This is a genomic window from Bradyrhizobium sp. FW305-F6 (assembly GCF_058782905.1).
Genome location: NZ_JBYSYD010000003.1, coordinates 276,247 through 330,924, shown reverse-complemented (window position 1 = coordinate 330,924; position 54,678 = coordinate 276,247). Strand labels below are relative to the sequence as shown.

The 54,678-nt window shown below is 65.2% G+C and carries 56 protein-coding genes and 3 tRNA genes (2 of these 59 cut by a window edge); 26 read left to right on the top strand and 33 right to left on the bottom strand.

Annotated elements, in window-relative coordinates:
- Positions 1-920 carry the 3' portion of an acetylornithine deacetylase gene (argE, locus tag AC3WLX_RS21980; RefSeq protein WP_492337564.1) on the top strand. 253 nt of this gene lie to the left of the window's left edge, so 920 of the gene's 1,173 nt are visible here — the last part of the coding sequence; its start codon lies off the left edge, out of view; it ends in the stop codon at positions 918-920.
- 156 nt (positions 921-1,076) lie between these two features.
- On the opposite strand, the gene AC3WLX_RS21975 is transcribed toward argE, so the two are convergent.
- Together AC3WLX_RS21975 and AC3WLX_RS21970 are read right to left on the bottom strand one after the other, a co-directional pair.
- Complete coding sequence (locus AC3WLX_RS21975; RefSeq protein ID WP_492337563.1) at positions 1,077-2,135, bottom strand: phosphotransferase family protein; 1,059 nt, start codon at positions 2,133-2,135, stop codon at positions 1,077-1,079.
- 131 nt (positions 2,136-2,266) lie between these two features.
- Positions 2,267-3,502, bottom strand: coding sequence for an acyl-CoA dehydrogenase family protein (locus AC3WLX_RS21970; RefSeq protein ID WP_291622115.1), 1,236 nt, complete (start codon positions 3,500-3,502; stop codon positions 2,267-2,269).
- Between the two features lie 314 nt (positions 3,503-3,816).
- Between AC3WLX_RS21970 and AC3WLX_RS21965 the strand changes: the two genes are divergently transcribed.
- The gene (locus tag AC3WLX_RS21965) at positions 3,817-4,488 is read left to right on the top strand and encodes a TetR/AcrR family transcriptional regulator (protein ID WP_291622113.1); all 672 of its coding nucleotides are present in this window, start codon (positions 3,817-3,819) and stop codon (positions 4,486-4,488) included.
- A 72-nt stretch (positions 4,489-4,560) separates the two neighbouring features.
- Here the strand turns inward: AC3WLX_RS21965 and AC3WLX_RS21960 are convergent, their stop codons facing one another.
- From AC3WLX_RS21960 to AC3WLX_RS21930, 7 genes are all read right to left on the bottom strand, one after another.
- Positions 4,561-4,776, bottom strand: a complete 216-nt coding sequence (locus AC3WLX_RS21960; protein WP_025037058.1) for a hypothetical protein — start codon at positions 4,774-4,776, stop codon at positions 4,561-4,563.
- Between the two features lie 171 nt (positions 4,777-4,947).
- The gene (locus AC3WLX_RS21955; RefSeq protein ID WP_291622109.1) at positions 4,948-6,177 is read right to left on the bottom strand and encodes a CaiB/BaiF CoA transferase family protein; all 1,230 of its coding nucleotides are present in this window, start codon (positions 6,175-6,177) and stop codon (positions 4,948-4,950) included.
- Positions 6,178-6,395: 218 nt separating this feature from the next.
- On the bottom strand, positions 6,396-7,601 hold the full coding sequence (locus tag AC3WLX_RS21950; RefSeq protein ID WP_492337562.1) for an MFS transporter: 1,206 nt from the start codon (positions 7,599-7,601) through the stop codon (positions 6,396-6,398).
- A gap of 125 nt (positions 7,602-7,726) precedes the next feature.
- Positions 7,727-7,897, bottom strand: a complete 171-nt coding sequence (locus AC3WLX_RS21945) for a hypothetical protein (protein ID WP_492337561.1) — start codon at positions 7,895-7,897, stop codon at positions 7,727-7,729.
- A 14-nt stretch (positions 7,898-7,911) separates the two neighbouring features.
- The gene (locus tag AC3WLX_RS21940; RefSeq protein ID WP_291622103.1) at positions 7,912-8,127 is read right to left on the bottom strand and encodes a hypothetical protein; all 216 of its coding nucleotides are present in this window, start codon (positions 8,125-8,127) and stop codon (positions 7,912-7,914) included.
- Positions 8,128-8,184: 57 nt separating this feature from the next.
- Entirely contained in the window at positions 8,185-9,522 is a 1,338-nt protein-coding gene (locus AC3WLX_RS21935; protein ID WP_492337560.1) for a PQQ-dependent sugar dehydrogenase, read from the bottom strand.
- Positions 9,519-9,971 (bottom strand): DUF2231 domain-containing protein, encoded by a 453-nt coding sequence (locus tag AC3WLX_RS21930; protein ID WP_291622099.1) that lies wholly within the window; start codon positions 9,969-9,971, stop codon positions 9,519-9,521. The genes AC3WLX_RS21935 and AC3WLX_RS21930 overlap by 4 nt, the downstream gene beginning before the upstream one ends.
- Positions 9,972-10,236: 265 nt before the next feature.
- Between AC3WLX_RS21930 and AC3WLX_RS21925 the strand changes: the two genes are divergently transcribed.
- The 4 genes from AC3WLX_RS21925 (at position 10,237) to AC3WLX_RS21910 (ending at position 16,542) form a co-directional block, all read left to right on the top strand.
- Positions 10,237-10,443, top strand: coding sequence for a hypothetical protein (locus AC3WLX_RS21925; RefSeq protein ID WP_492337559.1), 207 nt, complete (start codon positions 10,237-10,239; stop codon positions 10,441-10,443).
- Positions 10,444-10,768: 325 nt separating this feature from the next.
- Positions 10,769-13,675 (top strand): PAS domain-containing protein, encoded by a 2,907-nt coding sequence (locus AC3WLX_RS21920; protein WP_492337558.1) that lies wholly within the window; start codon positions 10,769-10,771, stop codon positions 13,673-13,675.
- Positions 13,676-13,794: 119 nt separating this feature from the next.
- Positions 13,795-15,204, top strand: a complete 1,410-nt coding sequence (locus tag AC3WLX_RS21915; RefSeq protein WP_492337557.1) for a CHAT domain-containing protein — start codon at positions 13,795-13,797, stop codon at positions 15,202-15,204.
- 255 nt (positions 15,205-15,459) lie between these two features.
- Complete coding sequence (locus AC3WLX_RS21910; RefSeq protein WP_492337556.1) at positions 15,460-16,542, top strand: hypothetical protein; 1,083 nt, start codon at positions 15,460-15,462, stop codon at positions 16,540-16,542.
- 107 nt (positions 16,543-16,649) lie between these two features.
- Here the strand turns inward: AC3WLX_RS21910 and AC3WLX_RS21905 are convergent.
- Positions 16,650-16,723, bottom strand: a tRNA-Gly gene (locus AC3WLX_RS21905).
- Positions 16,724-17,312: 589 nt separating this feature from the next.
- Positions 17,313-17,498, bottom strand: coding sequence for a hypothetical protein (locus AC3WLX_RS21900; RefSeq protein ID WP_492337555.1), 186 nt, complete (start codon positions 17,496-17,498; stop codon positions 17,313-17,315).
- A gap of 199 nt (positions 17,499-17,697) precedes the next feature.
- Here AC3WLX_RS21900 and AC3WLX_RS21895 point away from each other — a divergent pair, with 199 nt between their 5' ends.
- Positions 17,698-18,072: a YciI family protein gene (locus AC3WLX_RS21895; RefSeq protein WP_028137147.1), complete on the top strand. Its 375-nt coding sequence runs from the start codon at positions 17,698-17,700 to the stop codon at positions 18,070-18,072.
- Here the strand turns inward: AC3WLX_RS21895 and AC3WLX_RS21890 are convergent.
- A complete protein-coding gene (locus AC3WLX_RS21890) occupies positions 18,039-18,632 on the bottom strand; it encodes a TMEM175 family protein (protein ID WP_492337903.1) in 594 nt (197 codons plus the stop codon). The two genes, AC3WLX_RS21895 and AC3WLX_RS21890, sit on opposite strands and share 34 nt — an antisense overlap.
- Positions 18,633-18,755: 123 nt before the next feature.
- Between AC3WLX_RS21890 and AC3WLX_RS21885 the strand changes: the two genes are divergently transcribed.
- The 3 genes from AC3WLX_RS21885 (at position 18,756) to AC3WLX_RS21875 (ending at position 22,978) form a co-directional block, all read left to right on the top strand.
- Positions 18,756-20,813 carry an ATP-dependent helicase gene (locus tag AC3WLX_RS21885; RefSeq protein WP_492337554.1) on the top strand — a complete coding sequence of 686 codons (2,058 nt, stop codon included), beginning with the start codon at positions 18,756-18,758 and terminating at the stop codon, positions 20,811-20,813.
- Positions 20,814-20,870: 57 nt separating this feature from the next.
- On the top strand, positions 20,871-21,851 hold the full coding sequence (locus AC3WLX_RS21880; RefSeq protein WP_492337553.1) for an NADPH:quinone oxidoreductase family protein: 981 nt from the start codon (positions 20,871-20,873) through the stop codon (positions 21,849-21,851).
- Between the two features lie 95 nt (positions 21,852-21,946).
- Positions 21,947-22,978, top strand: coding sequence for an LLM class flavin-dependent oxidoreductase (locus AC3WLX_RS21875; RefSeq protein ID WP_492337552.1), 1,032 nt, complete (start codon positions 21,947-21,949; stop codon positions 22,976-22,978).
- A 57-nt stretch (positions 22,979-23,035) separates the two neighbouring features.
- On the opposite strand, the gene AC3WLX_RS21870 is transcribed toward AC3WLX_RS21875, so the two are convergent.
- Both AC3WLX_RS21870 and AC3WLX_RS21865 read right to left on the bottom strand, forming a co-directional pair.
- A complete protein-coding gene (locus tag AC3WLX_RS21870) occupies positions 23,036-23,278 on the bottom strand; it encodes a GIY-YIG nuclease family protein (protein WP_492337551.1) in 243 nt (80 codons plus the stop codon).
- 94 nt (positions 23,279-23,372) lie between these two features.
- Positions 23,373-23,458, bottom strand: a tRNA-Tyr gene (locus AC3WLX_RS21865).
- Positions 23,459-23,664: 206 nt separating this feature from the next.
- Here AC3WLX_RS21865 and rlmB point away from each other — a divergent pair.
- The gene (rlmB, locus tag AC3WLX_RS21860; protein ID WP_291625412.1) at positions 23,665-24,495 is read left to right on the top strand and encodes a 23S rRNA (guanosine(2251)-2'-O)-methyltransferase RlmB; all 831 of its coding nucleotides are present in this window, start codon (positions 23,665-23,667) and stop codon (positions 24,493-24,495) included.
- Positions 24,496-24,559: 64 nt separating this feature from the next.
- Here rlmB and AC3WLX_RS21855 read toward each other — a convergent pair whose 3' ends face one another.
- Positions 24,560-25,090 (bottom strand): hypothetical protein, encoded by a 531-nt coding sequence (locus AC3WLX_RS21855; RefSeq protein WP_492337550.1) that lies wholly within the window; start codon positions 25,088-25,090, stop codon positions 24,560-24,562.
- Positions 25,091-25,133: 43 nt separating this feature from the next.
- A complete protein-coding gene (locus tag AC3WLX_RS21850) occupies positions 25,134-25,616 on the bottom strand; it encodes a hypothetical protein (RefSeq protein ID WP_492337549.1) in 483 nt (160 codons plus the stop codon).
- A gap of 282 nt (positions 25,617-25,898) precedes the next feature.
- On the opposite strand from AC3WLX_RS21850, the gene AC3WLX_RS21845 reads away from it, so the two are divergent.
- Complete coding sequence (locus tag AC3WLX_RS21845) at positions 25,899-26,369, top strand: hypothetical protein (protein WP_291625417.1); 471 nt, start codon at positions 25,899-25,901, stop codon at positions 26,367-26,369.
- A 169-nt stretch (positions 26,370-26,538) separates the two neighbouring features.
- Positions 26,539-26,613: transfer RNA gene (locus tag AC3WLX_RS21840), tRNA-Thr, on the top strand.
- A gap of 3 nt (positions 26,614-26,616) precedes the next feature.
- Here the strand turns inward: AC3WLX_RS21840 and AC3WLX_RS21835 are convergent.
- Positions 26,617-27,321, bottom strand: a complete 705-nt coding sequence (locus tag AC3WLX_RS21835) for a class I SAM-dependent methyltransferase (protein ID WP_492337548.1) — start codon at positions 27,319-27,321, stop codon at positions 26,617-26,619.
- A gap of 163 nt (positions 27,322-27,484) precedes the next feature.
- Between AC3WLX_RS21835 and AC3WLX_RS21830 the strand changes: the two genes are divergently transcribed.
- Complete coding sequence (locus tag AC3WLX_RS21830) at positions 27,485-27,682, top strand: hypothetical protein (protein WP_492337547.1); 198 nt, start codon at positions 27,485-27,487, stop codon at positions 27,680-27,682.
- Here AC3WLX_RS21830 and AC3WLX_RS21825 read toward each other — a convergent pair.
- Positions 27,663-27,953 (bottom strand): hypothetical protein, encoded by a 291-nt coding sequence (locus AC3WLX_RS21825; protein WP_492337546.1) that lies wholly within the window; start codon positions 27,951-27,953, stop codon positions 27,663-27,665. The two genes, AC3WLX_RS21830 and AC3WLX_RS21825, sit on opposite strands and share 20 nt — an antisense overlap.
- Between AC3WLX_RS21825 and AC3WLX_RS21820 the strand changes: the two genes are divergently transcribed.
- Positions 27,952-28,323 carry a hypothetical protein gene (locus AC3WLX_RS21820; RefSeq protein WP_492337545.1) on the top strand — a complete coding sequence of 124 codons (372 nt, stop codon included), beginning with the start codon at positions 27,952-27,954 and terminating at the stop codon, positions 28,321-28,323. The two genes, AC3WLX_RS21825 and AC3WLX_RS21820, sit on opposite strands and share 2 nt — an antisense overlap.
- A 298-nt stretch (positions 28,324-28,621) precedes the next feature.
- Entirely contained in the window at positions 28,622-28,876 is a 255-nt protein-coding gene (locus AC3WLX_RS21815) for a hypothetical protein (RefSeq protein ID WP_492337544.1), read from the top strand.
- A 27-nt stretch (positions 28,877-28,903) separates the two neighbouring features.
- On the opposite strand, the gene AC3WLX_RS21810 is transcribed toward AC3WLX_RS21815, so the two are convergent.
- From AC3WLX_RS21810 to AC3WLX_RS21795, 4 genes are all read right to left on the bottom strand, one after another.
- Entirely contained in the window at positions 28,904-29,146 is a 243-nt protein-coding gene (locus AC3WLX_RS21810) for a hypothetical protein (protein ID WP_492337543.1), read from the bottom strand.
- A gap of 252 nt (positions 29,147-29,398) precedes the next feature.
- Positions 29,399-30,106 (bottom strand): outer membrane protein, encoded by a 708-nt coding sequence (locus tag AC3WLX_RS21805; protein WP_492337542.1) that lies wholly within the window; start codon positions 30,104-30,106, stop codon positions 29,399-29,401.
- A 262-nt stretch (positions 30,107-30,368) separates the two neighbouring features.
- On the bottom strand, positions 30,369-30,764 hold the full coding sequence (locus tag AC3WLX_RS21800; RefSeq protein WP_291625428.1) for a hypothetical protein: 396 nt from the start codon (positions 30,762-30,764) through the stop codon (positions 30,369-30,371).
- 230 nt (positions 30,765-30,994) lie between these two features.
- Positions 30,995-31,348 carry a His-rich protein BRANT gene (locus AC3WLX_RS21795; protein ID WP_492337541.1) on the bottom strand — a complete coding sequence of 118 codons (354 nt, stop codon included), beginning with the start codon at positions 31,346-31,348 and terminating at the stop codon, positions 30,995-30,997.
- A gap of 250 nt (positions 31,349-31,598) precedes the next feature.
- Here AC3WLX_RS21795 and AC3WLX_RS21790 point away from each other — a divergent pair, with 250 nt between their 5' ends.
- Together AC3WLX_RS21790 and AC3WLX_RS21785 are read left to right on the top strand one after the other, a co-directional pair.
- Entirely contained in the window at positions 31,599-32,141 is a 543-nt protein-coding gene (locus AC3WLX_RS21790; RefSeq protein ID WP_291625426.1) for a tetratricopeptide repeat protein, read from the top strand.
- Between the two features lie 108 nt (positions 32,142-32,249).
- On the top strand, positions 32,250-33,635 hold the full coding sequence (locus AC3WLX_RS21785) for a serine hydrolase domain-containing protein (protein WP_492337540.1): 1,386 nt from the start codon (positions 32,250-32,252) through the stop codon (positions 33,633-33,635).
- On the opposite strand, the gene AC3WLX_RS21780 is transcribed toward AC3WLX_RS21785, so the two are convergent.
- Positions 33,625-35,160 carry a S10 family peptidase gene (locus AC3WLX_RS21780; RefSeq protein WP_492337539.1) on the bottom strand — a complete coding sequence of 512 codons (1,536 nt, stop codon included), beginning with the start codon at positions 35,158-35,160 and terminating at the stop codon, positions 33,625-33,627. The two genes, AC3WLX_RS21785 and AC3WLX_RS21780, sit on opposite strands and share 11 nt — an antisense overlap.
- Positions 35,161-35,589: 429 nt before the next feature.
- On the bottom strand, positions 35,590-37,830 hold the full coding sequence (locus AC3WLX_RS21775; protein WP_492337538.1) for a caspase family protein: 2,241 nt from the start codon (positions 37,828-37,830) through the stop codon (positions 35,590-35,592).
- Between the two features lie 400 nt (positions 37,831-38,230).
- On the opposite strand from AC3WLX_RS21775, the gene AC3WLX_RS21770 reads away from it, so the two are divergent.
- From AC3WLX_RS21770 to AC3WLX_RS21755, 4 genes are all read left to right on the top strand, one after another.
- Entirely contained in the window at positions 38,231-40,231 is a 2,001-nt protein-coding gene (locus AC3WLX_RS21770; protein ID WP_492337537.1) for an autotransporter domain-containing protein, read from the top strand.
- A 165-nt stretch (positions 40,232-40,396) separates the two neighbouring features.
- Complete coding sequence (locus AC3WLX_RS21765; protein ID WP_291623333.1) at positions 40,397-41,176, top strand: NAD kinase; 780 nt, start codon at positions 40,397-40,399, stop codon at positions 41,174-41,176.
- 99 nt (positions 41,177-41,275) lie between these two features.
- Complete coding sequence (locus AC3WLX_RS21760; RefSeq protein ID WP_074123331.1) at positions 41,276-41,821, top strand: response regulator; 546 nt, start codon at positions 41,276-41,278, stop codon at positions 41,819-41,821.
- Positions 41,822-41,850: 29 nt separating this feature from the next.
- Positions 41,851-42,429 carry an Hpt domain-containing protein gene (locus tag AC3WLX_RS21755; RefSeq protein WP_291623337.1) on the top strand — a complete coding sequence of 193 codons (579 nt, stop codon included), beginning with the start codon at positions 41,851-41,853 and terminating at the stop codon, positions 42,427-42,429.
- A gap of 281 nt (positions 42,430-42,710) precedes the next feature.
- On the opposite strand, the gene AC3WLX_RS21750 is transcribed toward AC3WLX_RS21755, so the two are convergent.
- The 4 genes from AC3WLX_RS21750 to folE all read right to left on the bottom strand — a co-directional run bounded on the left by AC3WLX_RS21750 (position 42,711) and on the right by folE (position 46,609).
- Positions 42,711-43,880 carry a DUF2336 domain-containing protein gene (locus AC3WLX_RS21750; protein ID WP_492337536.1) on the bottom strand — a complete coding sequence of 390 codons (1,170 nt, stop codon included), beginning with the start codon at positions 43,878-43,880 and terminating at the stop codon, positions 42,711-42,713.
- 287 nt (positions 43,881-44,167) lie between these two features.
- Entirely contained in the window at positions 44,168-45,229 is a 1,062-nt protein-coding gene (locus AC3WLX_RS21745; protein ID WP_492337535.1) for a transglycosylase SLT domain-containing protein, read from the bottom strand.
- A 183-nt stretch (positions 45,230-45,412) separates the two neighbouring features.
- Positions 45,413-45,835, bottom strand: a complete 423-nt coding sequence (hisI, locus tag AC3WLX_RS21740; protein ID WP_291623346.1) for a phosphoribosyl-AMP cyclohydrolase — start codon at positions 45,833-45,835, stop codon at positions 45,413-45,415.
- 84 nt (positions 45,836-45,919) lie between these two features.
- Positions 45,920-46,609, bottom strand: a complete 690-nt coding sequence (folE, locus tag AC3WLX_RS21735) for a GTP cyclohydrolase I FolE (RefSeq protein WP_492337534.1) — start codon at positions 46,607-46,609, stop codon at positions 45,920-45,922.
- A 253-nt stretch (positions 46,610-46,862) separates the two neighbouring features.
- On the opposite strand from folE, the gene AC3WLX_RS21730 reads away from it, so the two are divergent.
- Positions 46,863-47,330, top strand: a complete 468-nt coding sequence (locus AC3WLX_RS21730) for an iron-sulfur cluster assembly scaffold protein (RefSeq protein WP_492337533.1) — start codon at positions 46,863-46,865, stop codon at positions 47,328-47,330.
- Between the two features lie 155 nt (positions 47,331-47,485).
- Here the strand turns inward: AC3WLX_RS21730 and AC3WLX_RS21725 are convergent, their stop codons facing one another.
- Positions 47,486-48,379, bottom strand: a complete 894-nt coding sequence (locus AC3WLX_RS21725) for a COG3904 family protein (RefSeq protein ID WP_492337532.1) — start codon at positions 48,377-48,379, stop codon at positions 47,486-47,488.
- 229 nt (positions 48,380-48,608) lie between these two features.
- On the opposite strand from AC3WLX_RS21725, the gene yidD reads away from it, so the two are divergent.
- Both yidD and AC3WLX_RS21715 read left to right on the top strand, forming a co-directional pair.
- Complete coding sequence (gene yidD, locus AC3WLX_RS21720) at positions 48,609-48,947, top strand: membrane protein insertion efficiency factor YidD (protein ID WP_492337531.1); 339 nt, start codon at positions 48,609-48,611, stop codon at positions 48,945-48,947.
- A 94-nt stretch (positions 48,948-49,041) separates the two neighbouring features.
- On the top strand, positions 49,042-49,248 hold the full coding sequence (locus AC3WLX_RS21715) for a hypothetical protein (RefSeq protein WP_492337530.1): 207 nt from the start codon (positions 49,042-49,044) through the stop codon (positions 49,246-49,248).
- Here the strand turns inward: AC3WLX_RS21715 and AC3WLX_RS21710 are convergent, their stop codons facing one another.
- Together AC3WLX_RS21710 and AC3WLX_RS21705 are read right to left on the bottom strand one after the other, a co-directional pair.
- A complete protein-coding gene (locus AC3WLX_RS21710) occupies positions 49,249-50,463 on the bottom strand; it encodes a hypothetical protein (protein WP_492337529.1) in 1,215 nt (404 codons plus the stop codon). It lies immediately after the preceding gene.
- Between the two features lie 2 nt (positions 50,464-50,465).
- Positions 50,466-51,833: an APC family permease gene (locus AC3WLX_RS21705; protein ID WP_492337528.1), complete on the bottom strand. Its 1,368-nt coding sequence runs from the start codon at positions 51,831-51,833 to the stop codon at positions 50,466-50,468.
- Positions 51,834-52,162: 329 nt separating this feature from the next.
- On the opposite strand from AC3WLX_RS21705, the gene AC3WLX_RS21700 reads away from it, so the two are divergent.
- Positions 52,163-53,476, top strand: coding sequence for an alpha/beta hydrolase (locus AC3WLX_RS21700; protein WP_492337527.1), 1,314 nt, complete (start codon positions 52,163-52,165; stop codon positions 53,474-53,476).
- Between the two features lie 11 nt (positions 53,477-53,487).
- On the opposite strand, the gene AC3WLX_RS21695 is transcribed toward AC3WLX_RS21700, so the two are convergent.
- Positions 53,488-53,853, bottom strand: coding sequence for a hypothetical protein (locus AC3WLX_RS21695; protein ID WP_492337526.1), 366 nt, complete (start codon positions 53,851-53,853; stop codon positions 53,488-53,490).
- 90 nt (positions 53,854-53,943) lie between these two features.
- Positions 53,944-54,678, bottom strand: the 3' portion of a protein-coding gene (locus tag AC3WLX_RS21690; RefSeq protein ID WP_492337525.1) for an MFS transporter. Its footprint extends 438 nt past the window's final position; the window shows 735 of its 1,173 coding nt (coding positions 439-1,173); its start codon lies beyond the right edge, outside the window; its stop codon occupies positions 53,944-53,946.

The following is a 54,678-nucleotide window of genomic DNA, read 5'->3' as shown; positions in this document are numbered from 1 at the left end:
ACTGGAGCCACGATCCGTTCAAGCTGGTGGAGCGCGACGGCAAGCTCTACGGGCGCGGCACCACCGACATGAAGGGATTTGTGGCGGTGTGCCTCGCCATGGTGCCGGAGATGGTGGAGGCAAGACTCAAAACGCCCATTCATCTGGCAATCTCCTATGACGAGGAGATTGGCTGCGTCGGCGTGCGGCCGATGCTGCACGAGGTCGCGAAGAAGAAAGTCAAGCCGCTCGGTGCCTTCATCGGAGAGCCGACCTCCATGCAGGTCATCATCGGCCACAAGGGCAAGCACGGCGTGCGCGCGACCTTCCGCGGGCTGGCGCGTCATTCCTCGATCGCGCCGGACGGCGTCAATGCGATCGAATATGCCGCCGAGCTGATCGTCGAAATCCGCCGCCGCGCGGTCGAGCTCGCAGGCCAAGCCGAGCATGGCAGTCTCTACGACGTCCCGCACTCGACGCTGCTGACCAGCATCGTGCATGGCGGCGCGGCGCTGAACATCGTCCCCGACACCTGCACGGTGGAATTCGAGTGCCGCGGCATCGGCATCACCGAGTCCAAGGAGGTGACCGATGCGATCGTCGCCTGGGCCAAGGCCGAGCTCGAGCCGGCGATGAAGGCGCAGAATGCCGATTGCGGCATCGCGTTCGAAGAGATCCTCGACTACCCCGCCCTCGACACGGCCGCCGATGCTGCAATCGTCACGCTGGCCAAGAGCCTGGCCGGGCGCAACGACCACGCCAAGGTCGCCTTCGGCACCGAGGCGAGCCTGTTCGCCGACATCGCCGACGTCCCCTCCGTGGTCATCGGTCCGGGCGGGATTGCGCAGGCGCATACGCCTGACGAATTCGTGGAGATGGCCGAGTTGGAGAAATGCGCGGGCTTCGTGGAGAAGCTGATCGCGCATTGCACGAAGGGATGATCAGCAACCGCTATCGTAGGGTGGGCAAAGCGAAGCGTGCCCACCAGTTTGCGCGATAACCGAAGAATGGTGGGCACAGCGCTGCGCGCTTTTGCCCACCCTACAAGAGCTTCGGTGAAGCGCAAGGCGCGGCCACCGGCCGCGCCTTCGTTTTCGCTACACCGCCCCCGCCTTCTGCGCGTAGTCCCATGAGGCCTTCGACAGCGGCACGGTGCGCTTGGCGGATTCGAGCGCCTTGGCGTTGGCGGCGGTGCCGTCGCGGACGCGGCCGGCGATGCCTTGGGTGATGCCGGCGAGGCGGAACAAATTGTAGGCGAAGTACCAGTTGAGATCAGGCACCGTCATCTTGGTGACGTTGCAATAGATCTGAGCGGCCTCGTCGAGGCTCGGGATGTTGAGCGCCTTGAGGTCGGCGCCATCAAGGCCCGGCATGATCCACTGCATCAGGAGATAGGTGAAGTCGGCCATGGGATCGCCAAGCGTCGACAGCTCCCAGTCCAGCACCGCCTGCACGCGGGGCTCCGTCGCGTGGAAGATCATGTTGTCGAGGCGATAGTCACCATGGACGACCGAGACGCGGGCCTGCTCCGGCACGGTCCGCGGCAGCCATTCGGCGACCTTCTCGAACTCGGGAATGTGCTGGGTTTCGGAGGCCCGATACTGCTTGGTCCAACGGTCGATCTGGCGTGCGAAGTAGTTTCCTGGCTTGCCGAAATCGCCGAGGCCGATCGCAACGGGATCGTACATGTGGAGCTTGGCCAGCGTCTCGATCTTGCTGGCGAAGATCTTGCGCCGATCGTCCGGCGCTTGGCTCGGCAGCGTCGGATCCCAGAACACGCGCCCCTCCTCCATCGACATGATGTAGAAGGCGGCGCCAATGACACTGTCGTCCTGACACAGCGCATAGGCGCGCGCGACCGGAAAACCCTGCTTTCCGAGGGCTGCGATCACGCGATATTCGCGGTCGACCGCGTGCGCCGACGGCAGCAATTTGCCGAAGGGCTTCCTGCGCATCACGTAGGAACGGTTCGGCGTATTCAGCCGGTAGGTCGGATTGGACTGGCCGCCCTTGAACTGGAGCACGACCAGCGGGCCTTCGAAGCCTTCGACGTTCTCGCGCATCCACGCCTCAAGCCGCATCTCGTCGAAGCGATGACGCTCCTCGACCGGCTTGGTGCCCGAAAACTCCTCGTCTTTCCTGACGCCGTCAGCCACGGTGACGCTCCCTCTTCAGTCCGAACATGATCCTAATCGGTAACCGCTGACGCACTTGCGTCAAGCGGTTACCGCCATTGGATCATGTCCTGTCGTTTCTTCAAGTCGGGAGCGCCGCAGGGCTCCCCCGCTTAGTGATTGGGAGAGTTGGCATACTTCCGAACCTCAAGCCTGGCAATGGCGCGGTTATGCACCTCGTCCGGACCGTCGGCGAGACGGAGCGTGCGGATGTGGGCATAGTCCTTGGCAAGACCTGCCTCGTCCGACACCCCGGCGCCGCCGAACGACTGGATCGCCTCGTCGATAATCTTCAGCGCCATGTTGGGCGCGGCGACCTTGATCATGGCGATCTCGGCCTGCGCGGTCTTGTTGCCAACCTTGTCCATCATGTCGGCCGCCTTGAGGCAGAGCAGCCGCGTCATCTCGATGTTGGTGCGGGCTTCGCCGATGCGCTGCTCCCACACGCTGTGCTCGACAATCTTCTTGCCGAAGGCGGTGCGCGAGGTGAGCCGCTTCACCATTTTCTCCAGCGCCTCCTCGGCCTTGCCAATGGTGCGCATGCAGTGATGGATGCGGCCCGGACCGAGGCGACCCTGTGCGATCTCGAAGCCGCGGCCTTCGCCGAGCAGGATGTTCTCCTTCGGAACGCGCACGTTCTCGAGCAGCACCTGGGCATGGCCGTGCGGGGCGTCGTCGAAGCCGAACACCGGCAGCATCTTCTCGACCTTGATGCCGGGCGTGTCCAGCGGAACCAGGATCTGCGACTGCTGCTGGTGCTTGGCCGCCTTGAAATCGGTCTTGCCCATCAGGATCGCGATCTTGCAGCGGGGATCGCCGACGCCGGACGACCACCATTTGCGGCCGTTGATGACGTAGTGATCGCCATCGCGCTCGATGCGGGTCTCGATGTTGGTGGCATCCGACGAGGCGACCGCCGGTTCCGTCATCAGGAAGGCCGAGCGGATCTCGCCGTCCATCAGCGGACGCAGCCATTTGCGCTTCTGCTCCTTGGTGCCGTAGCGCATGAACACTTCCATGTTGCCGGTATCAGGCGCGGAGCAGTTGAACACCTCCGAAGCCCAGGTGATCCGACCCATCTCTTCGGAGAGCAGCGCGTATTCGAGATTGGTCAATCCCGCGCCCCGGAATTCGTCATCCTCATGCTCGTTCGGCGGCATGAACATGTTCCAGAGGCCCTCGGCCTTCGCCTTCTTCTTGAGGTCCTCGAGGACCGGGATCACCTTCCAGCGCTCGCCGCTGTGGTCCTGCTGATCATAGATCGGCACCGCCGGGCGCACGTGCTTGGCCATGAACGACCGTACGCGGTCGAGCCATTCCTTCTGCTTGGGCGACATATCGAAGTCCATGGGACGCTCCTCGTCTCTCTTTGCGATCTGGTTTTGCGCCGGACTGTCCTCCCGCATGGCGCGACCGGCAAGCGCGAATGCGCTGGCTTGGCGGCTTGCCGAGGCCAGCCCGCGCGTTGCGAACGAGTCTCGATTGCGGATTGACTTTCTCCAGCCTTCAAACGATAGTTTCATACAAGTGTTTGAATTGCAACTCCCTCGCTCACGACGTCATTCCTGGCCAGCCCGCGGGGCTGAACCCGGAATCTCGAAATGTGGCGCGAGATTCCGGGTTCGACGCTAATGCGTCGCCCCGGAATGACGGGATCAAGGTCATGGCCAGCGATCATACGAGGTCTGCCATTCTCGCCGCCGCCGAACGGCTCTATGCCGATCGCGGCTTCGGCGACGTGACGCTGCGCGACATCGTCGCGGAGGCCGGCGTCAACCTCGCTGCGGTGAACTATCATTTCGGCTCGAAGGACGAACTGATCGCGGAATTGTTCGTCACGCGCTCGATCGCCACCAACCGCGAGCGCCTGCGGGAACTGAAGGCGGCGGAGGAGCAAGGCGGCGGCCGCGCGCCGATCGAGGTGATCCTGCGTGCGCTGGTCGGCCCGACGCTGCGCGGCTGCCTGGGTCCGGAGAACCAGCGCTCGACCGCCGCACGGTTCATGATCCGCGCCTCGATCGAATCCGTGCCGCCGATCCGCCGCATCAAGAACCGCGAGATCGACCATTTGCGGAAATTCGCCGGCGCGATGCGGCGGTCCCTGCCCGACCGCAGCGAGGTCGATATTTATTGGGGGCTCAACTTCGCGCTCGCCATGGCGCATCACACCATCCGCGAGAGCGAGCGTCTGACGAAACTGTCGGAAGGCAAATGCGACCTCGACGACGTCGAGGACGTAGTGGAGCGCGTGGTCAGCGTAGCGACGATGGCGCTGACGGCGGGGCGGACGGAGAGCAAGGCGCCGGTGCGCGCCCTGGCGCGAGACGCGCGCTGATCGATGAGCCCGGTGCCGGAGCGAGTCGCTCCTGCGCGGGGACCTGAATGGCGCGGCTGCTGCGGCGGCAGGCTACGCCCGCTGCGGCATCTCCTCGGCCTCTTCCTTGGCGAGCAGCAGCAGCATTTCAATGCCCATTTCGCCTTCCTGCGGCGAGCGGATGAACTTGATCTCGTCGGCGCTCTGCCGCAACGCGGCAATGATGGCGACGGCCTGGTTGGCGGTGGCCGCCTCGGTTGCCAGAACGGCCTTCTGGTCCTTGGCCTGGAATCCGATCGTATAGGACATTCGCTTCCCTCCCGGAACTTAAGCGGAGAGATCGAATCAGAGTCGCGCGCGAAGCGGAAGCCTGTGCGATTACGGACCGGGATTAGCTGGGGATTGCGGGCAAGCTTCAGGCAAGCCCCGACATGGCGCGCGGCTCTGCACGACGGGGCCCCTCGAGAGGGGCAGAGCGTGCTAGATGATGCCCTGCTGCTTCAGGGCCGCGATCTTCTCGGCATCATAGCCGAGCTTGCCGCCGAGCACCTCCTGGGTGTGCTCGCCCAGCAGCGGCGGAGCGCGATAGTCCTTGATCGGCGTCTCCGAGAGCGTCAGCGCGTTGCGGACCAGCGACAGATCGGGTTCGAAGGGATGGTCGACCTTCACCCGCATCCCGCGCGACTGCACGTGCGGATCTGAAAACACCTGCTCGAAATTGTTGATGGGGCCCGACGGCACGCCGGCCTCCTCCAGCTTCTCCAGCCAATAGGACACCTTCTGCTTCAGGAACAGGCCGGCGAAGATCGCCATGATCTCCTTGCCGTGCACGACGCGGTCGTTGTTCTTGAGAAAGCGCGGATCGTTCGCGAGTTCGGGCTCGCCGAGTACGGCGCAGGTGCGCTGGAACTGGCCGTCATTGCCGACCACCAGCATCAGCTCGCCGTCGGCGCAGCGGAATACGCCGGCCGGCATACCGCCATTGCCCCAGGTGCCGCGGCGCGGCGGCATCTTGCCGTTGACGAGATAGATCTGCAGCCAGTGCGACAGGGACGCGATGACGGTATCGAACAGGCAGACGTCGATGTGCTGGCCCTGCCCGCCATTGGCATCGCGATGGTAGAGCGCCGAGAGAATCCCGATCGAGGAGTTCATGCCGGTCATGTAGTCGACGATGGAGGGGCCGACCTTCATCGGGCCCTCACCCGGCTCGCCGTCGATATGGCCGGTGACGCTCATCAATCCGCCCATCGCCTGGAGGATGGCGTCATAGCCGGCGCGCGGCGCATAGGGCCCGGTCTGGCCGAAGCCGGTCACCGAGCAATAGATGATGCCGGGATTGATCGCCTTGATGGTCTCGTAGTCGAGGCCGTAGCGCTTGAGATCGCCGACCTTGTAGTTCTCCATGAAGACGTCGGCATCCTTGGCGAGCTCGCGGACGATCGCCTGCCCTTCCGGCTTGGCGATGTTGACCGTGACGGACTTCTTGTTGCGGTTGGCGCAGAGATAGAACGAATTGTTGTTGTTGGCCTTGCCCTCGGGGTCGTTCAGGTAGGGCGGACCGAAGGCGCGCGCATCGTCGCCGGTGCCCGGCCGCTCGATCTTGATCACCTCCGCGCCGAGATCGCCGAGCATCTGGGCCGACAGGGGCCCGGCAAGCACGCGGGTGAGGTCAAGGATCTTGATGCCTGAAAGCGGCAGGGCCGACATTTCGATTTCCTCCGGTAACTGGTCTTGATTTGCACTTTTAGCTGTCTTGGAGCTGTCTTGGAGCTGATTTTGGCGCGACGGCAAGATCGCGGACCGCGCTTCCTGCGGATACACCATTTTCGCGCGGTGAGCACTGCGCTGGCGACATACGGCCATCTCCCGCCGGACAGCGAGCTTCCGGTCCGCAAATTCCCGTCGCGCGGTATTGCCCTGCGGGCTCACGTTCCAGCCACCGCAGCCGCCTGCGGCCGGCGGCGCGCGAGCAGGACCAGGATCAGCACTGCAGCACAGGAGCAGACGAAGGTGAGACCGAGCGCGCCGCGGCCGCCGAACCGGGTGAGCAGGCCGGCCAGCAATGGTGGCGACAGCGCGGAGGCGAGATTGAGCGGCAGGGCAATCATCGACATCGCCTTCGCGAACTCGGCCTGGTCGTAGAACACGAGCGGGATGGTGGCGCGCGCGACCGCCATGGCGCCGCTGCCGGCGCCATAGAGCAGGATGAAGACGGCGACCGCCCAGGTGGCGCCCTCGCTCAGCATCATCAGCAGCATCGCCACCGGCAGCGCCATACTGGCGACGAGACCGGTCGTGATCCCGTCCCAGCGCCCGCCGCCGAGGAAATCCAGCCCGCGGGCACTGACCTGGATCACGCCGAGCATAGAGCCGAACGCGATCGCCTGCGCCGGCGTCAGCCCCTCCGTCCGCAGCAATTCGACGAACACGGCGCTGAGGCCGAAGGTGACGAAGGCATTCAGCGTGATCGCGGCGACGACGAGGCCGAACGTGCTCCTTGGAATCGCGGGCGGCGGCGAAGGTCTGGCCGGCTCGGCAGCATCGCCTTGCCCAGCTCTGCGGCGCGGCGCCACAAAGGCATAGAGCGGAAGCGATACGAGCAGCATCATCGCGGCGTAGACGAGGCACGTTCCGCGCCAGCCGAGATGACCGCTCAGGAAGGAGGTGGTCGGCCAGAAGATGCTGCTCGACAACCCCGTCACCAGCATGAGCGCGCCGATCGCGCTCCTGGCCTGCCGCCCGGCAACCTCGTTCAGCATGATGTAGGCGCCCGTCGACAGCGTGGCGCTGCCGGCCAGGCCAAAGACGACCCAGGCCGCGAAGTAGAGCACCGGCTCGCGCGCGAAGAACAGCAGGACGAAGCCCGGCACGGTGACGACCGTGCCGACCATCATGACCGTCCGCGCGCCGTGCCGTGCAAAGGCCTTGGCAAGCCAGGGCGCGCTCAGTCCCATGGTGACATAAAGAACCGACGTGCCGGCGAACACCGCCGGCAGGCTCATGCCCAGATCCGCCGCAATGTCACGGCCGACAATCGCCGGAAGGCCGATCGTCCCCCATCCAACGAGTTGGGTGATGGCGAGCACCAGCAGGACGCCGAGCAGCCTGCGGTCAGATTTCAAGAACTGCATTCCAAACGTCGCCTGCCCCGGCAGGCGCAGATTGCGCCAGCGCAGCTCGTCTTACCTGCGGACCGATGTCGCGGGAATGCCGGTTCCGAATAGCAGCGCGGCACTGGCCGCAGAGCAAAGTTGCATCACGCGGCGTGGCCGGGGTCGACGTGCTTCGGCATTTTCTTGTCGCGCTGAGGCGTCATCTTGGCCGGATCGGGCGCACCGGGCACGCCGCGTGGACCGAGCTGGTCGCGCTGGATGTCGTCCTCGGAGCGAGGCGGCTCGACGCCGTTGGGCTCACGGGGCTTGGTCATGTGGCTTCCTCGTCTCAAGCGTTGTCCTTGACGCCGAGCGCATTGCCTCCCGCCTCGCGGCCGGGCACGGTGACATGGATTTCATGTCCCTCACGCAGCGCCAGAGATGCGGCCGCGACCGCCGATTCGAACGCGGCTTCCTTGGTGGCGTAGGTGTTCTTGACGTCGCCATCATGCAGCACGCCCCATTCGTCGCGCACCGGCACGATGGCATATTGCGCAAGGCCCATTGTCCAGCTCCTGGCTCAGGTTCAGAAGAAGATCTGCCCGACAACGCGCCTGCGCGCTTAATGTTGCGTCAGCTGCGGGTGCGCGGCGGTGACGCGCCACACCGTGTTGCCGCTGTCGTCGGCGACCAGAAGCGCGCCGGCCTTGTCGATGGCGACACCGACGGGACGGCCGCGCGCCTGGTTGTCGCCGTCGAGGAAACCGGTGACGACATCCTGCGGCGGACCGCTCGGCTTGCCGTCCGTGAACGGCACGAACACGACCTTGTAGCCGTTGAGCGCATCCCGGTTCCAGCTGCCGTGCTCGCCGACGAAGGCGCCGCCCCGATAGGCGGCCGGAAGGCCGGCGCCGGTGCTGAAAACCATCCCGAGCGGCGCGACATGCGAGCCCAGCGCGTAATCCGGCACGATCGCCTTGGCGACCAGATCCGGCCGCTCGGGCTTGACCCGGGGATCGACGTGCTGGCCGAAATAGCTGTAGGGCCAACCGTAGAAGCCGCCATCCTTGACCGAGGTCATGTAGTCCGGGACGAGATCGGGCCCGAGTTCGTCGCGCTCGTTGACGACGGTCCATAGCGCCCCGGTCTGCGGCTCGAAGCTGAGCCCGTTGGGATTGCGCAGGCCGCTTGCGAACACGCGCCAGCGCCCGCTGGCGCGGTCGACCTCGAGGATGGCGGCGCGATTGTGCTCGGCCTCCATGCCCCTCTCGGCGACGTTGCTGTTGGAGCCGACGCCGGCATAGAGCTTCGAGCCGTCGGGGCTGGCAACCAGGCTCTTGGTCCAGTGATGGTTGATCGGACCGCCCGGCAGCGGCGTCAGCACCGTGCCCGGCGCGGTGATCTTGGTATCCCCTTCGGTGTAGGGATATCTGATGATGGCATCGGCGTTGGCGACGTAGAGCTCGTTGCCGACCAGCGCGACGCCGAACGGCGAGTTGAGATGGTCGAGAAAGACGCTCTGCGTTTCCGGCACGCCGTCGCCGTTGCTGTCGCGCAAGAGCGTGATGCGATTTCCCGGCCCGGTATCGCCGCCGCCCGACGTCGACAAGGACATGATGAAGCCCATCACGATCTCCTTGGGCCGGTTGACCGGCGCGCGCTTCGGCGCCTTGGATTCCACCACCAGCACATCGCCGTTCGGGAGCACGTAGAGCGAGCGCGGGTGCTGCAAGCCCGTGGCGAAGGCCTTGGCCTGCAGGCCCTGCGCAACCGTCGGTGTCTCGTCCTTCTTCCAGCCGACGATGCGGGCAATGTGGATCGGCGGCAGCAGATATTGCCGGATCTCAGGCAGCGTCGGATTGGGGCCAACTTGAGCATTGGGATCGCCGCTGCCGTCGTTGCATCCGGCCAGTGACAGCAGCGAACAGCATAGCAGCGCGCGGACAACCGAAAACTTCATCGCGCAACTCCTACGCCGTGGCGATAGACCAGGGCCCAGCCGAGCCAGCCCGTGACCGGAAGGATCAGCACGGTGATCGCGGACAAGGCGAGCCCGCTCGGCCACACCGAGGTCCAGCCGTCGCGCATGTGGATCATCAGATTGACGATCGAAAGGATCAGCACCACGGCATTGCCGATCAAATGCGGCCAGGCCGGCGGCTGCGCCCGCACCAGCCGGTTGCCGAGGAAGTCGGTCAGGCCGGCGATGGCCGCCAGAACGCCGAAGATGACGCCGACAAGCAGCAGCCAGGCGGAAAAATTCGCCCACATGATCTCGGCGCTGGCGACATAGGCGATGTCGGTGAGCAACGCCCCGACAAAGCACGTGATCGGGATCGGCACCAGCATCGGATGAATGGGATGACCCGCGATTTGCGCCGTGGAATGCACGCGCATGTCGTCTTGCACGATGAGCCTCTTGCCGGAATGTCTCTCCCCCATCGGCGAACTCCCGCTCGAGACGATGGTTCCTCGACTTCTGCAGCATTCCGGGCGCAGTACAAGAACGCGTTACTGCCTCTCGTTTTGGGACGAGCCGTTGAACCGGCGGCGCACGGCGCGACACCAAGCTAGATGGCGGCCCAAAAGATGAAGGATTGTTAACTGCGCATCCACCTGGCGGTCATGCTGCTTCCACAGCATCCGTGAAACATCGAAAACTGGGAGGAGATTCATGCAGACCCCGTTTGTCCAGACCACGTTCGTCGTAACGGACTCGGAAATTCGCGATGTCCCGAATCAGGCACCCGATCAGCCAGGCGTTGTTGGAGCGACGATGCACCAGGCGCGCCCCAAGGCTCCTGCCGGTGAGAATGCGGACGCGCGGCCCGAAGGGGTGATCGCCATTTCCCGGATTTTTCAGAATCAGAACCCGAGCTAGCGGGCATCGGGAGCCGCGACAGCAGCGCGGCTCACTCTCGTTCACCGGGACGTCATCTCTTCAGCACCTCGTCCGGCATCGGCTCGACGTTGAATAGGTCATGTTGACCTACCTATTGCGACGCCGCTGCCGCGACGGCGTGCGTGGACAATCGCGCTGACGCAGCGGCACCTTTGCACGCCGAGCGTGTGAAGCACTTCACATCGTCGCCCCGGGGGCTGCTGTACTCTGAACATGTCGGGAGCGGTTGGGTTCCGCGTCACGGTTCCGACCGTGAGCTCGTGAAACGCGAGCTGATCGGTCCGACAAAGACGGAGGCACGCTCATGTCCACGTCCACGACGGCCGATCCAACCAGTGCCACGGATGACCCGCGGGCTCTCACGGGTGCCCGTCATGCTGCGCCAAGCGCCATCCCGCTGCCCTTTGTTTTGCTCGGACACGACGGACGAGTTGGTGACGCCGATCTGTCGCCATACGATTTCGCAACCGCCGTCAGGCCAGGTGCACCGCTCGAGACCCTGCTCTCGATTCCGTTCAAGGCGTTGATGGAGGCGGCCCAGTCCGATCGACCGAAGCCGTTGCCCGCTCTGCTCCATACCGCGCCCACGCCAACACTCGTCCTGGTGCAGCCGGTGCGACGGGCAGATGGATTGCTGCTGTTGATCGTCAGCCTCGATGCACTGCAAGCCGCGGAGAGGCAGAAATTCGAGCAGACACCTTACGGCGTCGTCCGCCTTGGGCTCGACGGTCGGGTCGATTTCGCCAACGCTGCGGCGCTCCGCCTCTGGAACAGGAAAGACCTGGTCGGACAGCGCTTCGTGGATCTGCTGCCCAGGGAGTTCCGAGACGAATTTCTCATCAAGCTGGGCGAGGTGCTGGACACCCGGACGTCGCGCTCCGTCAGGCTTACAGAAGGTGCGGCCGTGCTCATCGGCTCCCACAAGGTGCATTCGGAGCCGCGACTGACATTGCTCCCGGAATTCCTGGAGGGCAGCACCTTGCGCGGCGTGCAGATCGTGATCCGCGAAGGCATCATCAATGCGTTGCGCGTCGCATTGCGGGAAGCAGCGCTGGAAACGGCGAAGGGTGAATCGACCCCGAAGCCCGATGGCGCGCGCAGCCCGACCTGGCGAGATCGAACCCGCCGAATGCTCGACTTGCTGCGGGAGGTCCTGCCGCATGACCTCGCGATCGTCAGCGAAGTCTCCGACAGCTCGCAATGGATACGCCCCACGCTGATGCACCCGGAGCCCTCAAAACCATGGCCACGCATGTGGTGGCGCATGTCGAAGGAGGAGCTCGCGCAGTTCGACGCCGGCCCCTATCGCGAAGAGCTTACGCGCTGGATGCAGGCAAATCCCGATCGTCAGGACGAACCATTGTTGAACCTGCTGCGCGAGGTGCGGCCGGGCGGCAAGGCGCTGGAGTCCTTTGCCATCGTCCCCATTCGGCCGAATGGCCGCACCGAGGCCGTCCTGACCTTGGCTTCGACGCAGCCAAGGCGTTTCGAGGTGTCGAGCAGGGCAGCACCGGCCGGATCCGACTGCGACGACGAAGAGGAGTTGCCGCGCGATCCGCTCGCCGTGCTCGACCGCCTCGGCCTCGACACGCTTCTGCTCATGATGCTCCGGCGCGCCAGACGCGAGGCCCAGGCCGAGCAAAGGGCCCTCGTCGCCAACATCGAGGCTGCGGAAACGGTACCCGATGCGGTGCTCACATTGCTGCGCGAGCTGGTCAGGCATTTCGGGTGGGACCATGCAGCGGCCTTCATCACGCATCATCCGGACGGGACGGAGACGATGCGCTCGCGCGGGGCGGGTCCGCATGCCGGTGCGGAAGAGCTGCAGCTTTTCGCCCAGTTTCCGGAGACCGAGAATGGCGCCACACATCCCCTGGCGATCCCGAAGGACTATACACAGCCGCTGTACGATCCCCGTCCGGGCGAGCCGTTCGATGAGGCCCGTGCGCGCGAATCGGGAATGCTCGGCGCCGCCATTCGCAGCGCACGCCGCGGCGAAAGCGGCGTGCTCGTCGCGAGCGATGTCACCAAGCTCGACGGGGATGGACGACCGCCGCACTGGTTCCGTTCGGTCGGAGCGAAGCCGCGCTCGGCGCTGACCATCGCCATCACCATCAACGGCCGCACGCGCTGGGTGCTGGATACGGTCTCCCGCCAGCCCAACGCATTCATTGAAGAGGACGGGGACCATATTGCTCCCCTGGTCAAAGGCCTGGCTGCGCGCATTTCGCAGCTCCGCGAATACAAGCTGAACGAACGCCTGATCGACCTGATCGACAAAGCCGTTCTGATCACCGACGACGCGGGGGTGATCCTGCGCGCCAACCCGCGAGCGCGCGAGCTTCTCGGCCTCCCGCCGCTGTATTTCGACAAGGGAGAGCATCGCCTCATCGAGTTCGTGCATGGACCGAACGAGGCCGAACTTCCCGGCGCCCACCAGACGGAGGCAACGCTCAGCATCGGACCGAAGGGCGGCAGGGGCGTCGAGACGCATGTCCGGCGGCTCGAGGACATGACCAGGACGTCCGACATCATCTGGCTGCTCAGCGGCGCAGATCGACAGGTCTACAACGTCGACACGCGCTATATTGCGGAGACGGTGCAAGAAGTGGCCCGGCAGGTGCGTGCGCCACTGTTGTTGGCGGCCACGCTGGCCAAACAGCTCGGGCGCGGCTCCCTCGAGGAGGCGGTTGCACCGTTGGCGAAGCAAGTGCGCGAGGGCATTGCAAAAGCCGACATCACGTTCGAGCGGCTCGCCGAGGCGAGAGGAGCCTGGCGCGATCCAAAGAGAGAGGAGCGCATCGTACCGCTCAAAGCGCTGCTGGATGAACTCCGCGACGCACTTCCCGAAACGGACCGCGACCGGCTAAGGCTGGAGGCTACCGGCGAGGCCGAAGTCAGCGGCGATCGGAGCCGGCTGGCCTACGCTCTTCGGACCTTGCTCGGCTACATGCTCTCGCGGGACACGAGGCCGATCACCATCACGCTTCGCCCTCTCCGTTCGCAAGCCGAGATCCAATTGTCGGGAGCGGAGATCGAGCCGTCCTCGGAGCCGGATGATGTCGTGCGTGCCGAGGCGCTGGAAGCCGCTGCGGACGCACAGGGAAGCGCGCGCGCGGTCTTGCTGGCCCATGGCGGCGGGTTGGAGCGCACGGCAGCCGGCTTCCAGCTCCATGTCCCGCTTGCACAAGACACGGAGACACGGCCGTGAACGTCTTGTTCATCTGCAACGATCCGACCATGCAATTGATGGTGCAGAAGACCGTCAGAGGAGCGAGCTTCACGACACTCGCCAATGTCGATGTCGCAACCCAGTATCTCGAGACGAATTTGCCTGACGTTGCGCTGATCGATCCCGAGACCGGCGGAGGCCGTCAGGGGGAGAGCAGCATACGGGGCTTCCTCGAGCGCTTCTCGGGTGCGGACCCGAAGTTTGGCGCCGTGCTCGTGCTCCGTGCGCCCGGCTCGGAGTACGAGGTCGAGGCGGTACGCAAGCCACGGGTCTGGACATGGGACACTTGCGCGCAAACGAACGGCGGACTCGATCCGGAGGAACGGTTGAACCGGGCTTTGACGATTGCTTCTGCTGCGCCCAAGGCACGCAATTTCAGGGCGATCGTCAGCTTCACGGGCGACGTCGTGACGCTGAGTGTCGAAGAGAACGGCATTTCAGTGATCCGCGATCGTCCCCTGCTCACCGACGCGGAATCAAAATCCACGCTTGATGACTTGGCTACGGTTGACCTCGAGCCTTCCGAGGTCGGCGACCTTCGTCAAACATGGCGGAATTACAAGTCGAGCGGCTACAGCGCCTTCAATGCGCTGTTCGGCCCGATCGGCAAGGCGCTTATCAGCAACGATCCAAACGAGTCTGTCGAATTCCGCTTCGACATGGAGCGGATGCAGTTTCAGCGGCGCTTCGCCTTGCCGCTCGAACTCATCGCACTCGTCGCCAACGACCGGCCTGATGGTTTCCTCTGCAATCTTCGTCCCATGGCTCGCAGCGCCTCGAACATCAAGAGGCGTCCTGCGAACAGCGATCATCGTCCGCATATCCTGTTCGTGGATGCCGGGGCGGCCGAGGGCGAGTTCTCCATTTTGGGCAAGGAGGGCATCTCGTTGCGGTCGCTGCCCTCTATTCGGAACAGTACGGACGCGCAGCGAGAACGTCTGGACGACCTCCGCGACGACGGCCTCTGCACGCTGGAGCAGCTGACGCTCGAAGACTTCAACGAGTGCTGCGAAGCGCGCGGCCTCAAGAAGGCAAGAAGCTTCCGGGACGCGCTGCAGTCCCGGCTCTGCCGGCCGGTGGACGGCGACAAACCTGTCGACATCCTGCACTTCGCTGGCCACGGGATCAGCCAGCATCAGTCCGAGACGCGGCTGATATTGCCGCCCGCTCCGGCCCGGCCCGGTGAGGGCGCCGGGGAAGTCGACCTGCTGGAGGTCAGAGAACTCGCCGAATGGCTGCCCGAGAGTGTCCGGGTCGTGTTTCTCGCCGCATGCCAGACCGCTTCGATCTCTTCCGCGGAGCACCTGCATCTGGCGAAGGGATGCAGCCTGGTCGGCTTCCGCTGGAAGGTCGTGGCAAAGCGCATCCCGGAGTTCGTCAGCGGCTTCTACGACGCGCATCTGCGCGAGCGGAAGTCGGTGGCCGGCGCCTACAGGGCCGGTTGCCAGAGGGCACAGCTGCCCGAGGACCCTGCCTGGGTCAGCGCCGTCGCGCTGGCCGCAGACTGATATCGCAAGGAGGACGGCATGACCGCTTTGAAGGGCATTGCTGAGTGGATCAGCGGCACCTGGGACGGATTCCAGACTCGGCCGCGCCTCCGCCAGATCTATACGCGTGTCGCGGCACCGGACGAGCCGGCTGCAAAATCATTCATCCCGGAGCGCAGCTACGTCACCATTCGCATTCGCGAGCTTCGCCTGGCCGAAGCGGGTGCTCTTCTCAACGACTACTTGCCGATGTGCACGTGCTTCCTGCGCGAGGGATTGGGCGATGCGGCCCGGACGATGCCTTTTGTCATCGGCGCGGAGATGATCCGGAGCGGGCTCGGCGCCAACGCCCCGCGGGATGCCGGTCGTAATCTCGCCATCCACGACATGGAGCTGGTGCGCCGTTTGCCGGTGCGCGGGCAAGGGCTGACGCTCTATTCCTCACTGTGCCGTTTCAAGGACGATTCGGTTGCACGCGGACTTCTCGGCTTCGCCGCGGAGGCGGCCAAGGCGGTCGGCGGAGAAGGCATGGCGGCTCCCGTGCGCATGGCTGGAGATCTCACCGGCAAGCTGCAGACCCTGCTGGGCTCCGGTGGCGTGGAAACGAGGTTCGCGAGGCTGGACGGCGATCCGCTGCGCCAGAGCGGTCATTATCTGCTCGCCGCGTCCAGCGAAGGAATCAACGGTGCATTGTCGGTGCGGGACGGTATCGTCTACCAGGGCGAGGGTGCCGGGGCAAAGCCGTTGGAGAATGTCGATTATCTGCTGCTGGAATTCGCCCATCTGGAGACGCTGGCGAGCGAAGACCTCGCCTTCGTCTCGCACCTGCCCTTTCACAATCGCTACGAGCAGATCGAGCAGGAGATCATCAAATCACAGGGGCAGCGGTCACCCGTCGCGGACGATCTGATGATCAAGCTGCACCAGGAGATTTACGCCTCCCCTGCCCTTGTCGCACGTGACCGGTTCGAGCTTTCGAAAATCTACCTGGCGGCGCGACAGAAGCTGGAATCCTCGTTCAAGCACCAGTTCGCCGCCGGCGAAAAGTTCGACGTGGGAACCATTCTGTGGGAGCGTGAGCGGAAGGCGTCGAGCCCGAAGGTCGGCCGCCTGATTGCCGCCGCGCGCGGAGGACTGAGCCAGGCGCTCAAAACGGAGCGCAAGGCTTCGGCCGGCGCCCCAACGACGATGCAGGAATTTTCGGCGATCGCGGCAGCCGTCCGAAGCGCAAGGCTGCCCGAAGACCTGCCCGATAACCTGTACGATCTACCCGAGGCCGATCGCGCCAACAAACTTCAAGCGGCCAACGAGGCACTGGAAGCGGCCAGCCTGGCCTTGACCCGCGCCGCGCTGCACTAACGCCCGATGAGATTTCGACGACGACTCGTCATCGCGCTTCAGCTTGTTGTTGACGCATGATCCTGCCGGAACGCCGCGTCGCGCTTTCCGGATCATGCTTTGGGTTCTGGAGCGGGTGAAGGGAATCGAACCCTCGTATTCAGCTTGGAAGGCTGCTGCTCTACCATTGAGCTACACCCGCGTTACGGGCTCCCTAACACGGCCGGGCGGCGGTCTCAACTGCCCAGGAGGCCGCCTTTGGTCGTCCTCCACCCCTTGCGAACCCGCCACCGGTTCCGGCAGCTCCCCGCCCTCTTAACAGCGATGCAATCGCCACCTATATTGAGGTCTTCCGAAACCAACGAAAGGAGGTGATCCAGTGTCTTTTACCAAGCGCTGTCACCTCGCTGGGATCGCCCGCTGAGCTTTTAATAAGGGCTTGGCATCGGGGCGCTCTCAGCCCTGGACCAGCGAGCAAGAAATCGGGCGCGACGGGGCTTCCCCGCCGCGCCTTTTCTTCGAGTTTCTCTCTCCAAGGTTTCTTGAGGGGATCGCCGGTTCAGCTCGCACGAAGCCGCTCGCGCAGCGCGACGGCGGCGATCAGCATGCCGACGCACCAGGCCGTGACCACCCGATGCGGCTCCCCGCCAAGCAGCACCGTGAAGTGAAGAGGCTCGTCAGAAGACAGGGCGCGATGGCCTTGCAGGTCCGGCTCATCAGCGCGAGCAGGAGCGGCATCGCCGCGATCGATATTTGCAGGACGTCCATTCGAACGCCGGTCTCGGTAGGTTTCAGAAGCCGAAGATGCCGAGCACGCGCCGCCGTTTGCCGCGCCGGCTCTCGACGATCCGCTCGCCGCCGTTCTCGGCCGAACTGCCGTAATAGCGGTGGTGGCCGGTCTGGTCGTGCAGATCGGCCGGCTCCGACTGCCCCGCCCGCCGCGCGTCGCAGATGATCTTGATGGTGTGACCCGACATTGCCGCCTCCAGCAAAGAACTTGTTGTTTGTGGTTCATCAGTCGCGACCGGTGCCGGCGGCGTTCACATGGCGAGGCCGCAATCGGGTTTCCGGACGGTTTCGCCGCTTGCCGGCCACGCAATATTTTGCTTCGGGAGTGTCGGGACGTGCTGCCGTGCCACGTCCTCTGGACTTGCGCAGAAAAACAACGAGGTGACGATGCTGTACGCCATCCTGGCCTATCACGTGGAAGACGAGGTCATGTCCTGGACGCCGGAGCAGGACGCGGCGGTGGTCGCCAAAGTCATCGAGGTTCAGGCGCCCCTCAGGGAAAGCGGTCAGTTTGGGCCGGCAGCCCGGCTGGACGAAACCCGGAAAGCCCGCACGTTGCGGGGGCCCGGCGCCGGAATGGTGCTGGACGGGCCGTTTGCCGAGACCAAGGAGCAGCTTCTGGGCTTCCATTTGATGCAATGCGCCACCGAGGAGGAAGCGATCGCAGCAGCGCGGAAGCTGCGCGCGGTCAACCCGACGGCGGTCTACGAAATCCGCCCGGTCAAGCTTTACGTGCCGGCCGATGGGTTCGGCGCGACGTAGAAGCGCTGGATCAGCAGCCCGCCAAAAGCAAGGAACCACACGAAGGGCGCCAAATGCGGCGCGAACGCCGCAACGACCGTGCCGGGGATGAACACGGCCACCGGGAACAGCGACGCCACGATCTCGCGGCTCCAGCCGCGCAGGATCGTCCACCACAGCAACGCATTGAGGCTGGCGATCGCGGTCAAATGCAGGCCATAGAGAACCGCCACCGCGTTGCTCATGGCGTAATTGGTGTAGAGGCCGTTGGTCACCGGCAGCAGCACGATCGAGAGCAGAAAGAACAGGTTGAGGACCACCATGCCGCGGCTGCCGAGGGGCTGGCGTGCCAGTCGGCGGTGATGGCTGATCCAGAACACGCCGGCGATGATGAAGCTGAGCGCAAAGCCGGCGAGCTTGCCGGAATAGACCCGCGCCAGATCATTCCAGTCCGGCGCGCCGCTGAACACCGCCGCCTTGGGCAGATCGTAGGCCAGCAGCGTCATGGCGACGCCGAAAATGGTGTTGCTCAGCGACTCCAGCCGCCGCATCTCGAACTGTTCGGGCTTGAGCTCGGTCATCTCGGTCACGGGTTGCGGGAACTTCGGGCTGTCTTTCCCCCTAAAACCTAAAGCAGGCTTCGTCCAGCTGCATTGCGATTGCCGGCGGAATGGCCGACTCTCAGCCTTTCACCGGGGCGATTCGTGGCGACATATCTGGACACGCTCAATGCGGAGCAGCGCCGCGCCGTCGAGCATGGCGTGGCCGATGGGGCGACCGTGGGTGCCCCCCTGCTGGTCATCGCCGGCGCCGGCTCCGGCAAGACCAACACGCTGGCCCATCGCGTCGCGCATCTGATCGTCGCCGGCAGCGATCCCCGCCGCATCCTGCTGATGACGTTCTCCCGGCGCGCGGCAGCCGAGATGGCCGGCCGCGTCGAGCGCATCTCCCGCAAGGTGCTCGGCGAGACCAATGCCGCGATCATGCGCGATGCGCTCACCTGGGCCGGCACCTTCCACGGGATCGGGGCGCGGCTCCTGCGCGAATATGCCGAGCGGATCGGCGTCGATCCCGCCTTCACCATCCACGACCGCGAGGACTCCGCCGATCTGATGAACCTGGTGCGGCACGAGCGCGGACTGTCGAAAACCTCGAGCCGCTTTCCCGCCAAGGGCACCTGCCTGTCGATCTACTCGCGCTGCGTCAACGCGGAGATGGAGATCGAGAAGGTGCTGGGGCAGCACTATCCCTGGTGCGCGGGCTGGGCCGCCGAGCTAAAGGGACTGTTCGCCGCTTACGTCGAGGCCAAGCAGGCCCAGCACGTGCTCGATTACGACGACCTCCTGCTGTACTGGTCGCAGATGATGAGCGATGCGCTGATCGCCGAGGAGATCGGCGGCCGCTTCGACCACGTCCTGGTCGACGAATACCAGGACACCAACCGCCTGCAATCCTCGATCCTGCTGGCGCTCAAGCCGGACGGGCGCGGCCTCACCGTGGTCGGCGACGACGCGCAGTCGATCTACTCGTTCCGCGCCGCCACCGTACGCAACATTCTGGAATTCCCGCAGAGCTTTTCCCCGCGCGCGGAGATGATCACGCTCGATCGCAATTACCGCTCGACGCAGGCGGTGCTGGCGGCGGCCAACGGCGTGATCGGCCTCGCCCGCGAACGCTTCACCAAGAACCTGTGGACCGACCGCAGCTCCGGGCAGAAGCCGCAGCTCGTCACCGTGCACGACGAGGCCGACCAGGCGCACTACATCGTCGAGGAAGTGCTGGCGAACCGCGAGCAAGGCGCGCTGCTCAAGCACCAGGCCGTGCTGTTCCGGACGTCCTCGCATTCGGGTCCGCTTGAGATCGAGCTAACCCGCCGCAACATCCCCTTCGTCAAGTTCGGCGGGTTGAAATTCCTCGACGCCGCGCACGTCAAGGACGTGCTGGCGCTGCTGCGCTTTGCCGAGAACCCGCGCGACCGCGTCGCCGGCTTCCGCATCCTGCATCTGTTGCCGGGCGTGGGCCCCGCCACCGCGCAGCGCGTGCTCGACCAGATGGCGGAGAGCACCGATCCGCTTCATACGCTCGGCCGGCTTCCGGTGCCGGCGCGCACCGGCGGCGACTGGACCGACTTCGTCCGCACGGTCGAAAATCTGCGCTATTCGGAATGGCCCGTCGATCTCGAGCGTGTGCGGCTCTGGTACCAGCCGCATCTCGATCGCATCCACGAGGATTCCGAGACGCGCCGCGCCGACCTGATGCAGCTCGAGCAGATCGCGAGCGGCTATGCGTCGCGCGAAAAGTTTCTGACGGAGCTGACGCTCGATCCCCCGGATGCGACCAGCGACAAATCAGGTCCGCCGTTGCGCGACGAGGACTACCTGATCCTCTCCACCATCCATTCCGCCAAGGGCCAGGAGTGGAAGTCGGTGTTCGTGCTCAACGTCGTCGACGGCTGCATACCCTCCGATCTCGGCGCCGGCACCTCGGCCGAGCTCGAGGAAGAGCGCCGGCTGCTCTATGTCGCGATGACGCGCGCCAAGGACGACCTCCACCTCGTCGTTCCCCAGCGCTTCTTCACCCACGGCCAGGCCGCCAAGGGCGACCGCCACGTCTACGCCTCGCGCACCCGCTTCATCCCGGAGCAGCTGGTCCACCTGTTCGAGCGCACCGCCTGGCCGAAGGCCGCGGCGGGCACGGCGCGCACCGCGGCACAAGGCCCGAAGATCGACATCGGGGCGCGGATGCGCGGGATGTGGCGGTAGACGCAAGAGGCCGGTCGCGAGAGGTGTCAGGATAACTGGAACAGCAGAGGTCCGGACATGAAAGCCGTCGTCGTCGAGCAATATGCCCCCATCGATCAGATCGAGCTCAAGGACGTCCCGCCTCCGTCCATGTCGCCGGGCCAGTTGCGCATCCGCGTGGAAGCTGCCGGGATCGGCTTCGTCGATGGCTTGAAGATCGAAGGCCGCTACCAGACCAAGGATCCCCTGCCCTTTATCCCCGGGACTGAGTTCGCAGGTGTGGTGACGGACGCGCCCGGCGCACCCGGCGGTTATCACCCCGGCATGCGCGTGATGGGGATAACGCGCTCGGGCGCGCTTGCCGAAGAGATCGTCGTCAGCCCTGCAGCGCTCCATCCCCTGCCGGACGGCGTCGCGCCAGAGGTCGCCGCCTCGTTTCGCGCCAATTATCTGACCGCGCTCTATGCACTCAGCGCCCGCGCCTCGCTCGGCGCAGGCGAACAGCTACTGGTGCTGGGCGCGGCTGGCGGCACCGGAATCGCGGCCGTCCAGATCGGCAAGCTGCTCGGTGCCCGCGTGATCGCAGCCGCATCGACGCCGAACAAGCGCGCGTTCGCGCAGGCGCACGGCGCCGACGCCGTGATCGACTACACCCAGGCCGGCTGGCGCGACACGCTGAAGGACTTGACCGGAGGACACGGCGCCGACGTGATCTTCGACCCCGTCGGCGGCGAAATCTCGGTGCAGGCCTTTCGCTCCATCGCTTGGCGCGGCCGGCATCTCGTGGTCGGGTTTGCCGCCGGCACGATTCCCGCGTTGCCATTCAATCTGCCGCTGCTGAAAGGCGGCGCCCTGCTCGGCGTCGACCTCGCGCAGATTGCGACGCGCGAGCCCGACGTGCAGACGCGCCTGATGTCGCAATTGACGGGCTGGCTTGCCGACGGCCAGCTGAAGCCCGTGGTCGGCCAGGTCTTCGCCTTCGCGGATTTCCGCGAGGCGTTCAGGACGATGCAGACGCGCGCTGCGCTCGGCAAGATGGTGGTGCGGATCGCGCCATAGCACGCATAAACGGAAACCGAGCATTTCCGCACGTGCGCTTGTGACCGGGCCGCGGTCCCTTAGATCTGGCCGATCATCCCACAGAGACCTGATCGATGACCGCACCGCTCGAATTCGGACTGGATACCTTTGGCGACGTCACGAGAGATGCGTCCGGCGCCATGATCACGCATGCGCAGGTGATCCGCAACGTCGTGGACGAGGCGGTGCTGGCCGACGAGCTCGGGCTCGACTTCATCGGGCTCGGCGAGCACCACCGCGCCGATTTCGCGGTCTCCTCGCCGGAGACCGTGCTGGCCGCGATCGCGTCCCGCACCAAACGCATCCATCTCGGCTCCGCCGTGACGGTGCTGTCTTCGGACGATCCCATTCGCGTGTTCCAGCGCTTTGCCACGCTGGATGCGCTCTCGAACGGGCGCGCCGAGGTGATCCTCGGCCGCGGCTCCTTCACCGAGTCCTTTCCGCTGTTCGGCTTCGACCTGCGCAAATATGAAGAGCTGTTCGAGGAGAAGCTCGATCTGTTCGCCGCACTGTTGCCGCAGCAGCCGGTGAGCTGGGACGGCAAGCTGCGTCCGCCGCTGCGCGATCAGCTGGTCTATCCGCCGGTCGAGAACGGCAAGCTGAAAACCTGGATCGGCGTCGGCGGCAGTCCGCAATCTGTGGTGCGTGCCGCGCACTACGATCTGCCCCTGATGTTCGCGATCATCGGCGGCGATCCCGCGCGCTTTGCGCCCTATGTCGAGCTCTACCACCGCGCGTTCAAGGAGTTCGGCCGTCCCGCGCAGCCGATCGGCGTGCACTCGCCGGGCTATGTTTCCGAGACCGATGCGCAGGCACGCGAGGAGCTCTGGCCCGACTACAAGGCCATGCGCGACCGCATCGGCAAGGAGCGCGGCTGGCCGCCGATGGGACGGGACGAGTTCGTCAGCGAGGCCGAGCACGGCTCGCTCTATGTCGGCTCACCGGAAACGGTCGCACGCAAGATCGCGAAGACCGCGAAGGCGCTCGGCATTTCACGGTTTCAGCTGAAGTACTCGGCAGGGCCATTGCCGCACGAGAAGCTAATGCGGAGCATCGAGCTCTACGGGCGCAAGGTGGTGCCGATGGTGCGGGAGATGATGGGGTAGCGTACGTGCAGAGCCAGTCCGCCTACGCCCTACGGGCTACGGCGCGACAGCCTTCGCTCACCAGAGTCTCTTTTTCGCGAAGGCGTGACCCGAACCGGATTTCAAGTAACGTTCAAACTCACGTGCCTTCGCAATGTCGGAGAAGGCCACGTAAGTCACCAGTCGCCAGGGCATGTACTTCGAGGTGTGCGGTGACTTGCCTGCATTGTGGTCTGCCAGGCGCTGCTTGAGATTCATCGTCAGGCCGATATAACGCTGACCTCCGAACTTCTCGCTCTCCAGAAGATAGACATAGTGCATCGCCGCCGCCCTCCTTCGCCAAGGCTTCGGAGGGCATCCTGCTTCGCGCAGTGAAAGGCTGCAATCCTGCGAAGCGCGTCAGCGCGAAGCAGGATGGTGGGGGAGGCAGGACTCGAACCTGCGAAGCCATGAGGCGGCTGATTTACAGTCAGCTCCCTTTGCCACTCGGGACACTCCCCCGCTCGACGGCAGCACAATCGGGCCGGACCTTGCCGGCGACCGAAGTCGGCCATGGAACGTGAAGGCCGCGACAACCCGGATCGGGGCGCGACCGGGCGCGTTTATGGGCGATGCGGTGGGGCAAAGTCAACCGAGGCAAGCAGCTAAAATGGCCCCCGCCGGCAGCGAAATTGCCATATTCCGGAACCCATGACAGAAGCGAGCCCATGAAGGATCGAAAATTCGGCCCCAAGGGGGCTCGCGGCGGGGCTAAGCCCTTCAACAGACCCGGAAAATCTGGCGGCCGGCCGGCTTGGCGCGACCGCGATTCGCAAACTGACGGGCCGGTCATTCTCTATGGCTGGCACACCGTCACCATGGCGCTCGCCAACCCGCAGCGGCGGATCCGCAAGCTGACGCTGACCGAGAACGCCGCAAGGCGTCTTGCGGACGAAAACATCGAGACCCGCGTCACGCCCGAGATCGTGCGCCCCCAGGAGATCGACCGGCTGCTGTCGCCCGACGCCGTGCACCAGGGCCTGCTCGCCGAGGCCGATCACCTGCCCTCGCCCGACATCGAGACCCTGGCGCAGGACGGCATGGTGCTGGTGCTCGACCAGATCACCGACCCACATAATGTCGGCGCCATCCTGCGCTCGGCCGCGGCGTTTGCGGTGAAGGCGATCGTCACCACGGCGCGCCACAGTCCCGAAGCGACCGGCGTGCTGGCCAAGGCCGCCTCCGGCGCGCTCGAGCTGGTCCCGATGATCACCGTGCAGAACCTCGCCCGCGCGCTGACGGCGCTGAACGAGCGCGGCTTCCAGACCGTCGGCCTCGACAGCGAAGGCAGCGAGGACATCAGCGACGTCGAGTTGCGGCAGCCGCTGGCACTGGTGTTGGGAGCCGAAGGCAAGGGCCTCAGGCAATTGACCCGCGAGACCTGCAGCGTCGTGGCACGGCTCGACATGCCCGGCGAGATCAAGAGCCTCAACGTCTCGAACGCCGCCGTGCTCGCGCTCTATGTCGGCGCAAGCCGGCTCGGCCTGATGAAGCGCTGACAGAACGAAACGCCCGCCCGCATTATGCGGACGGGCGTCCCCGTTGGCTTTCGCCGATCAGAGATCAGTAATGGCGGCGCAGGGCGCGGTGGCCGCCGTAATAATGCGGCGCGGCACGGTGGGCGTAGCCGTGGCGATGGGCGTAACCGTAACGATGAGCATGGCCGTACTGCACGCGCGGCAGATAGCCGTAGCGCGGGCCGTAGCCATAGCGATACGGACGGTAGTACGGGCGGCGATAGGGATAAGCGGCCGGCGGCGCGACCGCAGCGGCACGATAGCCATAGCCATAGCCGTAATTGGCAGGCGCGACGACCGCATCTTCACGATAGGTCGGATAGGGCGCGAAGGCGCCCGGACCGGTATAGGTCGGGCCCTGGTTGACGTAGTAATACTGCGTGGTCGGCGCGGCGAGACGCTCATAGGCGCCGTAGCCGTAGCCATACCCGTAGCTATAACCGCCGCAGCCGGTGTTGCAGCCGGAATAGACCGGCGCAACCGGCGCGCAGGTGCTGAAGCCGCAGGCCGCGGCGGGCGCGCTGGCGGCGAACGTCACGGCAGCTGCCGCAACCAATCCCGAAATGATCTGACGCATGACTCTCTCCTGTTGATTTCCGTTTCTTGGATTTTCACGTTTCTCAGCCCGGCCGCCTGCCGGGTATTTCTGTGCGCGGCCGCGGACGCGGACGCGGACGCTCGTTGATCTCGGGCGCGTAGATCAGCGGCGGCGCATCGACCGGCGGGTCCATCTGCGCCGGCAGCGGCGCGGACGAGGCGCCCCAACTCTCGTGATAGCTCTCGGCGGGCTTCGGCAATTTGCGGTTGGCAGGTGGCTCGACCTCGAGCCGGCCGTAGCCCGGACGATGGCCCAGCGTCGGATAATAGTGGCCGACATGGTCGGGTTGCCGCTCGGCGATATAGCGGCCGCCATAGATCGTGGGCTGCACCTGCTGGTTCTTGCCGAGGCCCCAGGTGCCTTCGACCACGGCATAGCTGGCGTCGATGTTGTTGATGATGATCGGCACCCCGGGACGGCCGGGAATGACGATATCAAAGCCCTCGCCGGCCGACGCCGTCGCAGGCAATCCAATCAGAAGGGCGGCGAGCGTCACGGCACGCATGAGGGGATCCCGGTTGTCCGGCAACAACCTAGCCGATCGCAACGCAGAGAGAGTTAAGGCCCGCCCGCCAAATTCCGGTAAGCCTAACGTGCAAGGTCTACGCGCCGCTCAAATGCTGCACGGCGAACTAGCGAAGCGTTAACGGCGGTCCTTGCAGGTGGAACCGAGCCCCGCGTGCTCACATCCGTTTGACTGTTCGCTTGCAAAAATCCTGGGGTTGCATCGGAACGTCACGCGCCCTCGGCATTTAGCTCCCGTCAAACAAATTGGGAGCGAAGAACCATGAACATCAAGCTTCTCGGAGCTACCGCGATCGCAGCGACCATGCTGGGCGGCGCCGCCATGGCGCAGGCGGTCGTCACCAATCCAGCCCGCTGCGCGGCGCAATTCCCCAACGCCAACTGCCAGAACCTCGGCCCTGGAAACCCGTACACCGATAGCGGTTACCGCAATCGTCGCGCCTACCGGCAAAGCAGCTCCGATTGGAATAACGACTGGAACAGGAGCCGTACCGGCTTCTGGCCGACCGACGTCGCGGCGGGCGTCGCCGGCGCCGCGATCGGCACGGCCGGCGCGATTGCCTCCGCACCCTTCCGCGCCTGGGACAATTCCTACGCCTATGACAATTCGTGGGACCGTGGCTGGGACAATCGCGGATGGGACACCCGTACCTATGCCCAGCGCAACGGCTTCGTCTGCACGCCCGGCACGTACTTCAAGGGCCAGGACGGCCGCCCGCACCTCTGCCAGTAAGGCGGATCGAAGCGAACACGACATGTCAGGCGGCCCGCAAGGCCGCCTGATTCATGTCTTGCACGGCGGCCTTCCGGTTCTGGCACTTTGCCATCAAGTCTGGTATTGCGGCGCGCACGGGCGGACGGCCCGGCGTACACGTCGAGCCCGTTCCGCGTCCTCGCGCGTCGCCGGCTTAGCTCAGCGGTAGAGCAGCGGTTTTGTAAACCGAAGGTCGGGGGTTCAATCCCCTCAGCCGGCACCAGATTCAGGGCACGCAGCTCCGGGACGGCAGTTCGTCCAGCCGCCACAGGCCAAGGCTCTTGTCGCGCCAGCCGCCTCCGCCCTCCTCGCAGCGCTCGTTGATCAGCTCGCGTGGCCGCGGCCAGTTGAACGGCGCTTGCTCCATGTTCAGCGCGCGCCAGTCGCCGTCCTCGCAATCCTCATTGTTTTCCCACTCCGGAAACGTCGTGACGAGCAGGAATAGTGCGCCGCTCGCGCGAAAGCCGACAAGGGCGCGAGCGATGTTGGCAAAGCTCAGATGCACCAGACAGTCCCGGCAGAGAATGACGTCGGCACGCGGCAGAGCATCGCGCGTGACGTCGCCGACCAGGAAGCGGCCGCGCAGTTCGCCGCGGGACGCGCGGAGCACGTTCGCTTCGATCAGCGAGGGCACGATGTCGATGCCGGTGTAATCGACACCGAGCTCCAGCCGGCCGATCCAGCCGGCATCGCCGCAGGGCGCATCCAGCAGCGAGCGCGCCCCGAGCCGTTGCAGCAGCGCTGGAAGCGCCTCCCGGATCGCGTCGGTCGCGGGATCCTCCGAGCCAAGGCCGGAGACCGAAGTCGCCGCGCCCCAGAGGTTGGTCCGCACGATGCGCTCGAACCGGGCGGCGAGATCGAGACTTGCGAAATTCTCGCGGTCCGCCAGGAATCGTTCGTGGGCGACCACGGGAGGACGACGGGAGATCATCGGGCGAGCCTCTGCGAAGTCGCGAGCCAGTGTACAGGCGATGCATCGCCATGCCAGCGATCCGGTCCAGCTGGGAGGCGGCCGATCTGGTCAGACGGCACCGGAACCAAAGAGGTGGGTCGCTCGTTCTCGACCCATGCTGATCCGGGAAGAAAACCGAAACATGGTTCTGCTGGCAACCGTGGCGCTGTGCTGTAGCGCTTTTGCCGGCGTCTTGGCGATGATTGAGCCGGTGCCGGGACGGGCGCCCGACAAGCTGGTGGCCGAAACGGCCGTGACGGGCGACACCACGCCAACCCAGATACCGGTTCGGGTCGTCGGCGCCCCGTTCGAGCCCAACGTCAATCCACGCGAGCGGTAGCGCTATTCGGGGAGGCGTTCGCCCCCTCCTCCACGGGCCGGCCGTACGGACGTGCCAATCGTTCCGCAAACGCGATCACCTCCGCCCGCTTGCCGGGCGGCAGCGACAGGAACGCGCGGATCAGCTTCAAGCCCTCGGCCTCGTCGGGGCGTTCATTGGGTGCATCCATTCCCCCAATGTCGGGCGATCGGGAAAAATATGCAATCCCCTGCAAACAGCCTTGATTCGAGACAGCCGCTTTGCTGGAATGCGCGAGGTTAAGGTGGATCATGAAATGGATCAGGGAGCGCGACGCACTGATCGCGCAGACAACGGCCTTCGTGCAATCGGTGACAGGCAGGAAGGACGACTTGCTCCAGGCGGAGGCGCCTGCGGCTGGGCCGACTGCTGCAGTGGAGATCCTTGCCGTGGAGGCGGTCGCCGTCGCCTTCGAACCGCCGCGAGCCTCCCTTCCGCCGCGTCTTGCCCCTCTCTCACCGCCCGCAAGCGGCAATTTCCGCACCGAGATGCAGGCCCGCATCGCCAATTTCCGCAAGCATCAGGAGCGCTTCGAGCGCGAGCGTGAGGAATATTGCGCGGCGACCCTAACCAAATTGCGGGCCGCCATCCGCGACGCCTCCAGCCCGCCGGCCGAAAAATAAGCCCGCCCCGCCAGGGCTACAGCCAGGACCAGACCAGCCAGAGATTGGCCGCACAGGCGCCGAGCAGCGCCAGCGTCAGCGGCAGCAGCATGTGCCCACAGGATGTGTTCAGGTCGCTCGTCATGGCGGAAAACATCCGCTGATTCCGGCCAAGGAGTCCCAGGGATTCTTTTTTCCGGGATTCAGGACTCGTTAAGGACTCAGGGACCGCCGGATCGATCACGGCTCCGTGAACGGGCCCGCCCCCGGAACCCGTTGCCGCGCGAACTCGTTAACAGGCTTTCCTGGAGCGGAAAGAATGCCCTACGCCCTGTTCTGCAACGACGCCCAGATCAGCAAGGCCTATCCAACCGAGGCCGACGTCTGGAAGCTCGCGCAGCGAAGCGGACTCGTCGTTGACGCGTCGGCCGACGACGAGCGGCCGGGACCACGCCGGGTGCTCGACAATGACTATGCGATCGCGCCTTGCCAGGCCGCCGCGGGCGAGGACCCCGCCAGGAACAAGGCCGAGGCCGAGCAGCAGTCGAGGGTGGAGCTCGAGCTGAACTCCTGAGAGGTCGGGGGATGAACTCAGGGCAGTTTAGGGCGTCGCGGCGGCCAGCGAGGCCTGCTCGCCCGGCATGACCACGCAGGCCTTGCGGCGATGCAGCCCGCGGATGGCGCCCGTGACCTTCATCACCTTGCCCGACGGGCAAGACGCGTCCTTGACGAAGGCCACCTCATAAGGTGCCAACATCAGAGGCTCGGATCTGAGGATTGTTTGTGCAGAGCACGGCAGGCAGGAGAAGCAAGAAAGCATCACTGCCGACACCAAGATACGCATGTCCGTCGTCCCACCAGCCCGGTAATTCACATAATAACGCGTTCCGGAGCGCGAGTTCCGTAAAGCGCAAAAATTATTTTTGCTTTACTCCAGCCCCATGACGCGCGTGAGAAAGCGCGCCAGCATCGTTTGCAAGCAAATGACGCGCCAAATTGTTCGCGCAAAGCGAAGAGGCTCCAGCCCCGGAAGAACCGGCAAACGAAAGGCCGGCGGAGCCGGCCTTTGTCGGGTCTTGAATTGCCGCCAGGACGGTCAGTAGCGGGAGGCCGCCGGGCCGCCCCAGCCGAACCTGTAGTTCACACCGACCTTGACGGTATGCTCGTCTTCCCGACCACGAACGCCGACGACGTCGGCTGGGCCGGAGGTGAAGGTGGTGCTGCCGAAATTGTAGTACTGGTACTCGGCCTTGGCCGACCAGCTGGGCGCGAACATGTATTCGAGGCCGGCGCCGACGGTATAACCGTCCTTGCCGTTGCCGGTGGTGGTGAAGCCCTGCGGCACGCCGGCGATGTTGACGCCGAGATTGTTATTCCGCCAGGCGTAACCGCCCTTGGCGTAAAGCAGCGTCGGCCCCCAAGTGTAGCCGATGCGGCCGGTCACCGACCCGATCTGGTCGGTGTTGGAGGTGACCTGCGTGCCCAGCGGGAAAGTGGCGCCGTTGTTGTTGGTCGGCAGCCAGGAATACTGAGCCTCGATACCCAGCACCCAGTTGGGCGCGAACTGGTAGTCGAAGCCGCCCTGCACGCCGCCCAGGAAGCGGGCGTCGCTGGACTGGAAGCTGCTGTCGCCGGCAAACGCGCCGCCGACATGGCCGCCGATGTAGAAACCGGTCCAGTTGTAGATCACCTGCGGCGGCGTATAGGCCGGAGCCTTGGTGTAGGTGCGCGGCTGCATGTCCGCGGCCGCAGCCGGCACGGCCAGCGCAAGCAGAGCGGCTGCACCCAGCAAGATCGATTTCATAATCATCCCCGTTCTTTCATTTACGACACTCAGGAAACAACGTGGCGTGAATTGGGTTGCTTCGCGGCGATGCCGGAACGTTGATCGTTCGTTACTGTGACGGCGCGGCAACAACGCGGATTTGTTCCGTCAATTCGACTGCGCAAGGCTGCCGCATCGATTTGTCGCAAGACAAAACTACCCGTTCAAAGCTCCCCGAAATGTGATCCCGCGGCTCCGGCGGCTTTCCATCTAGCACCCGGCGATGAAGGCCGCCTTTGCGCTAGCGCGTCATCTTTTCCAGTTCCGGAAAGGGTGCGTAAACCGCACCGGCGCAGAGGTCGGTGGTGCGGTCGACCACGCGGTCCGCCCGGCCGTTGACGAAGACCACGGCGCGTTCGCGCATGGCCTTGTAGCTGCCGTCGCTCTCGCGCGGAGTGAAGTGGAGACAGCTCACATAGAATTGCCGGCCGCCGACTTCTCGTTGCACCGGCTCAGCCATGCTGGCCTCGCGGACTCCGACGGGGTTGTTAAGGTAGGTCCGCATCAGGGCCAGCGTGTCGCTGCGGAAATTGTCGGGAAAGGGCTGCGGCCCGCCGGCCTGGCTTCCATCGAACAGCGTTGGACGGTCACCGTCGCTGCCAAAACACCCCGCAAGCGCGAGCGGCAACGCCAGGATCACCGCACATCTCGCCACACGTCCCACAGGCCCGCGCTCCGTTCGATTGGACTCAGCGATGTTCTAGCCGCAAGCCTGCACGAAGGGAATTCGCTTGCAATTGCGCAAACAGCGCACCGGCCCGCCGCCGCACCTCGGGCTTTCGCACGAGGCGTTGCGGTCGGACCGGGCCCGAGTTCCGCGCGCGGCGGCGGGGCAATGCCAGGGATGCCGCCGCGCGGGATCAGTCGTCAGTTGCGCTTGTCTGATGTCACCGGCTTGGTCACATCCGGCCGCGCCTTCTGCGATTCCTTTGCCGAGACCTGGTTGTCGTGCTTGCGATGCTTGCCCACCGTCTTGTGCTCGTCGGCCGTGGCCGCCGCGTTGGCGTCCATCGCCTTCGACTTGCCATCCACCTTCACGTCCGCTTTGGCGTCGGCCTTGACGCCGGTGTCGGGTTTCGCGGCTGTGGTCGCTGCCTTGGTCTGGCTCTGGTCCGCCTTGATCACCGGGGTGGTCGTGGCGGTCTTTCCGGACTCGGCGGCGAAGGCCGGGGCGGCGATCACGGACGTGGCGAGCAAGGCTGCAGAGATCGTCTTCAACATGGTGGTCTCCTCTTGGAAGGATCTCGAGGCGGCGCCCTCTCGCCTCCCCGTCGATCATGGGGCGGAGCGTAGGCGGGGCGCACTGAACCCTGTCTGAAGCCTCTTGCAGGCTCCCGTTCATCTCGATGACAAGTTTGTCATCCGCGCAGGGGCGAATAGACCGGGCGAAGCGGGAATGTTTTTGCCCGGAGGGTGTTCCGGTCTTCAGGCAATCGTGTAGGATCGCCACGTTCCATACGGGAGAATTTAGATGCGCAAACTCTCAACGCTTTTTGTGCCGGGACTTGTCGCCATGACGCTGGCGGCCGCGCCCGTGCTGTCCAGCGCGTATGCCGCGGGCAGCGACGAGCCTTCGTCGCCGCCAAAATCGGACACCTCGACCAAGAAGAGCAAGAAGAAGAGCTCTTCCGTCAGCGATCCCAAATTCCTCGCGGCCTATCGCACCGCCTACGCCGCGATCTACGACAAGCAGGACTACACGGGCGCGATCGGCCAGTTGAAGTCGCTCCGGCGTGACGACGTCGCCGACGTCGCCAACCTGATCGGCTACTCCTATCGCAAGCTCGGCGACTACCAGTCGTCCAAAGCCTATTACGAACTGGCGCTGAAGGACGATCCGAACCACGTCCGCACCTGGCAGTATTACGGCCTCTGGCAGCTCGAACAGGGCAACCGCGAGCAGGCGCAGTATCACCTCGACAAGATCGCCTCGCTCGCGGGCACCGGCAGCTCGGAGTATCGCTCGCTCGCCGAAGCACTCGACAAGCCGACCGGCGCGACGCTGGTCTACTGACGATCGCAACTCTGCATGCAAGCGAACGGGCGCAACCTCCGGGTTGTGCCCGTTCCGCTTTCTCGGCTAGCCTCGCGCACCTTTCTCCCCCTCGCATCTGGGTGCGCAATGGACAATTGGCTGCGATCCGCGATCGACTACATCGGCTCCTGGATCGAATTCCAGATGACGACGATCCAGCAGCCCGGCGTGCTCGTCGCATTCGTCCATCGTGGCGAGGTCGTCGCCGAGCAAGCATTCGGCCTTGCCAATCTCGATACCGGCGAGAAGCTGACCCCGCGCCACCGCTTCCGCATCGCCTCGCACTCGAAAAGCTTCACCTCGGCCGGCATCATGAAGCTGCGCGAGCAGCGCAGGATCCGGCTCGACGACACGGTCGGCCAGTATGTCGGCGGGCTGCATCCGCGCGTCGCCGAAACCACGATCGCGCAAGTGCTGTCGCACAGCGCCGGGCTGACCCGCGACGGCGCGGATTCCGGCCAGTTCATCGACCGCCGCCCCTATCTGAACGCGAACGAACTGCGCGAGGAGTTGAAGCGGCCGACCGCGATCGAGTCCGGCACGCGCTTCAAATATTCCAATCACGGTTTTGGGCTGATTGGTCTGGTCATCGAGGCGGTGACGAAGGAGCCCTACGCAAGCTGGATCAGGCGCGAGATCATCGGGCCCGCCGGCTTGCGTGAAACGGAGCCGGACGCACCGCTTCCGAGGGGCGCCCGGTTCGCGCGCGGCCACACGCGAAAAGTGCCGTTTGGCGAGCGCTGCGTGATCCCCGGCGACAATCCTGCCCATGCGATGGCCTCCGCCGCGGGCTTCGTCGCCACCGCCGCCGACACCGCGCGCTTCTTCGCGCAGCTGTCGCCGAATGCGAAGAAGAGCGTGCTCTCGGTCGCGAGCCGCCGCGAGATGACGCGACATCTTTGGCGCATCCCGCAGAGCGTCGAGGGCTATTACGGCCTCGGCGTCAACGCCGGCAAGACCGACGGCTGGGACTGGTTCGGCCATAGCGGCGGTTTTCAGGGCTACATCTCCCGGACCTGCTCGATCCCCGCTTGCGAGCTGTCGATCAGCATCCTCAGCAACTCCATCGACGGCGCGGCGCCGTTCTGGATGGATGGCGCGATGCAGATCCTGCGCGTCTTCCAGACCCGCGGCGCGCCCGACCGGCGCCTGCGCGACTGGACCGGTCGTTGGTGGACGATCTGGGGGGCGACCGATCTCGTGCCCGCAGGCAACCGCGTGCTGGTCGCCAATCCGCAGTTCAACAACCCGTTCATGGATGCCGCCGAGATCGAGGTCACCGGCCGCGACACCGGCAGGCTCGCCTGGGCCGCCGGCTATTCCAGCCACGGCGAGCCGGTGCGCCGCGTCCGCGACAAGCGCGGCAAGATCAGCGACATCTGGATCGCCGGGGCGAATGTGAAGCCGGAGAAGGTCGTCTCCCGCGAGATCGCGCGCAAATACAAGCCGCGCAAGCGCCGGCCTACTCCCTGATCAGCCTTTCAACCTCGCCACGGAACGCCTGCCGCGATCCGTCGCGCGAGTAGAACATGTGGCCACCGGGATAGACGACGAACTTCACGCGCTGCGTCACGAAAGCCGGTAGCTGATCGAGCACCCGCTTGGTTCCGAAATAGGGCGTGGCCAGATCGAACAGGCCGTGCGCAGCCAGCACGTTCAGCTTGGCGTCGGTGGCCAGGATCTGGCGCAGCTCGGAGACCGATTGCGGCGGGTTGATGCCACGGCCGAAATCCCAGCCTTCCCCAACGCTGCCGTTCAGAACTTCGTAGGAACCGTCGGGGCGCCAGTTGAGCTTGCGCGTCGACACATCGACCGCCGCACTCGTCAGCGGCGCCTGGAGCGCATCGCCGGAGGGATCGCCGAAACGCGAGCTGCTCGAATCCGGATAAGGGTCGAAGCCACGCACCGAGGCATCATAGCGTCCCGTCACCCTGCCGTTCTTGCGGTCGAGCTCGCGGCGGAATTCGCCGACGTCGAAGCGGCCGGCGAGGCGGCGGCTGACCGCCTTGTCGATGCCGGTGAGCTCGGCGACCTTGTCGGCCAGACGCGTCGTCGCCTCCTTGTCCGCTTCGCCCTTGACGAGGTCGGCCAGAAACTCGCCGCGCGCGTAGTCTTCGACATCGGCGAGATCGGCGCGCTTGACCGGTCCCTTCGCCTCGCGCGCCACCGCCACATAGCTCGGCAGCGTCGCGACATATTGCAGGAGGCTCGTGCCGGTGAATTCGCGGAAGTCCAGGAGCGGCGACACCAGGATCAGGCCTCTGACGCCGACCCCGTGCTGGAGCTGCAACTGGCGCACGACCTTTGGTCCGCGAATGCCGCCATAGCTTTCGCCGGCGACGTATTTCGGCGACGTCAGCCGCTCGTGCTTTTCGAGCCAGCGGCGGATCACGAGCGCGATCGAATTGGCGTCGCCATCGACGGAGTAGAACGATTTTCGCGCGTCCTCGCCGCTCGCGACGAAGCGGCTGTAGCCGGTGCTGACGGGATCGATGAAGACGAGATCGGTGAAGTCGAGCCAGGTCTCCGCGTTCGGCTTCACCTCGGGCGCGGCCGAGGGCGACAGGGCCTCGCCATCGAGCGGCAGCCGCCACGGCCCCGCTGCGCCGAACTGGAGCCATGCCGAAGACGCGCCGGGCCCGCCGTTGAACAGGAAGGTCACGGGGCGCGTCGCGCGGTCGGCGCCGTCGAGCTGGTAGGACGTGTAGGCGATATCGGCCAGCGGCTCGCCCTTGCCGTCGAACACACGGATCGAGCCGGCTGTCGCAGCGAAGTTGAGGGTGCGACCGGGCAGTTCCACCGTCTGCTTCGTGGTCGAATCCGGCGGGAGGCGGTGCGGCTCGGCTGCCTGCGTCGCGCCTTGCGCGCCACTGCTGCGCCCGCTTTTCTGTCCCGTCGGCGAGGCCGCTTCGGAGCGCGGCTGCGGCGCTTCATCCGCACGCGCGACGCCGGCGAGGGCAACCGCGGACACGGCGAGCACCAGCCCGATTCGCCGCATCGACCAACACCTCACCATGACCGCTCTCCCTGGCCCGCGCTAGCTCGCGAGGGCCGAAGTCGTAGGGGGCAATTGCGACGCTTTGGGGAACGGGAGGCGCGAAACTCTAGAACCCGATGCCGAGGATCAACACGAAGTCGCGACCGCACCAGGGTCCGCACGCGACATGTGCCGGGATCGCTGCAATGCGCGTCAGCGGACGCGCGCGCACGAACGCTGGCGAACCGGCACGCGCGGCATGATGTCTCGACGCGAATGGCCTTGCGGCCGATCTTTCGATTCCGGAATCAGCGACCGCGGGCGTCGCCGCGGAGATCATGGCCGCGGCCAGGACCGCCGCAGCAAGGGCCAGCGCTTGAAACCTGATCATATCCTGCTCCCTCCATCACGACCCAACCGAGCAGCCAACGGCGCCCGCCGCCGACCGTTTCAGAACCCGACGCCAATCATGGTGCTGTGACCGCCGCCGCCACTCACGATGCTCGGACGAGCGACCGCCTGCTGGCGGGCACGGGGGACGTCATTCTCCTGCCTCGCACGCTTGACCGGCTCGCGGTCGGCTTCGCGGCTCGTCTGCTTGCGGCGCGGCTTGTCCGCATCGTCGGTCTTGCGCGAGGCGGTCGCGGCCGGCGCCGGCTTCTCATCGGCGACGCAGACGTCGCCCTTCAAGGTCTCGTCGCTCCTGCACTGGACCGGGCAGACCCGCGTCGCGTGCTTGGCGAGCTCGCCGACGAGATTCTGGGTGACGCTGATCTTGTCGGCTTCGGCCGGCTGGCCGCCGATGGCGAGATAGCGGACCAGCGCCGCCCGGGTCGGCTCGCTCAGTCTGCCATCGGGCTTTCCGGTCAGGCAACCGAGCCGGACCAGCTCGGTCTGCGCCGAGGTGACGAGCTGGGGCGAGTTCGGCAGGGTCGCCGCCCGCTTGGCGGCTTCCGCATTGAAGCGGTCGATCGCGGCGACAACCAGCGGTCCCAGCCGGTCGCAGGTCACCGTCTTGGAGAACGCCTTCAGATCATCGACGCCGGACCCTTCGCTGCCCCTGCCGATGATCGCATCCAGGCTGGCTTGCTGCTCCTTGCACGCGGCCTCCCTGGCGGCGGCCTGCTCGGCCACCTTGCGCGCCTCCTCGGCTTCTCTGGCCTGCTTGTCCGCCGCTGCCTTCGCGGCGGCCGCCGCTGCGGCGGCGCGGTCCCGCTCGGCCTGCTCGGCCTTTTGTTGGGCCTCCTGCGCCTTGCGTTCGGCTTCGGCGGCCTTGGCAAGCCGCTGGGCTTCGGCGGCAGCCGCCCGCCGTTCATCCTCGATGCGCTTTCTTTCGGCAGCCGCGGCGGCCGCAGCCGCTTTCGCCTTCTCTGCCGCCTCCGCCTCGCGGGCGCGGCGCTCGTCCTCTTCACGCTTCCTCTGCGCGGCGAGCTCGGCCCGCTCCGCGTCCGCCCTGCGTCTCGCTTCCTCGGCAGCCACCGCCGCCGCCTCGCGTTCCGCACGCGCCTTCTCCTCGCGCTCCTGGATGGCGCGCTTCAGAAGGTCGATGCGCTGCTGCGCAGCGAGCGCGAGCGGCGCGTCGGGAAAGCGCTTGATGAAGCGCTGCAGCACGGGGATGTCGACGCTGTCCTTGATCTTGTCCCACTCAATCTGTTCCCGGGTGGGCAGCGTATCGCGGCTTGGCGGCGCAGCCTGGGGATAGGCGGCAACCTGGATACTGGCCGGCGGCGCTTGCGGCTGGCTCGCCAGTGCCTCCATCTGCGCACGCGCCAGCTCCGCATAGAAGCCGGTCGGGTGCGTCGACAGGAAAACCTCCCACGCCCGCCTGGTGCCGATCTTCTGCACCAGGTCGTAATCCGCCTTCACGTCGCTGACAGGGGCCTCCTTCGGTACGGCCGGCGCCGGCACCAGCGAAATCGTGCCGCCGCCCAGCGCGCCGTACACGTAAGGCTCCTGGCGGTTTCCCGTCGATTTCAGGACCTCGTCCCGCACCCGCCCGAACGCCAGGCGAATGTCGAGACCGGGCACGGTGAGATTCTTCAGGACGGCAGTCGTGAACGGGCTGTGGTCGCCGTCACCGTCGTCCGCGGTGGAGCCGGCCTTCGCCGCGTAGGCAATGAGCGTATCGGTCATGGTCGGCTCGACCTTGCCGAGACCGCCGCTGACCGCCCGGGTCGCCATGTTGCGACGCTCGCGCCTCATCGTGCCGACGAAGGGATTGTCGCGGCAGGCGTCGAGAATGATCAGACGAAGCCGCTTGGCACCATCGGCCGAGGAAACGAGCCGCTCCAGATGGATCGCCTCGTCGTCGGCGTCGCGGTCGGAAGCCAGCCTTGCATCGACCGGAATGAGATAATTGGTGCCGGCGATCTCAAGCCCGTGCCCGGCATAATAAACAACCGCGATGTCGGCCTGGTCCGCCGTGGTCTCGAACTTGCGGATGGCGCGCTTGAATTCGAGGTTGCCGACATTGTTCAGCGTCTCAACAGTATCGAAGCCGGCATCGCGGAACATCTTTGCGACCGAATTGGCATCGCGCGACGGATTGGGCAGTTGCGGCACCGATTGATAGAGCGAGTTGCCGACCACCAGCGCCACGCGCCGCTCGGCGAACGCGCAATCGCTCGCCAGGACCACGAGCCAGAAGGTCCCGACGATCGTCGCAGCCGCTGCGATAAAGCGCCTGAGCATCAAAATTCCTGTCGGCAGGCACCGTACCGGGGTGTTCCGGCCCGGGATGACGTCCACGGGACCGGGATGCTGAAAACGCGAAACGCGGCCTGTCCGAAAAACTATAAATCTGGCCGAACTTTATCTTCGGGTCGCCAACCGATCAATGCGCGAATCGACTGCGCCCAAAGGTGTTTTATTCCCGCTGCCGCCTTCCGTGCGTGACCTGCGTCACAACTCGACGCCGTCAATCGCTGTGACGTCACATCACATGTGTGACTTTGCGGGTACAACGTCGCCGAAATCCGCTGTGGAGGCCCCGGTCCTCGGCGGATCAAGCTTTCGAGCGCCGATCGGGTGATTTACGTTTCTGAAAGTTTCTGGCGTGCGAACGCAAATTCTTTTTTATTGGGGACTAAGGATGGCATCGTTTGCGCCCTCGCTGATCGGGCGGATCAGTCAGTTGAAGATCGCTTCCGGAGCTGTGGTTGCTCTTGCGCTGAGCTCCTCGGCGGTCTTCGCGCAGTGCGCGGCACCGGTCCAGACCGGGGTGCCGCTGACCAATCAGGGCCTGCTGGTCATTCCCCCCTCTGCCGCGGCCTCGGCGATCTCGGCCGCGATCGGCAACGTCAATACCGCCTTCCTGACCCAGCAGGGCAGCGCCTTCGTCTCGGCGCCGGCGAATCCAGCGCCCGACCAGCCGGGCGGCGGCGTGTGGGGCCGCGCCATCGGCGGCGAAGTCACCTTGAAGACGACGTCCAGCTCGAGCAGCACCAACGTCCGCAACGACACCGGCGCGGTCGTCAACACCTCGACCACGAACTGCGCCAACTCGGTCAAGGCGAACTTCGCCGGCGTGCAGGTCGGCGCGGACATCGCGCGGCTGAACTGGAACGGCTGGAACGTCCATCTCGGCACCACGGCCGGCTATCTCGGCTCGAAATCGGACGACAGCTTCGGCTTCAACAACAAGTATGAAGTACCGTTCCTGGGCACCTATGTCGTCGCCACCAAAGGCCGGTTCTTCGCCGACCTGATGGTCCGTACCGAATACTACAACATCACCCTCAACAATCCGGGCCTGACCTATTTCAACCAGCCGGTGAGGGCGCACGGTTATTCGGTATCGGCCTCGGCCGGCTACAATTTCGACGTCGGCAACAATTGGTTCGTGGAGCCCTCGGCCGGCTTCATCTATTCGAGCACCTCGGTCGACAGCTTCGTCAACCCCGGCACGGCCCTGCTGAGCATCCCCGGCACGGTGTCCACCAGCGACATCAAGAGCGAGATCGGCCGCCTCAGCCTTCGCGCCGGCACCACGATCGCGACGCCGAACGTGGTCTGGCAGCCGTTCGCTTCCGCCAGCGTGTTCCACGAGTTCGCGGGCAGCATCACCACTAACTACACCTCGTTGCCGAACGGCGCCTTCCTCACCGGCGGGCCGTTTGGTCCCGGCCTCGTCCCGCAGACCTTCACCCAGACCACCTCGACCTCGCGCGTCGGCACCTACGGCCAATACTCGCTGGGCATCGCCGGGCAGATCGTGAACACCGGCTGGCTCGGCTACGCCCGTGTCGATTATCGCAACGGCAACAACATCGACGGCTGGACCGGCAATGCCGGCATTCGCTACCAGTTCACGCCCGAGACGATCGCTGCCGTGATGCCGACCAAGGTGCCGGTCAAGGCGGTGCGGCCCGCGGTCACGATGGTCAACTGGACCGGCTTCTATGTCGGCGGCGTGCTCGGTGGCGCGGCCGGCCGCACCGATATCGGCTTCGGCGGCAACCCGCCGGGCTCAGGTACGAAGCCCTGGACTCTTGGTGGTCTTGGCGGCCTCGCATTGGGCTACAATCATCAGCTGGCCAACAATTGGGTGCTCGGTGTCGAAGGCGATATCGTCGCGACGAACCTGCACGGCAGCCGCACGGCTGGCACCGCCAGCGGGTTCGATCCCGTCACCGGCAACAGCGTGGCTTTCAGCCCCGCCCTCATGACCGCCACCGACCGATCCAACTGGATGGCAACCGTGACCGGTCGCGTCGGCTATTCCTGGTACCGCACGCTGTTCTACGGCAAGGCCGGTGTCGCGATCGAGGACGGCAATGTCTCGGTGAACTGCATTTACGGATCGACCGGCACGCTTGCCGGCCGCGCCTGCCTCAACCAGGCGGGTGCGATCACCCCCGGCTTCTCGACGTCCGGCTACACCCGCGTCGGCTGGACCATCGGCTTCGGCAGCGAGTTCGATCTCGGCAAGGGCTGGTCGGCGAAGACGGAGTACGACTACCTCGCCTTCGGCCGCCGTTCGGCGCTGGCGAGCGACGGCACCACCACGTTGACCGACAAGGCAGACGTCAGCCAGGTGAAGGTCGGCCTCAACTATCGCTTTGCACCCCAGGCGGTGGTCGCGAAATACTGAGACGAGCGGGCGATCCACCCGCTTTTCACCCTGGATTGAACGGGGCGGCCGCCAAAACGGCCGCCTGTTTGCTTTGCAGAGAGGCCTCCTCGACAATGCAGGCCCTTCTCGTATAGACGAGCCCGGCGGAACATATTCGAGCCAGCGGCACCTGCCTGGGAAGTCATGACCAAGTCCTCGCGACACGACCGGATCGCCTTCGTCGCCAGCCCGAGCAGCGAGGCACAGGCCGCCTTCAGCCAGCTCACGCGGGACTACGGCAATTGCGAACCCGCCGATGCCGACGTCGTGGTCGCGCTCGGCGGCGACGGCTTGATGCTCCAGACGCTGCACCAGAACATGCACTCGGGAAAGCCGATCTACGGCATGCACCGCGGCACGGTCGGCTTCCTGATGAACGAATACTCGACGCACGATCTGCGTGCGCGGCTCGAAGCGGCGCACGAATCCGAGATCAATCCGCTGCTGATGCGCGCGACTGACGTCAATGATCGCGTCCACCTGCATCATGCCATCAACGAGGTCGCCCTGTTCCGGCAGACCTACCAGGCCGCGCGCCTGCGGATCCTGATCGACGAGCGCGAGCGCATGTCCGAGCTGATCGCGGACGGCATCATGGTGGCGACGCCGGCCGGCTCGACGGCCTATAACCTCTCCGCGCAGGGGCCGATCCTGCCGATCAACGCCGCGTTGCTGGCGCTGACACCGATCAGCGCCTTCCGCCCACGCCGCTGGCGCGGCGCGCTGCTGCCCAACACGGCCTATGTCGTGATCGAGGTGCTGGAGGGCGACAAGCGGCCGGTCGCTGCCGTCGCCGACCACGACGAGGTACGCGACGTCCGCCGCGTCGAGGTGCTCTCCGACAAGACCATCTCGATGCGGATGCTGTTCGACCCCGGCCACAGCCTGGAAGAGCGCATCCTGCGTGAGCAATTCGGCTACTGAGCCCCCGTCCCGCAACGTCTCGGACCCCGCCGTCGCAACGCTTCGTTAACTCCCGGCGCGATATGGTTAACGAAGGTTGACCGCTTTGGCCCGGGCGTCATGTTCCGCATCGACTTCAACAAACTGCGCTTCCTCGTCTGCGACGACAATCCGCACATGCGCCGCATCCTGCGGACGCTGCTGCATTCGTTCGGCGCGCGCGAAGTCTATGAGGCCGAGGACGGCGCGACCGCGCTCGAAATGTACAGCCATTACGTGCCCGACATAGTCATCACCGACTGGGCCATGCCGATCTTCGACGGGCTCGAGCTCGCGCAGATGATCCGGCAGCCGGAATCCAAGGGCAATCCTTACGCGCCCATCATCATGCTGACCGGGCATTCCGAGAAGCGCCGCGTCACCATCGCACGCGATGCCGGCGTCACCGAATTCCTCGCCAAGCCGATCTCGGCCAAGGGACTCTATCAGCGCATCCTCAACGTGGTCGCCAATCCCCGCCCCTTCATCAAGACCAAGACCTATTTCGGGCCGGACCGCCGCCGCAATACCAACTCCGCCTATATGGGCCCCGAGCGCCGCGTCGGCGAAAAGCACGAGGTGCTGCAGCAGCCCTCGCTGCTCGACAAGGCCCGCTCCTCCATCTAGCGCAACCTCTTTCAGACGAGGCAGGCATCATGGCCAAGAACACCGCAAAGGACATCGAGGTCAAAGCCTTCGCTACGCACCAGATCATCACGCAGCCCAATCCGCTGCGCAAGGTTCTGCGCCGGGTCGAGGAAAAGGACATGGACGATCCGGTCGCCCGCGCCGAGCAGGCGCTGGCGGGCCTGTCCGGCGAGTTCAAGGACTGGATGACGATCGAGGTCCAGAGACTGTCCGCCGCATGGACTGCCGTGCAGCAGGACGGCTTCACCAAGAAGCTGCGCGACGAGCTGTTCCACGCCGCACACGACATCAAGGGCGATGCGGCGACGTTCGGCTTTCCTTCGGCGGCGGAAATCGCGGAGAGCCTGTGCCGCGTCATCGAGCACGCACCCGAGCTGAAAAAAGTCCCGGCCGAGCTGTTCACGCATCACATCAACGCCATTCTCGCCATCGTGCACGAGAACACCAGGCTCGACAGGATCAGCGTCTCGGCCGAGCTCAGCCGCCGCCTGCGCAAGGTCGCCGACGATTATCTCGCCCACGTCAACCGCGACCGCCCCGAGCATCTCGAGGTGATCCTGTCCCCGAGCATCGCGCCGGCGGAGTAGCCGCACCGCTCTCTCCTCCCGTCATTGCGAGAAGCCCGTGACAAAATTGCGAAGCAATTTTGCACTGGTGCGACGAAGCAATCCAAATCCCTCCGCGGAAGCAGCCGGGATCGCTTCGTTACGCTCGCAATGACAATGTTGAATGGCTTGCCTTCATCACCACGATCGGACTCGTAGGGTGGGCAAAGCGGAGCGTGCCCACCGATCTCGATTGTGCCGATAGAGTGGTGGGCACGGCGCTTCTGCGCCTTTGCCCATCCTACGGCATCTACGGCATCTTATTACGCTGCAATCAAATCGTCATATACGCCGGCATCATCAGCGGCGAGCTCGTCGCAGAACAGCCGTGCCTCCTCGCGCGCGGACTCCGTGGCGAAGCGGCGGAGCAGGACCATCAGCGGCTCGGTGGCGCCGCGATCGGACTCGCAATGGGTGAGCACGCGCTCGACCATGCGCCGGCGCAGCCGCGCCGCACCGTCGTCGGTGTCGACGAAACCCTGCTCGTGACAGGCATCGAGCGCGACCTGGAATGCCGCGAACGCCGTCTCGGGCAGCCCCGCGCGGCGCAGCAGTGCTTGCACGCTGTGGCCACCGCGATCGTGCAGCAGCGCCGAGACGCGCGGCAGCGGCAGATCGGCAAGCTCGGCGAGGGCCGCATCGAACAAATCGAGATTGCCCGAGAGCAATGCCCGCAGGATCAGGCCCGCGGTCAATTGGCCGGTGACGCGCAAATGGCAGACCAGGCCTTGCATGTCCTCGCCGCGCGAGCGCGCCGCGATGTTCATGGTGGAGCGGTCGCGCGCCTCGATCGTGATACGGTCCGCACGGTCCGCGCTCAGCCAGTTTCGCGCCACCACGAATTGCGCCAGCGTCTGCGAGAGCTTTGCGACCAGCGCAGCGCGCGTCGCGGCCGGCAGATCCTCCAGCACCAGCATCGCCTCACGGATCGCAGCGAGGTGGCCGTGGCGCTCGGCGATGCGGTCCCAGGAGAACGGGGCGAGCTCGGCATGGGGATTTTCGATCAGCTCAAGCGCTGCCGCCGCGCAGCCGACCTCGGCAATGGCGGCGCAGACCGAAACCGGCAGCGCAATGCGCCGAGCAACCGCGCATTGCACCGCCTCATCGCCGGTCGCGACGATGTCGACGAGATCGGCGTCGATCAGCAGCGGAGAATGCTCGAGGATCGGCATCGCCACGGTCGGCTGGTCCGCCGACAGCGCCCGCACGATCGTCGCCGGCGCCTCGCTGCTGCGGGCAAAAGCCTCGGCCATCGCCTGCCGCACCAGCGGCGAGGGATCGTCGAGCAGCATCAGGAGCGCGCCTTCGGCGGCGATGCGATCGTCTGCGGAAAGGTCCGAGATCAGCCAGGCCCGGGCCAACGCCCGTGTCGCCTCGGCGCGCTCGCCGGCGGGCGCCGTCCTGATCCAATGAATGAATTGCCGAACAATCATCCTGCTTCCGGCTTACACAACAGACGAAAAACGATGACGGCTCGTCATCTGCAACACAAAATAAACCACGACGCTTAACAAAGCGTTCACCATAACCGGCTGGTTTTGTTGATGATTTGTTAAGGGAACAGAGGCGCCCTGCTCGTACCCCCGGACGCAGCGCAGCACGCTGTGATGCGCTGCTGAGCCAGGGCCCATTTCCAACAAGAGGATTCGTCGCAGCATGGGTCCCGGCTCTGCGCAGCAGCGCTTGCGCGCCGCAGCGCGTCCGGGACACGAGATCTCGGCTAGCTCGAGAACGTCCCGCTGCGATCGCTGAAGAGGTCGAGCGGCTGCGGCGGCCGCACGTCCGGCGTCACCGAGGCGACGGACGTGAGCGAGGCGTTGTTGCCCCACAGTTTCTGCACCGTCGCGGAGACCGGCTGCGCGGCATCGCCGGGCTGATAGATCGAGCGAAACACCGGCGTGCCGTGCGCGCTGTCCGCGACGGTCGTCGACGACGTCGCACTGACAGGCGTCACGGCGCGTGTATTCGGGAAGGTCTGAAGATAGGCGGCATTGTCGATCACCCGTGCCGTCGGCTGCACGCCGGTCGCGCTCGCGACCTCGGTGGTCGACGGCGTGCTGCCATACATCGCCATTGCGCTACGGGTCACTTTCGAGTTGGCCGCGCTGGCGTAGCGCGCATCGAGCACCGAATAGACCTCGGACACGCTGCGGGCGCGGCCGTCCCTGGCGTAGAAGATCGAGCGGTTGGCCGCGGCTGCGTTGGGAAACAGCCGCGCGCCGACCGCTTGCGGATTGTCCTCGGCATTGGCGATCAGTTTTGCCGCGCCGCCGACGCCCATGAAGTGGGCCATGTAGAGTTCGCTGTCGCTCGGCCTGCGCCCGAGCAGGCCGGTGAGCTTGAAGCCGTTCGACTGCGTCAGCGCCGCGGCCATGGCGGAAGCGGCTTCGGGATCGTCGCGCAGCTTCATGATCGACCGCTTCTTCACGGGATCGTCGACGGTGTAGCTGCCGGACGAGGTCTTGGTGATGGCATCGGCATAGCTGCCATAGCCGAGCTGCGCGCCCGCTTCCTTCACCGTGCCGAGCCAGGTCTGGTCGATGAACTGGTAGAGCCCCTGCGCGGACGACGTCGTGGCGGCGGCCGCCGGATTGAAGTCCGATTCCATCTTGGCGGTGGTCAGCATGTACTGGAAGCTGACGCCGGAGATGTTGGATGCCTGCTTGATCGCACCGGCGACGCGCGCGCGCGACGGATCGAGACCGGCCGTCTGCGTCGCACTGAAATTGTCGACCGACATGTTGGAGTGCCCGACCCGCGCGGCGTTGAGCGGCGCCGGCAATTCGGACGCCCTATCGTCTCACCGTGGGACAGGTATGGTTAACGCGGGGTTAATCCGGCGGTTCGGGTCTCCGCCATCATTCCGAGGCATCGCGAAGCGATGAGCCCGGAATCCATCGAGCCGCACGTGATGCCGTACGATGGATTCCGGGCTCGCGCTTCGGGCGCCCCGGAATGACGGCACCTACTTCTTGTAGACCGCGTCCGGATCGAACAGCCGCTCGGCGTCGGCGAACACCAGCTTCGCTTCCCCGCCCGCTCCCTCGACTTTGCGATAGAAGCACGACCGCCGCCCGGTGTGGCAGGCTGCGCCGACCTGCTCGACGCGGATCCACACCGCATCCTGATCGCAATCGGTGCGGATCTCGATCACACGCTGGGTCTGACCCGAACTCTCACCTTTTCGCCACAAGGCATTGCGCGAGCGGCTGAAGTACCAGGCCTCCCCGGTCGCAATGGTCTTGCGCAAAGCCTCGTCGTTCATGTGCGCGACCATGAGCACGTCGCCGGTGGCGACGTCGGTCGCGACGCAGGTCACGAGGCCGGCCGCATCGAACCTGGGCCGGAAGGCGAGTCCTTCCTCGATGTCATGAGAGTGAGCTGACACGGCACCCCTCGCCAAAGCATGATCCGGAAAAGTGCAAGGTCGTTTTCCGAAGAGACCAGGCTCAAAAAATAAAGCTTCGCGAGGTCAGCGCGTGCCTCGCACCAGCGACAGGAAACGGGCCTGCTCCGCCGGATTGTCGCGGAACATGCCGGTGAAGCGGCTGGTGAAGGTGGAGGCGCCGTGCTTGGCAACGCCGCGCACCGACATGCAGGTATGCTCCGCCTCGATCAGCACGGCAACGCCGCGGGGCTTGAGGACCTCGTCGATGGCCGCCGCGATCTGCGCCGTCAGATGCTCCTGGGTCTGGAGGCGGCGGGCGAAGATGTCGGTGAGGCGGGCGAGCTTCGACAGGCCGACGACCCGTTCCACCGGCGTATAGGCAATGTGCGCCTTGCCGTAGAACGGCATCATGTGGTGCTCGCATTGCGAGGTGAACTCGATGTCGCGCACGAGGACGAAGTCGTCATAGCCGGCGGTCTCGCCGAAAGTGCGGTCCAGCACCTCGGCCGGGCACTGGTGATAGCCCTGATACAGCTCGTCGAAAGCCTCGACGACGCGGCGCGGCGTGTCGAGCAGGCCCTCGCGGTCGGTGTTCTCGCCGATATAGGCGAGCAGCGTCTTCACCGCCGCCTCCGCCTCGGCGCGGGCCGGGCGAGGCTGGTCGGCGCGGACGGCCGCCGCCAGGAATTCGGCGGGATCGAGCTCGGCCGGTCGGCTCTCGGGCTGCCGGTCGGTGGGCTTGCCAGCGCGGATGGATGTGATTGCAGCGTCCATATCGACTCCGTTCGACGGCCTCACGGCCGGAGTGTCACCGGCAGACGGGGCGGCGAGCCGCCGGACGCCTGAACAGAACAACTTTCGGCGAAAAGATCCTGGGTCATAACGCCGGCCGCGCAGATCTGGATCTCCGCCGCCGCACCGCTGGACTGTTTTTCCACCAGTTCCGCCCCTATATAGGACCGTGGACGGCGCCCGCCAAGGCCGATCCGGCCCGGACGCGGGTGTGGGAAGTGTTGGACTCCATCACATGCTGAACGACATTTACAACAAGCGGATCATCGAGTTGGCCGGGAATATTCCGCGCCTCGGGCGGTTGTCGGACCCCGATGCCACCGCGACTGCCCATTCCAAGCTGTGCGGCTCGACCGTGAAGGTCGATGTCAAGATGAGCGGCGACACCGTCACGGACTTCGCCCATGACGTGAAGGCGTGCGCCCTGGGGCAGGCCTCTTCATCCATCATGGCAAGTCACGTGGTCGGCTCGACTGCGAGCGAACTCCGTGAGTTACGCGAAACCGTTCGCAAGATGCTGAAGGAGAACGGCGCGCCACCTGAAGGCAAATGGGAAGAGATCAAGTTTCTGGAGCCGGTCCGCGACTACAAGGCCCGCCATGCCTCGACGCTCCTGACCTTCGATGCCGTGGTCGATGCCATCGGTCAGATCGAGGCCAAAGCCAAGGACGAGGCCAAGCAGCCCGCCGCAGCGCAGGGCTGAAGCCCCCTCTCCGTCGTTGCGGTGCGATACGCAGCATCAAACCGGGAATGCCGAGCGAAGCAGCGCGAGAGCTTCAGGCTCATACCTGCGCACGCACTTGCACACCAGGGTTCGCGCCGACGCGCGCCCCGGAACGATTACGGGGAATCGTGGGCTTACTTCTGCGTCGCGGCGGCCGGCGTGACGACGCCACCGGTCGGCACCACGGCTTCCGCCGTCTTGGTCGACTTGTTCGCCTGCTCCGGTTCCGCGCCGAACCTGGCCTGGGACTTCGGTGCAGCCTCCGCCATTGCCGGCACCGAGATGTCCACATGGGGGAGCACGTCGGCCACGAGATCGGTCGTAACCAGATTGGTGAGCTTGAGCTCACCGGCGTCGAGCTCGCGCAGGTCTTCCCAGGGCGGGACGCTGAGCGCAAGCGACAGCAGGTCGCCGGCGCCGCCCATGTCAAAGGTGTATTTGGCGAGGCGGCCGATGTCGCGCTCCACGATCATCAGATCCTGCGCGCTATAGCTCGCCGACTTGGCATCATCGGCGCGATCGCCCATCCAGATCTGGTGAACCCTGACGTGAGCGGATTCCGGCACGTAGCGCTTCTTGCCGGCCAGCAGCAGGAACGCGCACATGGATTCGCAATAGGCTTCGGGCGCGACGGCCGGGCGCGTCGACGGCCCGCCACGGAGGCTCACGCCGACTGTGGTCAAAAGCCCGAGATTGCGGAAGCGCCGGCCGAGCGTGATCGCGTCATTGACGGAACCGCCGCTGGAGTCGAGCACGACGGTCGCACCGCCGAGCTGGCGCCCGCGCGCAAACTCCTCGAATTCCCTGGGGGTATCGGCGGTGATGATGCCGACTGCACTGATCCAGCCCCGGCAGTTCGGCTCGCAGGCGACCCAGCCGAACTTCATCGGCAGCTTGCGCTCTTCGAGGGCAGCGCCCGCTCGGGCCGACGACCCGAATGTCGCGAGAGCGCCAGCCAGCGCGACTCCACAAACGGCGGTCCCCACCAGCAACCACCCGCGAAATTTGAGCGACGTCAGGAGTTTCAAACTGGTCCCTTCCCCAAGCCCCAAGAGCGATTCAGGCAAGCCCCGTGTTGCGTTCAATGAGTCTACACATGAACGTCACAAAAAAGGTATCCGGGGGAATACAGATCGTCCATAGATACTTGCTGCACTGCTCCCAAAAAATATGCAAAATATGGCGTACAAACAACAACTTACGGTTCCCTGCGCCGGAACCGTGCAATACCTTGGTCAAGGTCGCGGCAAAGCGCCCATGAAGCATTCAACCTGCGAGCATTGTTCTAAGCCCCTCGAGGATGCGCTCCTCCTGCCGCGCAGGTTTGGCCGTGCGCTGATCTGGCTGTACCGCCATACGCTGTCGCCCTTGGTGGGCTACAACTGCCGGCATCTTCCAACCTGCTCCGTCTACGGCGATGAGGCGATCGAGCGTTTCGGGCTCTGGGCCGGCGGCTGGATGACGCTCGCGCGCCTGCTCCGCTGCCATCCCTTCGGTACGTCCGGCATCGACAACGTGCCACTCACCCCGCCGCAGGGGGCCCGATGGTATCTGCCCTGGCGCTATGGCCGCTGGCGCGGGGTCAATGCGCGCTGACGCTTGCTGCGGTGCTTCGTGGGGCGCCGCCCTGACTGGAAACCAAGACTTTCCGCGCGCGTTGTCATGATGCTCCCCACGGGAGGAAACAACGATGCGCTGGAAAATCAGCCCGCATTTTCACGTCAAGCCTGGTCCGCATTTCGGTCGCAGGGGACACGATCCCAGAACCATCGACCTGCTTATCATCATGGCCCTGCTCGCACTCGTCCTCGGCTCGGGCTGGTACCTGGCGAGAAGCTTGGCAACACAGCCCAGCACGACGACTTACATCGTGCCGAGCCAAAGCGTGCATTGGTAATCATCGGAACCAGTAGAATCGTCCCTGTGACGGAGGGATCGACTCGGGCGGACGAAGCCGCTTCGGACGCGGCGGCCTTGGCGGCGGTTCAGCAACCGAAGTGGTCTCGGCTCCCGGCGCGGCCTCGCTGCCCGGCACCTTCACGGACAATAGCAGGTTCGATTCGTGCGTCCGCCAGCGATAGCCGACGCCGAAATCGATCGGCTGGGCACGCGTAAACAGCGCGGCGTAGCGCTCCTGGTAGCGACCGGGGAATTCGTCGATGGGACCGAGATAGCGCCCGAACGGGAAGAACCGCCATTGCCGCGCATCGTAGTTCGAGAGCGGAATGCCCGAATCGTCCTGGATGATGGTGGCGCTGTTGGCGAGCAGCCAGTCCCGCACCACGGTGAAGTTGCCGGAGTGCAGCAGATAGGACGCGCTCTTGAGCAGGCTGTTGCCCGGGCCGAGCGTCTCGCAGAACTTCAGGAAACCCGTGCTGCGCGCCCCTGAATTGGAGAGGTCGGTCGAGAAATAATACAGCGTGCGCGCTTCGCCGTCGCTGCCCGCGAAGGTGATGCGGACGCCGCGCGTCGCGTTCCGCCCCGGGTTGTCATCGCGGGCATGCATCCCCCCCTTGTCGTCGATCGCGACCATCTCGACGTTGCGGATGGTTTTGCCGGATCGGGCGAGGAAGACATAGAGGATCGGCAAGGTGCCGTTGACCTGATTGGCGCTCAGGTCGACTTTCATCTGCTTGGTGATGAAGAAGGAGAAGCTCAGGATCGAGCCGAGGGAGCGCTCGACGTTGTAGAGCGCGGCGCCGACCGCACCGCGCGGCAGGCGTGTGAGGTCGGGCACCGCGCCCACCGGCTCGAGCGCGCCGAGCACATAGGTGCCGGCCCTGGAATAGAAGGTGTTGGCGTAGAGAAAGTCGGGGCCGCTGAACATGTAGAACATGGTCGGCCGGGGCGCGGCCAGATTGACGTCGGCCCAGCTGCGGATCTTCGCGAGCTGTCGCTGCTCGAGCTGGGCGAAGGCGTTGTCGAAGAATTTTGCGTGACGCTGCCAGGCCGGGTCCCGGGTGAGCGGCACCAGGGGCGAGTCGGCCGAAGGCTGCATGCCCGCCAGGAAGCGCGCCGTGTCGTCGAAAGTGACCTCGGCGGCGCGTCCGGATGACACGGCCGCAGCCAGGAGGGCGAAGGCGACGGCCGCAATTCTCAGTGATCGGAGCATCTCTATTCGCGATGTGGTGAAGCGGCAGCGGCGACGGGCCGCCTGCGGAAAACAGCATAAATCAACAGGCCGGAGAGCATGACGAGCATCCCCGACAGCGACTGAACCGGCCGCTCGGTCAAAAGGTAGTACATCATGAATGCCGTCACGAGCAGGAAAACGAGCGGCGTGACCGGGTATCCCCAGGCGCGATAGGGCCGCGGCAGATCAGGATCGGTGATGCGCAGCTTGATGACGCCGGCCACCGTGAAGAACGAGCAGAGCAGCAGCGCGAACTGGATGAAGTCGAGCACCGCCTCGAAGCTGCGCGTGAACAGCAGCAGGTTCGCGACGGCGAGCTGAAACAGGATGGCATAGGCCGGCGCACCGCTCACCGATCGCTTCGAGAAGACGCGCAAGGCCGGAATGTCCTCCCCCATCGTCATCATCACGCGTGGGCCGATCCACATCATCGCGCTGATCGAGGAGATCAGGCCGAAGCAGATCATGGCGCCGACGATCCGGCCGCCGAGACTGCCAAAGATGGCGGTGCCGGCGACGCTGGCGACGTCGAGCTGGCCGGCGAGCGCGCTCACCGGCGTAGAATAGAGAAACACCGCATTCAACGCGACATACAGCACGAGCACGATCAACGTGCCCGCGAGCAGCGCGCGCGGCAGGCTCTGCTGCGGCGTCTTCATCTCGCCGATGATATAGGTCGCCGCGTTCCAGCCCGAGAACGAATACATCACGAAGACGAGCCCGATCGCGAAGGGCGCGCTGACGATGTGGACGAGATCGCCCGGCTGCGGCGTGAAGGCGATCGGCTGCGGTACGCCGATGACGAAGCCGGCGACCAGGAAGGCGACGATGAGCACGACTTTCAGGATGGTCGAGATCAGCTGGAAGGCCGAGGAGTGCCTGACGCCGGTCAGTTGCACGAGCGAGACCAGCCACACCACGCCGATGGCGAGCGGGATCGGCGGCAGATCCGGGAGGACCGATTTGGCATATTCACCGAACGCCATCGCGGCGAGCGCGACCGGCGCGGCGAAGCCGACCGTTGCGGACACCCAGCCGGCAAGAAAGCCGAAGGCCGGGTGATAGGCGCGGCCGAGGAAATTGTACTCGCCGCTCGAGCGCGGAAACATCGCGCCCAGCTCGCTGTAGGCGAAGACCCCGCACAGCGCGACGACGCCGCCGATCATCCAGAGCAACAGGATCGAAAAGCCGGACGGGATGTCCTTGACCTGGAAGCCGAGGCTGGTGAAGACGCCGACCCCGATCATGTCGGCAACGACGATGGCGGTTGCGACCGGAACGGAGACCCCGGCCCCGCTCCCGGTCAGCCGTCGCGTCCAGGGCACGGTCGCCGCATCTGATGCCGTCATCAGGGTCCTCGAACCTCAGGCGTTTCGCCTTGCGAGCCCATCGTGCAGTTTGGCCCAGTCAATTCAAGCAGGGTTAACAAGGGTTAAATGAGGCAGCCGCCGCGGGGTACCAAGACACCGCCCAACCACGCTTTTCCGACGATTGCGCTGGATTTGCCGCGAACTCCCGGTTTTCCCTCCCACAATCAGGACACGATTGCATGGTCCTCTTGAGCGTTCCGGATGTGGGGAAGTTTGTCCGGACACTTAACGTCGCCTAAACGCCGGTCGGCTCAATTGTCTCAAATCGTGCCGACGGACTTGATGTCGCGGCTTGGGGTCATGGGTGGATGTTCGGGGCCGTTCCGATACTGAGAGCTGACTTTCGTGCCGATCCGGCGATGTCCGGTCGGCACGGTCGTGCGCTCCGGCTTGGCCTGATCTCAGCCTTGGTGCCGTTGTCGCTGGCGCTGGTTCAATGCGGCAAGGCGCCAGATCCGGCGGCGCTGGCGGCGAACTCGCAGGCGAACGTCCAGGTCGTTGCCAAAACCAATGTGCAAACCTCGCGCGCGGCGAGCGGCGACACGTTCGACGACCGCTTCCCCGCCCCTCAATTCAGGGAACGCTTCCCCTCGGCGAGTGAAAGCTTGCTGCAACGGCAGATGTCGGATTTCTCGCCCAAGCGCGCCGTGCAGCCTCAGCCGGATCAGGTGCCGTACAAAGTGGCGTCGCTCGAGCCGCAACTCCCCTACAAGCGCCCGCCCCGCGAGGACCTGACGACGCTCGTCAGCATGAAGTCGTCGGCCTTCCCCTATTTCGGCAACAACCCCGCCTCCGACGCGCCCTTCCTCAACATCTCCAAGGGCGACCGCCGCGGTCACCGCAGCTATTCCGGGCGCGTCTACTGGCAGGACGAGACCTACAGCGACAGCCGCGTGCTGGTGCACGTGCCCGAGCATTTCGACCTGCGCAAGCCGGGCGTGATCGTGGTGTTCTTCCACGGTAATGGCGCGACGCTCGAGCGCGACGTGCGCGACCGGCAGATGGTGCCGAAACAGATTACCGATTCCGGCGCCAATGCCATCCTGCTCGCACCGCAAATGGCGGTCGATGCCGCCGATTCCAGCGCCGGCAAGTTCTGGCAGCAGGGCGGATTCAAGCGCTTCATGGAGGAGTCGGCGACCCACCTCGCCCGCCTCACCGGCGATCCCAACAGCGCGCGCGCCTTCGCCAACATGCCGATCGTGATCGTCGGCTATAGCGGCGGCTTCCTGCCGACGGCCTGGAGCCTGGAGGTGGGCGGCATCAGCGACCGCGTCCGCGGCGTCGTGCTGCTCGATGCGGTCTACGGCGAAATGGACAAGTTCGCGTCCTGGATCGAGAGCCACCGTTCCGGCTTCTTCGTCAGCGCCTACACCCGCCACACGGCGCGCCGCGACCGCGAGCTGATGAGCATGCTCAGGCAGAAGGGCATCAGCGTCGCCGAGGACATGGACGGGCCGCTACGGCCCGGCAGTGTGGTGTTCGTGGAGACTGGCGAGGGCATCACCCATCGCGACTACGTGACGCGCGCCTGGACGCGGGATCCGCTCAAGGACGTGCTCGTGAAGATGTCGGCGACACCGTCGCTCGCGCTGACGCGCGTCGCCGCCACCAATCGCTAGCCTGGCGTGGATCAGGTCTTCGGCAGCTTCGGAATGCTCTCGGCAAAGCCGTTGAAGCAGGTCAGCCGTTCGTCCTCTTCCTTGAAGAAGCGGCAGTCGGCATAGCCCTTGGCCTTGGCCGGCTTCGGCTTCGGCGCCGGCGGGATAACCGCGTCGTAGCAGTTGAGGCGATCCTTGGTGCCGTCGTCGATATCGAGGCAGGCCTGAAGGCGCACGGCGATCGATTGGGGCTTGCCCTTCGGAGCGGCGACAGCCTCCTTGGTGCCTTTCGGCTTGACCTGCACCAGCGGCTTGTCCCCCACCATAGGTGGCTTCTCGGTCTGTGCAAATGCGGAAGCTGAACAGAGCACCGCGGCAACCGCCAGAATCATCCTCATCTCAGTCAACTCTCTTTGGTCCCCATAACCGGCCTTCTAACGCTCTCCCGCGCAGTTTGCCAAGCACCTTGCGTGCAGGAGAGGCGGCATTCAGGCGGCGGCAGCCGTCGGACGGGGCCGGGTCAGGATCACCAGGATCAGCGCCAGCACGACGAAACCGACCGCGACGAAGCCGAGCGTGTGCAGGCGGTCGTGGGCAAACAGCAGCCCCCCGATGGCGGAGCCCACGGCCTGGCCGATATAGAGCACCGAGGTGTTGAGCGCGACGGTCGCCGATGCCAGCGGCGGCGCGGCCGCAACCAGCCGCACCTGCTGCATCGAATTCGTCGAGGCAAAGCCAAGTCCCCAGATCGTAACCGCGACCGCCATCAAGACCAGCGAGCCGGCGCCGAGCGCCCAGCCGGTGACGCCGGCGAGAAGCAGGCAGGTGAACAGCAGCGAGGTGCGATAGGGCCCCGATGTGTCGACGATGCGGGTGGCGATGACGACGCCGAGAAAGCCGCAGACGCCGTAGAGCGCGAACACCATGCCGATCGCATCGGGGCCAGCGCCGGTGAGCTTGTTGAGCAGCGGGCCCATGTAGGTGAACACGACGAACTGTCCCGACATTTGCAGCATCGTGATCGCAAGCAGCAGCAGGATCGTCCTGCTCCGGCCGACGGCGGCCCATGTCTTCAGATCCACCGGTGCGCCCTTCAGGCCCGCCGGCAGACGCAGCATCAACAGCAGGAAGCTGATGCAGCCGAGCGCGCCGATGCAGCCATAGGACGCGCGCCAGCCATAGCGGCTGGCGATGAAGGTGATCAGCGGCAGACCGACGGCAGC

Coding starts and splice junctions, on each gene's coding strand:
- AC3WLX_RS21795 (WP_492337541.1), bottom strand. CDS start 31,348: ATGTTGAAGACGATCTCTGCAGCCTTGCTCGCCACGTCCGTGATCGCC.
- AC3WLX_RS21895 (WP_028137147.1), top strand. CDS start 17,698: ATGCTGTACGCCATCCTGGCCTATCACGTGGAAGACGAGGTCATGTCC.
- AC3WLX_RS21695 (WP_492337526.1), bottom strand. CDS start 53,853: ATGAGGATGATTCTGGCGGTTGCCGCGGTGCTCTGTTCAGCTTCCGCA.
- AC3WLX_RS21870 (WP_492337551.1), bottom strand. CDS start 23,278: ATGCACTATGTCTATCTTCTGGAGAGCGAGAAGTTCGGAGGTCAGCGT.
- AC3WLX_RS21770 (WP_492337537.1), top strand. CDS start 38,231: ATGGCATCGTTTGCGCCCTCGCTGATCGGGCGGATCAGTCAGTTGAAG.
- AC3WLX_RS21785 (WP_492337540.1), top strand. CDS start 32,250: ATGGACAATTGGCTGCGATCCGCGATCGACTACATCGGCTCCTGGATC.
- AC3WLX_RS21750 (WP_492337536.1), bottom strand. CDS start 43,880: ATGATTGTTCGGCAATTCATTCATTGGATCAGGACGGCGCCCGCCGGC.
- AC3WLX_RS21755 (WP_291623337.1), top strand. CDS start 41,851: ATGGCCAAGAACACCGCAAAGGACATCGAGGTCAAAGCCTTCGCTACG.
- AC3WLX_RS21820 (WP_492337545.1), top strand. CDS start 27,952: ATGAAATGGATCAGGGAGCGCGACGCACTGATCGCGCAGACAACGGCC.
- AC3WLX_RS21945 (WP_492337561.1), bottom strand. CDS start 7,897: ATGACCAAGCCCCGTGAGCCCAACGGCGTCGAGCCGCCTCGCTCCGAG.
- AC3WLX_RS21765 (WP_291623333.1), top strand. CDS start 40,397: ATGACCAAGTCCTCGCGACACGACCGGATCGCCTTCGTCGCCAGCCCG.
- AC3WLX_RS21880 (WP_492337553.1), top strand. CDS start 20,871: ATGAAAGCCGTCGTCGTCGAGCAATATGCCCCCATCGATCAGATCGAG.
- AC3WLX_RS21775 (WP_492337538.1), bottom strand. CDS start 37,830: ATGCTCAGGCGCTTTATCGCAGCGGCTGCGACGATCGTCGGGACCTTC.
- AC3WLX_RS21920 (WP_492337558.1), top strand. CDS start 10,769: ATGTCCACGTCCACGACGGCCGATCCAACCAGTGCCACGGATGACCCG.
- AC3WLX_RS21815 (WP_492337544.1), top strand. CDS start 28,622: ATGCCCTACGCCCTGTTCTGCAACGACGCCCAGATCAGCAAGGCCTAT.
- AC3WLX_RS21780 (WP_492337539.1), bottom strand. CDS start 35,160: ATGCGGCGAATCGGGCTGGTGCTCGCCGTGTCCGCGGTTGCCCTCGCC.
- AC3WLX_RS21705 (WP_492337528.1), bottom strand. CDS start 51,833: ATGACGGCATCAGATGCGGCGACCGTGCCCTGGACGCGACGGCTGACC.
- AC3WLX_RS21830 (WP_492337547.1), top strand. CDS start 27,485: ATGGTTCTGCTGGCAACCGTGGCGCTGTGCTGTAGCGCTTTTGCCGGC.
- folE (WP_492337534.1), bottom strand. CDS start 46,609: ATGGACGCTGCAATCACATCCATCCGCGCTGGCAAGCCCACCGACCGG.
- AC3WLX_RS21700 (WP_492337527.1), top strand. CDS start 52,163: ATGTTCGGGGCCGTTCCGATACTGAGAGCTGACTTTCGTGCCGATCCG.
- AC3WLX_RS21760 (WP_074123331.1), top strand. CDS start 41,276: ATGTTCCGCATCGACTTCAACAAACTGCGCTTCCTCGTCTGCGACGAC.
- AC3WLX_RS21970 (WP_291622115.1), bottom strand. CDS start 3,502: ATGGACTTCGATATGTCGCCCAAGCAGAAGGAATGGCTCGACCGCGTA.
- AC3WLX_RS21960 (WP_025037058.1), bottom strand. CDS start 4,776: ATGTCCTATACGATCGGATTCCAGGCCAAGGACCAGAAGGCCGTTCTG.
- AC3WLX_RS21890 (WP_492337903.1), bottom strand. CDS start 18,632: ATGACCGAGCTCAAGCCCGAACAGTTCGAGATGCGGCGGCTGGAGTCG.
- rlmB (WP_291625412.1), top strand. CDS start 23,665: ATGAAGGATCGAAAATTCGGCCCCAAGGGGGCTCGCGGCGGGGCTAAG.
- AC3WLX_RS21875 (WP_492337552.1), top strand. CDS start 21,947: ATGACCGCACCGCTCGAATTCGGACTGGATACCTTTGGCGACGTCACG.
- AC3WLX_RS21790 (WP_291625426.1), top strand. CDS start 31,599: ATGCGCAAACTCTCAACGCTTTTTGTGCCGGGACTTGTCGCCATGACG.
- AC3WLX_RS21900 (WP_492337555.1), bottom strand. CDS start 17,498: ATGTCGGGTCACACCATCAAGATCATCTGCGACGCGCGGCGGGCGGGG.
- AC3WLX_RS21965 (WP_291622113.1), top strand. CDS start 3,817: ATGGCCAGCGATCATACGAGGTCTGCCATTCTCGCCGCCGCCGAACGG.
- AC3WLX_RS21710 (WP_492337529.1), bottom strand. CDS start 50,463: ATGCTCCGATCACTGAGAATTGCGGCCGTCGCCTTCGCCCTCCTGGCT.
- AC3WLX_RS21950 (WP_492337562.1), bottom strand. CDS start 7,601: ATGCAGTTCTTGAAATCTGACCGCAGGCTGCTCGGCGTCCTGCTGGTG.
- AC3WLX_RS21955 (WP_291622109.1), bottom strand. CDS start 6,177: ATGTCGGCCCTGCCGCTTTCAGGCATCAAGATCCTTGACCTCACCCGC.
- AC3WLX_RS21835 (WP_492337548.1), bottom strand. CDS start 27,321: ATGATCTCCCGTCGTCCTCCCGTGGTCGCCCACGAACGATTCCTGGCG.
- AC3WLX_RS21730 (WP_492337533.1), top strand. CDS start 46,863: ATGCTGAACGACATTTACAACAAGCGGATCATCGAGTTGGCCGGGAAT.
- AC3WLX_RS21855 (WP_492337550.1), bottom strand. CDS start 25,090: ATGCGTCAGATCATTTCGGGATTGGTTGCGGCAGCTGCCGTGACGTTC.
- AC3WLX_RS21715 (WP_492337530.1), top strand. CDS start 49,042: ATGCGCTGGAAAATCAGCCCGCATTTTCACGTCAAGCCTGGTCCGCAT.
- AC3WLX_RS21805 (WP_492337542.1), bottom strand. CDS start 30,106: ATGAAATCGATCTTGCTGGGTGCAGCCGCTCTGCTTGCGCTGGCCGTG.
- AC3WLX_RS21940 (WP_291622103.1), bottom strand. CDS start 8,127: ATGGGCCTTGCGCAATATGCCATCGTGCCGGTGCGCGACGAATGGGGC.
- AC3WLX_RS21850 (WP_492337549.1), bottom strand. CDS start 25,616: ATGCGTGCCGTGACGCTCGCCGCCCTTCTGATTGGATTGCCTGCGACG.
- AC3WLX_RS21845 (WP_291625417.1), top strand. CDS start 25,899: ATGAACATCAAGCTTCTCGGAGCTACCGCGATCGCAGCGACCATGCTG.
- yidD (WP_492337531.1), top strand. CDS start 48,609: ATGAAGCATTCAACCTGCGAGCATTGTTCTAAGCCCCTCGAGGATGCG.
- AC3WLX_RS21810 (WP_492337543.1), bottom strand. CDS start 29,146: ATGCGTATCTTGGTGTCGGCAGTGATGCTTTCTTGCTTCTCCTGCCTG.
- AC3WLX_RS21825 (WP_492337546.1), bottom strand. CDS start 27,953: ATGATCCACCTTAACCTCGCGCATTCCAGCAAAGCGGCTGTCTCGAAT.
- AC3WLX_RS21925 (WP_492337559.1), top strand. CDS start 10,237: ATGCAGACCCCGTTTGTCCAGACCACGTTCGTCGTAACGGACTCGGAA.
- AC3WLX_RS21935 (WP_492337560.1), bottom strand. CDS start 9,522: ATGAAGTTTTCGGTTGTCCGCGCGCTGCTATGCTGTTCGCTGCTGTCA.